Genomic DNA, 55,909 nt, shown 5'->3' on the forward strand with positions numbered 1-55,909 from the left:
GACGAGTTTGACGACCTGACCTTCGTCGGCGTCGAGCCCGCCCTGAAGCCCGCGACGGAGCGGGTGCCCCACGACAGCATCCTGGTCATGGCCACGCAGGTGACGCTGGCCCTCGACAAGTTCCAGCGCCTCGCGCGTGCGTACGGCTCAGACTCGAACGTGGTGGCCGTCCCGTGCGTGGGCCTGGCCCATCGCATCGAGCAGGGAGACCTTGACGCCCCGGACCTTCAGGACCTGCTGACGGAGCTGGTGGGCGCCTACCGCGGGAAGGTCGACTCCGTGGTCCTGGGCTGCACCCACTATCCCTTCGTGGCGCGTCAGATTCGCGCCGTCGTGGGCGACGTTCCCTTCTTTGACGGTGCCGCAGGAACGGCCCGGCGGCTCGCCTCGCTGCTGGACGAGCGCGACCTGTTTGCCGACGATCGACAGCAGGGGAGCGTGACCTTCCTCTCGACCCTTCATGAGCCGGGAGTCCTCGAGCGCTATCAGGAGTTCTTTGCGATGCCGCTGGACCCGGACGCGTCCTGCGCCTAGGCGTCGGGGCCTACAGCCGCCTGGTGCCCCAGTAGAAGAGCGCCACGGTTCCGGGGCCGGTGTGGCAGCCGATGGTGGCCCCGATGTCAAAGTACTCCACCTCGCCGCGCAGCGCGGGGAAGGACCTCGTGACCATCGCGCCGAGGTCCTGGGCGTCACTCAGGCACTCGGAGTGGCAGATGAAGACCTTCTCGGCGTAGTCGGCCCCGCCCTGGGCGAGCTGCTCCATCAGCTCAAGGACGCGCCGCTCGGCCCTGCCCTTGGTGCGGATCTTCTCCTTGACGGCCAGGGTGCCGTCATCGGGCACGTTCATCACGGGACAGATCTTGAGCAGGCCCCCCACGGCGCCCGCCGCCTTGGAGATGCGCCCGCCCCGCACGAAGAACGTGAGGTCCGACGAGAAGAACCAGTGCTGCACGTCAAGGCGATGCGCCAGCGCCCATCCGTGCAGCTCGTCGACGTCCATGCCTCCGTCTCTGAGCTCGGCCAGCTTGTCCACGAGCAGGCCGTAGCCGGAGGAGGCGCACAGGGAGTCGACCACGTGGACCGTGCGGTCGGGAAACTCGGCTCTGAGCTGATCCTGGGCCGTGCAGGCGGACGAGTAGGTTCCCGATATGCCCGAGGACAGCGAGACGTGCAGGACGTCGCGGCCCGCCTTGAGGAGGGGTCGCCAGTGCTCAAGGTAGCCGCCCACGCTGACCTGGGAGGTCTTGACGACGGCCCCGGCGCGCATGCGCTCGTAGAGCTCCCTGGGGGAGTGGGTCCTGCCAAAGTCGTCCTTGCAGGGGACCCCGTCAAGATAGTAGTTAAAGGGCAGGCAGCCGACGCCGATCCTCTCGAGCCACTCATGCGACAGGTCAACGGTGGAGCAGCAGGTGATGGCAACGTCCGACATGCGTCCTCCTCAAGGGTCCTCGTCCTCTCGGATACTATACTAAGGCAACGGCGCCGCGCCATCTTGGCCGCCGCAGGCGCCGGTATGTTGCCATCGGCCACATGGGAGGCGCTTCATGACGTGTAGCATCGATACGCGCTGCGTGCAGGCAGGGTATGTCCCGACGAACGGCGAGCCCCGACAGGTGCCCATCGTCCAGTCCACCACCTTCAAGTACGACAGCTCGGACGCCATGGGACGCCTCTTTGACCTTGAGGACAGCGGCTACTTCTACACCCGTCTGCAGAATCCCACCAACGACCACGTGGCCGCCAAGATCGCCTCGCTCGAGGGCGGCTGCGCCGCCATGCTCACCAGCTCCGGGCAGGCCGCAAACTTCTTCGCCGTATTCAACCTCGCCGCATGCGGCGACCACGTGGTGGCAAGCTCCACCATCTACGGCGGAACCTTCAACCTGCTGGCCCACACGCTGCGCAAGATGGGCATCGAGTGCAGCTTCGTCTCGCCCTTCTGCACGCCCGAGGAGCTCGACGCGGCGTTTAGGCCCACCACGAAGTGCGTGTTCGGCGAGACCCTCGCCAACCCTGCGCTCACGGTCCTCGACGTCGAGAAGTTCGCCCGCGCCGCCCACGACCATGGCGTCCCCCTGATCGTGGACAACACCTTCCCCACGCCGGTCAACTGCCGTCCCATCGAGTGGGGGGCGGACATCGTGACCCATTCCACCACCAAGTACATGGACGGCCACGGTGCCGCGGTCGGCGGAGCGATCGTCGACGCAGGTAGGTTCGACTGGATGGCGCACGCCGACGCCTTTCCCGGCCTCACCCGTCCCGACGACTCCTACCATGGCGTCGTCTACGCAGAGCGCTTTGGCAGGCAGGGGGCCTTCATCACCAAGGCGACGACGCAGCTCATGCGTGACTTCGGGTCCATCCAGAGCCCCCAGAACGCGTTCTTGCTGAACCTCGGCCTGGAGTCCCTGCACGTGCGCATGGCCCGGCACTGCGCGAACGGCCGCGCGCTGGCGGAGCTCCTTGAGGGCAGCGGGGAGGTGGCGCGGGTCAACTACCCGAGCCTGCCGGGCGACCCGTCCTTCGAGCTCGCCCAGAAGTACCTTCCCGGGGGGTCCTGCGGCGTCGTGAGCTGCGAGCTTGCGGGGGGCCGCCCCGCCGCCGAGCGCTTCATGGCGGCGCTTAAGATCTTTGCCATCGAGACCCATGTGGCGGACGCGCGGTCCTGCTGCCTGCACCCGGCCAGCTCCACGCATCGCCAGATGACTGACGAGGAGCTGGCCCACGCCGGCATCGGCGCGGGCATGGTGCGCCTGTCCTGCGGCATCGAGGGCACCGAGGACCTCCTTGCCGACGTGCGTCAGGCGCTGGACGCCATCTAGCCACCAAAACGGCGCCGCGCGCCACGCGCGGCCCGTCATGGGTCGAGGACATCTGCGACAGGGGGAAGGGCGGGCGTATGGGCATCACCGACGAGGAGCTGGCGTGCTACCTGGCGGACGACGACGTGGTGTACGACGCCACGCAGATCTTTGACGCGCTGTCGGACTTCACCCGCTTCCAGATCCTGGGCGGCCTCGTCGGGGGGGAGAAGAGCGTCACCGACCTCCAGGAGGTCTGCCACGTGTCACAGTCGGCCGTCTCTCACCAGCTACGGCTCTTGAGGGACCGCGGCCTCGTCTCGTCGCGCCGTGACGGGCAGAGGGTCTACTACTCGCTCTTGGACGAGCATGTGGTGGACCTCGTCGCCATCGGGCTCTCGCATGCCGCCGAGGACCTGAGGCCTCCTGCCGAGTGACGCGCTCGTCGCGTCGCGGCACCCAGGAGCGCCATGGCACCCAGGAGCGCCATGGCACCCGGGAGCGCCGCGGTACCAGGTCTCGCGCCGACGCCTCACGTCCGGCTCGGGCAGGGCGGCGCAGCTCTGACTGTGTGCTTCTCATGAAGATGCGTCCGATTAAGGATACGCCCGGGGCCGTGGTATTTTGACATGACCCCCGTGACGGCGTATTCTGCGGTACTGCTCGCCGTATGTCCGTCCTCGCGAACCCCCGGGCTGGGTTTTGGGCGGCGGTCGCGGGCATGCCGTCACGACGATCCCGGAGAGCGGTGCTGCGCTCTCCTCGATGCATAGGTGCTCGCGCACCACACCCCGTTCGATCTCACCTAAGGAGAGAAGCTTTGCCTACCATCAACCAGCTCGTCCGCCAGGGCCGCGTGTCTCACCAGGCCAAGTCCAAGAACGCAGCGCTGCAGCACAACCCGCAGAAGCGCGGCGTGTGCACGCGCGTCTTCACGACCACGCCCAAGAAGCCCAACTCGGCGCTGCGCAAGGTCGCCCGCGTGCGCCTCGTCAACGGCATCGAGGTCACGGCCTACATTCCGGGCGAGGGACACAACCTCCAGGAGCACTCCATCGTGCTCATCCGCGGCGGCCGCGTCCGCGACCTGCCTGGCGTGCGTTACAAGATCGTCCGCGGCGCCTACGACTGCGCTGCTGTCCAGGACCGCAAGAAGGCCCGCTCCCGCTACGGCGCCAAGCGCCCCAAGGAGTAGCCCCGCGTCCCATCTGACACTGCAACCAGTTTTCTGAGGAGATACACATGCCGCGTCGTGCAGCAGCAAGTCGTCGTGAGGTCACTCCCGACGCCGTCTACAACAACCGTCTCGTGACCCAGCTCATCAACAAGGTCCTTCTCGACGGCAAGAAGGCCACCGCCGAGCGCATCGTCTACGGTGCCTTTGACATGGTTCAGCAGAAGACCGAGCAGGACCCCCTGGCCGTCTTCAAGAAGGCCATGGACAACGTCCGCCCGACCCTCGAGGTCAAGCCCAAGCGCGTCGGCGGCGCCACCTACCAGGTGCCCATGGAGGTCAACTCCCGTCGTGCCACCACCCTCGCCATCCGCTGGATGGTCAACTTCTCGCGCGCACGCAAGGAGAAGACCATGGCCGAGCGCCTCGCGAACGAGATCGTGGACGCCTCCAACGGCGTCGGCGCGTCCGTGAAGCGTCGCGAGGACCTCTTCAAGATGGCTGAGGCCAACCGCGCGTTCTCTCACTACCGCTTCTAACCCCTGAGGGAGAGACGAACACATGGCAAAGGTTAAGTACAAGCTCGAGGACCTCCGCAACATCGGCATCATGGCCCACATCGACGCCGGCAAGACCACCACGACGGAGCGCATCCTCTACTACACCGGCAAGACCCACAAGATCGGTGAGGTCCATGACGGTGCGGCCACCATGGACTGGATGGCCCAGGAGCAGGAGCGCGGCGTGACCATCACGTCCGCCGCGACGACCTGCTTCTGGAAGGACCACATCATCCAGATCATCGACACCCCGGGCCACGTTGACTTCACGGCCGAGGTCGAGCGCTGCCTGCGCGTCCTCGACGGCGCCGTCGCCGTCTTTGACGCCGTCGCCGGCGTGCAGCCCCAGTCCGAGACCGTCTGGCGCCAGGCCGGCAACTACGGCGTGCCCCGCATCGCCTTCATCAACAAGTTCGACCGCGTGGGCGCCGACTTCTTCCATGCCATCGAGACCATGAAGGACCGCCTGGGCGCCGCCGCCGTGGCGGCGCAGATCCCCATGGGCGCCGAGTCCAACTTCTGGGGCCTCATCGACCTCGTCACCATGGAGGCGTGGGACTTCAAGGAGGACGCCAAGGGCATGATCTACCCCGAGGTCATGGACGCCATCCCCGAGGAGTTCGTCGAGCTTGCCCAGCAGAAGCGCGAGGAGCTGCTCGACGCCGTCTCCAACTTTGACGACGACCTCATGGAGAAGATTCTCATGGACGAGGAGGTCACTGTTGACGAGGTCAAGGCGGCCATCCGCAAGGGCGTCCTCGCCAACGAGCTCAACCCCGTCTTCGTGGGCTCCGCCTACAAGAACAAGGGCATCCAGGAGCTCCTTGACGCCGTCGTTGACTACCTGCCCAGCCCCCTGGACATCCAGGAGATCCACGGCACGACCCCCAAGGGCGCCGAGGACGTTCGTCACGCCGACACCAAGGAGCCCTTCAGCGCCCTGGCGTTCAAGATCATGACCGACCCCTTCGTCGGCAAGCTCACCTACATCCGCGTGTACTCCGGCCAGGCGGAGGCGGGCTCCTACGTCTACAACTCCGTCAAGGACGGGCGCGAGCGCCTTGGCCGCATCCTCGAGATGAACGCCAACGACCGCGTTGACCGCGACGAGTGCTCCGCCGGCGACATCGTCGCCTGCGTCGGCATGAAGAACACCTCCACCGGCGACACCCTCTGCGACGAGAAGCACCCCATCATCCTGGAGTCCATCGACTTTGCCGACCCCGTCATCGACGTGGCCGTGGAGCCCAAGAGCAAGGCCGAGCAGGAGAAGATGTCCGTGGGCCTGGCCAAGCTGGCCGAGGAGGATCCCACCTTCCGCGTCCACACCGACCACGAGACCGGTCAGACGATCATCGCCGGCATGGGCGAGCTTCACCTCGAGATCATCGTTGACCGCCTGCGCCGCGAGTTCCATGTCGAGTGCAACGTCGGCAAGCCGCAGGTCGCCTACCGCGAGACGGCGGGCAAGGCCGTGAGCCACGTCCAGGGCAAGTTCGTCCGCCAGTCCGGCGGCCGCGGCCAGTACGGCGACGCCATCATCGACGTGGAGCCTATGGAGCCCGGCTTTGGCTACGAGTTCGTGGACGCCACCGTGGGCGGCGCCATCCCCAAGGAGTACATCCCCTCGGTGGACAAGGGCATCCAGGAGGCGCTCCAGTCTGGCGTCATCGCGGGCTATCCCACGCAGGACATCAAGGTCACGCTCGTTGACGGCTCCTACCACGAGGTTGACTCCTCCGAGGCCGCCTTCAAGATCGCCGGGTCCATGGCCATCAAGAAGGCCCTGCAGCAGTCCGACCCCGTGCTGCTCGAACCCATCGAGAGCGTCGAGGTCGAGACGCCCGAGCAGTACATGGGCGACGTCATGGGCAACCTCTCGGGCCGCCGCGGCAAGATTGAGGGCATGGAGGACCGCTCCAACACCAAGCTCATCCGCGCCAAGGTGCCCCTGGGCGAGATGTTTGGCTACGCCACCGACCTTCGCTCCCAGACGCAGGGTCGCGCGAGCTACACCATGCAGTTTGACTCCTACGAGGCCGTCCCCAAGAACATTCGCGAGGAGATCGTCTCCAAGAACGGCGGAAGCGCCAACTAGCAAGCAGAACCGGGTTTTGTCCGCCTAGCCGGCGGACAAGACCCCCACAAAGGAGCTTCACGCTCATGATGGAGGTAAGTACCGTGCCTAACCAGAAGATCAGGATTCGCCTCAAGGGCTACGACCACGAGGTCGTGGACCAGTCGGCCAAGCTCATCGTTGACACCGCCCAGAAGACCGGTGCCAGGGTTGCCGGCCCCATTCCCCTGCCCACCAGGCGCAACGTCTACACCGTGATCCGCTCGCCCCACAAGGACAAGGACTCCCGCGAGCAGTTTGAGATGCGCACCCACAAGCGTCTCATCGACATCGTGGACCCCAGCTCGTCCACCGTGGACTCGCTGATGCGCCTTGACTTGCCTGCGGGCGTGGATATCGAGATCAAGCTCTAAGTCTCGTTGTTTGCCCACGATCCTGAGAGGCCCCCGGCCGCGCGGTCGGGGGCCTCTTGCATGTCGAGCGGGTGCCTTAGCCAAAACACGACGTTTGTTACAGAAATGCCCGTAGTTTTGACGTTTTTTGATATATCGGTCGTGTTCTGGCTAAGATGCGGCACGAGCCGGGATGGGCGCGGAAACAATAGTGCAGCCTCAAGTAAAGGGGCAAAGATAACGGCGTCCGTCCCGATTGCCGGAAGTGGTAGAAAATTACTGCGCAAACATTGTGAACGCGGCATCCGAAGTGTAAACTAGTCAGGCTGTGTTTCTTGAGGGGACAGCTGTGTCGAGTGCCCGAGCTCGCCCGGCTGCCTTGAGCGGCGCGGCAACCATAGGATGTGGTCCGCTGGGGAGGGACGGAAGAGCTGTCCCTACGCGCACGCGAAGGTCCCATGACCACCGAGGGTAAGGAACAAGCATGGTCAGCACGATTCTTGGCCGCAAGATCGGGATGACGCAGGTGTGGGACGAAAACGACAACGTCGTCCCCGTGACCGTCATCCTGGCGGGCCCCTGCGTGGTCTCGCAGGTGAAGACGAGGGCAACCGACGGCTATGACGCCGTCCAGATTGGCTTCGGAGACATCACGTCCAAGCACGTCAACAAGCCGATGCAGGGCCACTTTGACGCCCACGGCGTCGAGCCCATGCGCTACCTGCGCGAGGTTCGCGTCGAGGACGGCGAGAAGCACGCCACGGGCGACAAGGTCACCGTCGCGGACTTCGCCGAGGTCAGGGTCGTCGACGTCATCGGCACCTCCAAGGGCAAGGGCTTCCAGGGCACCATCAAGCGCTGGAACTTCGCCCGCGGCCCCATGACCCACGGCTCGCGCAACCAGCGCAAGCCCGGCTCCATCGGCCAGTGCGCCTATCCCGCCCGCGTTCGCAAGGGCCTGCACATGGCGGGGCACATGGGCGACGAGCGCGTCACCGTCAAGAACCTCAAGCTCGTCCGCATTGACGCCGAGCAGAACCTCATGCTCGTCAAGGGCGCCGTCCCCGGCGGCAAGAACGCCCTCGTCCAGGTCCGCATGGCCTAAGGCCTCGCACGTACCGATCCTTAGGCTAGCAAGGGAGACACAATGTCCAAGATTGAAGTCAAGAACGCGCAGGGGCAGGCGGTCGAGACCGCCGAGCTCGCTGACAGCGTCTTCGGCATCGAGCCGAACATCCCCGTGGTGCACCAGGTCGTCGTCGCCTACGAGGCGTCCCTGCGTCAGGGCACCCACTCCACCAAGAACCGCTCCGCCGTGTCCGGCGGCGGCGCCAAGCCGTGGCGCCAGAAGGGCACCGGCCGCGCGCGTCAGGGCACCATCCGCGCCCCCCAGTGGACCGGCGGCGGCACCGTCTTCGGCCCCACCCCGCGCAGCCACGCCAAGCGCACCAACAGGAAGGAGAGGAAGCTTGCCATGAGGTCCGTCCTCTCCGGCAAGGTGGCTGACGACGAGCTCATCCTGCTCGACGGCCTCTCGTTCGAGGAGCCCTCCTCCAAGCAGGCGGCCGCTGTCCTCAAGGCCCTGGGCCTCGAGAGCACGCGCGTGACCCTCATCCTTGACGATGACGACGTTATCACCTACCTCTCGTTCCGCAACCTTCCCCAGGTCCTCATCTTTGGCGTCTCCGAGGCCAACACCCGCAACCTCCTCGACAACGGTGCGCTCGTCATGACCACCGCCGTCGCCAAGCAGCTCGAGGAGGTGCTCGCTTAAATGAACTCCGCTTACGAGGTCATCATTCGCCCGGTCGTCACCGAGCGCTCCTTTGACCAGATGTCGCAGAACAAGTACAGCTTCGAGGTCGCCCGCTCCGCCCCCAAGGAGGAGATCGCGGACGCCGTCGAGAAGCTGTTCGGCGTCCACGTCAAGAAGGTCAACACGATGTGGGTCAAGCCCAAGACCAAGCGCGTGCGCTACGTCGCCGGCAAGACCCGCTCATGGAAGAAGGCCATCGTCACCATCGCCGATGGTGAGCAGATCGAGATCTTCGCCAACACGCAGGCAGCCGAGGACTAAGGCAACCCGCCCGTCTTGCGACAGACGCTCGCGAGGCGGGCTTGCATGCCGCGCATGATGGATACGCGCGGTACCGTGGTAGTCCGGTGTCACCACACTTGGTCCCGAGTGTGGTGGCCAACGGAAGAAAGGGAAAGAAGCAATGGCAGTTAGGCACCTCAAGCCCACGAGCGCCGGTCGTCGCTGGCAGACGATCTCCGACTTCAAGGAGATCACCTCCACGACGCCCGAGAAGTCGCTCCTGGAGCCCCTCAACAAGAAGGCCGGTCGCAACAACAACGGCCGCATCACCACCCGTCATCAGGGCGGCGGCACCAAGCGCAAGTACCGCAGGATCGACTTCAAGCGCAACAAGGACAACATCCCGGCCAAGGTCGCCACCATCGAGTACGACCCCAACCGCTCCGCGCGCATCGCGCTCCTTCACTACGTCGATGGCGCCAAGGCCTACATCCTCGCCCCCGAGGGCCTTCACGTGGGCGACAAGGTCCTGTCGGGCACCAAGGACGTCGATATCAAGCCGGGCAACGCCATGCCCCTCTCGGAGATCCCCGTGGGCACGCTCGTCCACGCCGTAGAGTTCCAGCCCGGCAAGGGCGCGGCCATGGCCCGCGCCGCCGGCACCTCCGTGCAGCTCATGGGCAAGGACAACGGCTACGCGGTCCTGCGCATGCCCTCCTCCGAGCTGCGCCGCGTGCTGCTCACCTGCCGCGCCACCATCGGCGAGGTCGGTAACGCCGAGCATTCCAACATCGTGATCGGCAAGGCGGGCCGCAAGCGCTGGATGGGCGTTCGCCCGACGGTCCGCGGCACGGTCATGAACCCGGTTGACCACCCGCACGGCGGCGGCGAGGGCAAGAACCACACCTCCGGCCGTCCGTCCGTCACCCCCTGGGGCATTCCGACCAAGGGCAAGAAGACGCGCGACCCCAAGAAGGCCAGCAACCGTCTGATCATTCGTCGTCGTTCCAAGTAGCACACGAGCCTTAGGAGATCGAAAGTATGAGCAGAAGTCTCAAGAAGGGTCCGTTTGTGGAGACTCGCCTCCTCGCGCGTGTCGCCGCCATGAACGAGTCCGGCAAGAAGGAGGTCATCAAGACCTGGTCGCGCGCCTCGACCATCTTCCCCGAGATGGTCGGCCACACGATCGCCGTCCACGACGGCCGCAAGCACGTTCCCGTGTACATCACCGAGTCCATGGTGGGGCACAAGCTGGGGGAGTTCTCCCAGACCCGCACCTTCCGTGGCCACAAGCAGGGTTAGGAGGTGCGTAGATAATGGCAAAGAACACCGCGGCGCAAGAGGTCAGCGCCACCGCCAAGTATGTGCGCATGGCTCCTCGCAAGGTCCGCATGGTCGTCGGTCTGATTCGCAACCTTCCTGTCGAGAAGGCGCTCGAGGTCCTGCAGTTCTCGACCCGCGCCGCCGCCGAGCCGGTCGCTAAGGTCGTGCAGTCCGCCGTCGCCAACGCCGAGAACAACAACGGCCTGCGTGCCCGCAACCTCGTGGTCAAGAGCGCCTACGTTGACGAGGGCCCCACGCTCAAGCGCATCCGCCCGCGCGCCAAGGGCTCCGCGTCGCGCATCAACAAGCGCACCAGCCACATCACCGTCGTCGTCGCACCTGGAAAGGAGGCGTAGGGAGAGCATGGGCCAGAAAGTTCAGCCTACCGGCTTTCGTCTCGGCATCACCGAGGAGTGGCGTTCCCGTTGGTACGCCGATAAGAAGGACTACGCCAAGAACCTTGGTAACGACCTTGAGATTCGCTCGTTTTTGAGCAAGCAGCTCGCCAACGCGGCGCTGTCGCGCGTCGAGATCGACCGCGCCGGCGACAAGGTGAAGATCACCATCTACACCGCCCGTCCCGGCATCGTCATCGGCAAGAAGGGCGCAGACATCGACGCGCTGCGCGGCAAGCTCGAGAAGATCTGCGGCGTGCAGAAGGGCGGCGTCAACGTTGACGTCGTCGAGGTCAGGCGCCCCGAGCTCGACGCCCAGCTCACCGCCCAGTCCATCGCCGAGCAGCTTGAGGGCCGTATCGCCTTCCGCCGCGCCATGCGCAAGGCCGTCCAGTCCGCGCGCAAGTCCGGCGCCCAGGGCATCCGCATCCAGTGCTCCGGCCGTCTGAACGGCGCCGAGATGGGCCGCCGCGAGTGGTACCGCGAGGGTCGTGTGCCCCTGCACACCCTGCGCGCCAAGATCAGCTTTGGCCAGGCCACCGCTCGCACCACCATGGGCGCCGTGGGCGTCAAGGTTTGGATCTACCAGGGAGAGCAGCTTCCCGGCCAGCCCGCCCTGCACCCCGAGCTCGAGGGCACCAGCGTCAACCGTCCTCGTCGCGGGCGTAACGAGAGGAGGGGTCGTTAATGCTGGCTCCCAAGCGCGTCCTTCACCGCAAGGTTCAGCGTGGCTCCATGAAGGGCAAGGCCAAGGGCAACACCGAGCTGCACTTTGGCACGTGGGGCATTCAGGCCCTGGAGGCCCACTGGATCACCAACCGCCAGATCGAGGCCGCCCGTATCGCCATGACGCGTCAGATGAAGCGTGGCGGCAGGGTCTGGATCACGATCTTCCCCGACAAGCCCATCACCAAGAAGCCCGCCGAGACCCGCATGGGCTCCGGCAAGGGCAACCCCGAGGAGTGGGTGGCCGTCGTCAAGCCCGGTCGCGTCATGTTCGAACTTGACGGCGTCGAAGAGGCCGTCGCCAAGGAGGCCCTGCGCCTGGCGCAGCACAAGCTTCCCATCAAGACCAAGATCATCACCCGCGCCGAGCAGCAGGACGGGGAGGCAAAGTAAATGAAGTACAAGGACATCCAAGAGCTCTCCGACGACGAGCTCGCCCAGAAGCTCGAGGACGGCCGTGCGGAGCTCTTCAACCTCCGCTTCCAGATGGCCACCAGCCAGCTGGACAACACCGCCCGCGTGAGCATCGTCAAGCGTGACATCGCCCGCGTCCAGACCGAGATGCGCGCACGCCAGATTGCTGCGGACGCGTCCGCAAGCCAGAAGTAGATCGCAGGAGAGATAAGACATGGCAGATACCGAAAGCAGGAACGCAAGGCATGTCCGCACCGGTGAGGTCATCTCGCTTTCCGGCGACAAGACCATCGCGGTGCAGATTACCTACCGTAAGCATCACCCCAAGTACGGCAAGATGATGACGATCAGCAAGAAGCTCCACTGCCACGACGAGAAGAACGAGTGTGGCCTTGGCGACACCGTCCGCGTCATGGAGACGCGGCCCCTGTCCAAGACCAAGCGTTGGCGTGTCGTCGAGATCGTCGAGAAGGCCAAGTAAACGATCGTATCAACCGCTTCCCACCATGTGCGGCGCCCGTGCGGCCGCACCTCTGCTCAGGGTAGCGTACGGAGGAATTTGCAATGATTCAGATGGAGAGCATGCTCAACGTCGCTGACAACAGCGGCGCCAAGCGCGTGAAGTGCATCAAGGTCCTTGGTGGCTCCAAGCGTCGCTATGCTGGCCTCGGCGACGTCATCATGTGCGCCGTGCAGGAGGCGACGCCCTCGGGTCAGGTCAAGAAGGGCGACGTCGTCCGTTGCGTCATCGTGCGCACCGTCAAGGAGCACCGCCGCAAGGACGGGAGCTACATCAAGTTCGACCAGAACGCCTGCGTGCTGGTCAACAAGGACGGCGAGCCCAAGGGCACGCGCATCTTTGGGCCCGTCGCTCGCGAGCTGCGCGAGCGCAAGTACATGAAGATCGTCTCGCTCGCGCCCGAGACGCTGTAGGGGAGTGAGCTCATGGCTAAGATGAAGATCAAGAAGGGCGACCAGGTTCAGGTCCTCTCCGGCAAGGACAAGGGCAAGCGCGGCGAGGTCATTCGCGCCATCCCGTCCGAGGGCAAGGTCGTCGTTCGCGGCGTCGCCCTGGTCAAGAAGGCCCAGAAGGCCGATCAGATGGGCAACAACGGCGGGATCGTCGAGAGGGAGGCCGCCATCGACGCTTCGAACGTGGCCCTCATCGACCCCAAGACCGACGCCCCCACCCGCGTGGGGTACCGCTTTGACGAGTCGGGCAAGAAGGTTCGCTACGCCAAGAAGTCGGGCGAGGAGATCTAGGGAGCCCGTGACGGCAGCCTCGTGCCGGGAAGCCCCGGCGCCACATGACGCCTCATGACACCGCACACCCCGCCTCAGACGAGGCGGGGTTTTTCGTCGGGCCGCCATGGCATGCGTCGCTGCCGCGGCGGCATGGCAGATGCCCAGTTGCGTTTGCGGAGCGCCGCCCCTACAATTCAATTTTGGTTAAGAATGTGCCGAGTCACCTCAACACGAACCAGGAGACGCACCCCATGAGATGCACTCGTAACCTCAGACGGCACCTTGCCGTCCTTGCGCTTTGCGTTGCGCTCGTCACGTCCATGATCCCGGCGGACGGCCTGGCCTATGCCACCGGCCTGACGAAGGGCCCATCTGACGCCACGCCCGCATCCGGCGGCGCCGGTGCCGTGACGACAACGCAGACCGCGCCGTCAGCCCCCGCGACCGCGCCGTCAGCCCCCGCCGCGCCCGAGACGGACGCGAACACCGCCCCGACGGCGCCCTCGCCGCAGAACGCGCACCCAGGTGCCGCGAGCGGCAGTGACCCCGACGAGGCCGCCTCGGCGTCTGCCACGCTCACCTTCGCGCTCAATGGGGGAACGCTGCCCGAGGGGCTGTCCCTCACCACGTCCGTCGCCACGGGCAAGACGCTTGACCTTGCAAGCTATGTCCCCACCAAGGCCGGCTCGACGTTCGCGGGATGGTACGCCGACAGCTCCCTCACCCGGCCGGTGAAGGACCCCGTCGTCATGGGGTCTGAGGACATGACGCTTTATGCCAAGTACGATCCCGTCGCGGGCAGCGTCATCTACGTGGACCCCGTCAACGGGTCCGACTCGCATGACGGCCAGAGCGCCACGACGCCAAAGAAGACCTATGCCGCCGCGTTTGCCGCCGTGACGGCCAACGGCAGGATCATCGCCACGAACCTGGACAAGGCGGCGGGGGAGTGGCCCCTGTCCGTCGGGGTCGCGACGAAGCCGGTCACGCTCGAGATCGCGCAGGACACCACCTGGCAGCCGACCTCTACGCCGGCGGCGGGCACGAGCTGCATCACCGTGAACAGCGGCTCTCACCTTACGGTGGCGCCGGGCAAGACCCTCACGATGCACGGCTGCCAGACGGCCGTCACCATCCTCAAGGGCGGCGAGCTCAACGACGGCAACTATGTGCTTGACGGCAACGCCTACGCCTTCAACAACAAGGGCCTCGTCAAGGGAAGCGACCGGTCGGCGCTTGTCATCAAGGCCGATTCGACCGTCACGGGCGCAGGTTACCTACAGGGGCGCGGGATGAACTATGCCGGCGGATCCAAGTTCGTCAACGCGGACGTCACGGTCAAGGGCAGGTCCGACGACGCGGACAAGGGCGCCTGGGGAGGGCACGGCGCGCCGCTGTGGCTCGAGAACACCAGGCTCGTGACCGAGGGCGTGCGCTTCAACATCCAGACGTGGAACGCGCCGCACAACCTCTACATGGACAGGTCATACCTGAGCACCAAGGGCAAGTGGCCCACGAGCAACTGGGCGGCATTCCTGGGAGACCTGTATTACCAGGGGTTTGGCCTCGTCGGCACGTCTCCGAGCCTCATCAGGAACGGCTCGACCCTCGTCGTGGACGGCGGGCGCATGACCGTGGGGTCGACCTACGACGCCGCGACCCAAAGCTATTCGAACAACACGACGATTCAAAACTCCACCCTCAAGATCCTCAACAGCAGGGGCGGCGGGCTCAACCTTAACTACGGCGGCAACGTCACGTTTGAGAACTCCACCTTCGAGACGAGCGGGCTCGTGACGTATCCCGCGTACGGCGTGCAGACCTCGGATGGCACGCCTGGCCTTCTCACCTTCAAGGGCAGCTCGGCGGTCAACACGCCCGCGCAGGACGCGACGGTGGACAACGGCGGCGCAAACGACGGCAGTCACTATGTCGTGACGGGAGGCTCCTTCCTCATCAAGAACGCCGGCGTCGCGCAGACGGTCCCAACGAACGGGCCGGAAAACGGGGATGAGCCGTTGACGCTGCTGACGCTGGCGGACCCAAGCGTGAGTCTGGTAACCCCCATCAACGCGAACGGGTCCACCTACCGCTATGAGGTGGGCACCCCAACGGCAGACGGCCAAAAGCACGTGTGGGTGCCGGGTGCCACCGTGACCTTCAAGCTCAACAAGGACGGCGCGACGTTTGCGGACGGCAGCTCCGCCGACAAGGTCCAGACCACCGTGCGCGGGTACGCGCTGGGGTTCACGAGGGGCACGAGCGACCCGGGCGTCGCCACCGCCGCGGACGGCACGGTGTTCAAGGGCTGGTTCTACAAGGACGCAGGCGGCGCGGAGCACCCGTTTGACCACGCGACCACCAAGGTGACGTCCGACCTCGAGGTCTATGCCGCATGGGGGTCTCGCTCGGTCGTCTATCACCAGGGCGCCGCCAGCTGGACCCAGTCCCTCGGGGCGGGCGAGACCACAGCCACCGCCCTGGGCTTTGAGGACGTCGTGGCAAAGAACCCCGACTTCAAGGTCGCCGGGAAGACCTTCAGGGGCTGGAACACCGCGCCCGACGGCTCGGGGGCCGCGACGGCGCCCGGCGCGACCCTGAGCTTCTCGGGCACAACCACCCAGATAGACCTGTACGCCCAGCTCGACGAGAACCACTACGTCGTATCGTTTAGCGCGAACGGCGGCACGTTCGCCGACTCGAGCGTGTTCAAGACGCATCCTGAGGTCTTTGACGTCGTCAAGGACGCATCGGGTGGCGACGTCGCCAAGCTTAGGGCCCAGGCGCGCTATGACCAGGGCCTGTGGGGCCTTTTGGGCGGACTGAGCCATAACGACCTCAAGCTGACGGCGGACGTCGCCACGAAGCGCGGGAGTGTCATCGAGGACGTCAACGACCCCAGCCTCGGCACGTTCTACAACTGGTACACCTCGCCAGACGGCACGGGAGCCCTCCGCTTTGAGGATCTTGACCTGGGCGGGGGAATCGTCGTCTCGCCACAGGAGCCCAAGATAACGGCCGACACCACGTATTACCTCAAGTGGAAGGAGGACCCCACCGTCATCGACGTCATCGCGTCCGGGACGCTGGGCGTGGACCTGTGGGGGGCCTCCGCCGCCGCCACGAACGACTACCTGATCGCCGTGGCGGACGGCACGTCCACGTTCAGCCTCACGCAGGCAATCGACCTAGCGGACGTCAAGGCAAAGGTTCGGTCCATGAGGGAGCAGTTCTCCGCGGACGTCGCCGACCCGTCCAAGGTCGCGCTGACGGGCACGGAAGGCGCGATCACGGCAAGGCTGACCCTGCCCGCCGAGGTCACCCTACCCGCCAACCCCACGGCGACGCTCGTGGGCGGAGGGGGCCTGTTTGAGGTCACGGACACGCAGGTCTCGGGTCAGACCGTCACCGTCACGCTGGGTCTCAAGCACCAGCACACCAACCTCGCGACGCTGCTTGCTGACGCCAGCACGGCGGGCATGGGCGGCGACATGAGAGTCTCGATTGGCGGGCTCACGCTCAAGGCGGGCACCCCCAACGGCAGCGAGTTCACGGCCACGAGCGACGTGAGCGGCAGACTCACGGCCCGGGGCAGAGGCTCCGACGCCGTGAAGGCGGCCTTCAACTTCACCTGGAGCGGCGCGCAGACCGCATCCGGGATGGACGTCAAGGGCACGGCGGGCTCTCCCGTCGTCCGGCAGACCATCCTGGCCAAGGTCGTGACCGCCTTGGACCTTCCGGCCGACCTGCTCATCGACGCCGATACGGAAAACGACGCGGCGTACGAGGCCGTGCAGGGCTCGACGGTCGACCTCACCGGCGCGGTGAAGGTCACGGCGATTCAGGCGCAGATGACCCAGATCGAGGCCCTGTATCCCGGCGTCGAACCCAGCAAGATCGCGCTCGACCTCGGCTCGTTTGGCTTCACGGCCACGATTGACGTGCCCGAGGGGCTCACGCTGCCGGCGGGGCTTGACGGCGACACCTCCAAGGTGACCACGACCGGCTTTGGCGACGGCTTCAAGGTCTCCTCCGTCAAGGTGGACGGCAACAGGGTCACGGTGGGCTTTGAGCTCTCTGACCCTGGCTCCATCAGGACGTACGCCGACCTCCAGGGCGTCGTCAACGCCGCGGGGGCTGCCACGAACACGGGTGACACGGGATGGATGAAGCTCACGATCCCCGGCGTCGGGGTACCTCTGACGGCTGCGGCAGGAACGCTGCTCACGGCGACGGGCACGGTGACGGGGCACTTTGATGCCGTCGCGACGTCGACGGCAGGCACGAGCAAGGCGTTCGCGTTCACGTGGGGCGCGGCCCAGTGGGCGTTCGGCAGGGATGCCGTCGCCCCGGCGGGCGACACCAGCATTCGCGCGACGCTCAAGGTAAAGGCGGCGACGCGCGACATCACCGTCAGGAAGGTCTGGCTCGACGAGGGCGGCTCTCCCATGGCGGCACCTTCGGGCAGCGCGGTGAAGGCTCAGCTCATGGACGGCGCGGAGGCGGTCGAGGGCGCCACCGTGACGCTCAGTGCCGACAACGGCTGGACCGCGACCTTCTCGGGCGTGCCGACGTATCGTGACGGCAGGGAGATCTCCTACTCCGTTGCCGAGCTGGGCGAGGTCGCGGGCTTTAGCGCCGCTGCGGCCACGGGCACTATGGCGTCGGGCTTCACGCTCGCGAACACCAAGGCCAAGGCGACGCCGCCGACGCCTGCCTATGGTGACCCCACGGTCCTGAAGCGCGTCTCGGGCGACCGACCCGCCGCCCCCGCCACCTTCAGCTTCGTGCTTTCGGCGGACGACCCCGGCAACCCCATGCCCGCCGGCAGCGAGGGCGGCTCCAAGACCGTCACCGTCAGCGTCACGGGCGATGCGTATGAGTATGGCGTTGAGTTTGGTGCCATCACCTTTGCCAGGGAGGGCACCTACGCCTACACGATTCGCGAGCTTGCCGGCTCCGCGGCCGGTTACAGCTATGACGCCGCTGCTTACCAGGTGAGCTATGAGGTCACCAAGGGCGCGGACGGTAACCTCGCGGTCCGGCGCCTCTGGCACAGGATCAACGCCGACGGCACGAAGACCAGACTCTATGAGGGCATCAACAACGATTCCGTCGGCGCGGTGTTTGACAATGCCTATCACGCCCAGCCGGGATTGACGCCTCAGGCGCCTCAGGGCGGCGGCACGACGGGCGCAACTCCCCAGACGAACGACGACTCACTGCCCGTGGGCCTCAGCGTCGGCCTGGGCCTTGCGGCGGTCGCCGTCATCGTCGTCGCAATCGTCCTGCGCCGCAGGAAGGGCTAGACGCCGCCCGCGCGGGACAGCGGCATGGAGCGCCCGCATGAGGTGCCAGTGCGAGTCGCCAGCGTGAGGCACGTATCAGGAACGACGGCGAGCTCCCCCGCACGAAGTTGCGGGGGAGCCTTCGTATGCAATGTCATGCATACGGATCGCTTAGCCAAAACACGACATACATATCAAAATATCCTGCCTGAGACCCGATATTCTGTAATCTTTGTCGTGTTTTGGCTAAGGCTGGGAACGCGAGGCGCCCCCATGGCGCTTGATTTTCTTACAAGGGCGCCGGCCCGCCGCGACGAACCAGCAGTTGTGAATAAGTTCTGATGTTTTTTCCTGAGCCGGGACCACTTCCGCAAAGGCCTAACATATAGGCTTGCGTGCGAACTCTAGGACCATGCTGTCTAAAGCTCGCAGGCTGACACTGGCTCCCGCTTCGCTTGCCACGAATCGGGGGGCACGAGGCTAACGGACGGCCGCCGCGCCGCCGCGCCAACCCCGTGCTAAACACCACCATGAGTGAGGAGATCGCATGGCAGACCAGACCGCGTATGTCCCGCGTCTTAAGGAGATCTACGTCTCCCAGGTGCGCGACCAGCTTCAGAAGAAGTTTGGCTACAAGAACGTCCACCAGATTCCCAAGTTCGAGAAGATCGTCGTCAACATGGGCGTCGGCGAGGCTGCCACCGACTCCAAGGCGATCGAGGGCGCCGTCGCCGACCTGCGCACCATCACCGGCCAGCAGCCCATCGTGACTCGCGCCCGCAAGTCCATCGCCACCTTCCACCTGCGCGCCGGTCAGCCCATCGGTGCCAAGGTGACCCTGCGCGGCGACCGCATGTTCGAGTTCCTCGACCGCCTCATCGCCACCGCCATCCCGCGGATTCGCGACTTCCGCGGCATCAGCCCCAAGTCGTTCGACGGTCACGGCAACTTCTCCATGGGCGTCACCGAGCAGCTGATCTTCCCCGAGATCGACTTTGACAAGGTCGACCACACCCGCGGCATGGACATCACCATCGTCACCACCGCCCCCACGGACGAGGAGGGCAGGGCGCTGCTCGAGGCCTTCCACTTCCCGTTCAAGCGGAACTAACTACTGTCGTTTGTCGCCTCGGCAACCTGGCATGAGCCAGGACCGGGGTCTACCCTCGAAGAGGAGGATTTGTGGCTAAGACATCGATGATCGTCAAGGCGTCGCGTGAGCCGAAGTACTCAACTCGCAAGCAGAACCGCTGCCAGCGCTGTGGGCGTCCCCACTCCGTCTATCGCAAGTTCGGCCTGTGCCGCGTGTGCTTCCGCGAACTCGCGAGCAAGGGCGAGCTTCCTGGCGTCCGCAAGGCAAGCTGGTAAGCCGGGGCTCTGTCGTACAGGCGCTCTCGCCACGGGCGAGTACGAACCGTACGCACAGTTTCATCACGAACTAAGGAGAAGGAATCAATGAAGGTTACTGATCCCATCGCAGACATGCTGACGCGCATCCGCAACGCAAACAACGCCGGCAAGCCCGAGGTCTCCATGCCCTCGAGCAAGGTCCTGGCCGAGCTCGCCCGCGTCATCTGCGAGGAGGGCTACATCCAGTCCTATGAGGTCGAGGACACCACGCCTCAGAAGACCCTGCACATCACGCTCAAGTACGGCAAGAAGAACGCCCGCGTCATCCGCGGCATCAAGCGCATCTCCAAGTGCGGCCTGCGCATCTACTCCTCTGCCGACAAGCTGCCTCGCGTCCTCGGCGGCCTGGGCACTGCCGTCATCTCCACCTCCAGGGGCATGATGTGCGACCGCGACGCCCGCAAGCAGGGCATCGGCGGCGAGGTCATGTGCTACATCTGGTAAGGCGCGACAGGAAGTAAGGAGGAGACAATGTCTCGAATTGGCAAGAAGCCTGTCACGGTCCCTGCCGGGGTCACTGTGACCATCGATGGCGCCACCGTCACCGTCAAGGGCTCCAAGGGCGAGCTCACCCGCACGTTCTCCGATCTCGTCACCGTCGAGCAGAAGGGCGAGGAGATCCTCGTCACCCGCAACGACGAGACCAAGCAGTCCAATGCCCAGCAGGGCCTCGTTCGCACCCTCGTCCAGAACATGGTCACGGGCGTGTCCGACGGCTTCGAGAAGAAGCTCGAGCTCGCGGGCGTCGGCTACCGTGCCGTCCTCAAGGGCAAGGACCTGGACCTCTCCCTGGGCTACTCGCACCCCGTCATCTACGCCTGCCCCGAGGGCATCAGCTTCGAGGTGCCCGACAATACCCACATCACGGTGAAGGGCATCTCCAAGGAGCAGGTGGGCCAGGTTGCCGCCGAGGTGCGCGCCAAGCGTCCGCCCGAGCCGTACAAGGGCAAGGGCATCCACTACGCCGGCGAGCACATCCGCAGGAAGCTCGGCAAGGCCGCCAAGTAGCAGTGCGCGCCGTCCCGGCGGTCGGCCGACCGTCCGGGCCGCCTGCGCGGCGGCGTCTTTCGCAGGCGGCGGCCCCACATAGGAAAGACCATCACCCCGTCAGGTGATGGCATCGTGAAGGAGAAGGAATGAACAGGTTCCAGGCAAAGAGAGCGGGTCTCAAGCGCCGCCAGCGCCGTGTCCGCGCCAAGATCTTCGGTACCGCAGAGCGTCCCCGCCTCACCGTGCATCGCACCAACGCGCACATCTACGCGCAGGTCGTCGATGACACTGACGGCAGGATCATCTGCTCCGCCTCCACGCTGAGCGCCGAGTTCCGCGCCCTGGGCAAGATCGGCTCCAACAAGGAGGCTGCGGAGTTCGTCGGCAAGCTCATCGGTGAGCGCGCCCTCGAGAAGGGCATCTCCGAGGTCGTCTTTGACCGCGCCGGTCGCATCTATCACGGCCGTGTGAAGGCTCTAGCTGATGGCGCCCGTGCCGCGGGCCTGAAGTTCTAGGAGGATTTGAATGCCACGTGATCGTAAGCGCCAGAATGACTCCGATCTTCAGGAGCGCGTAGTCTATATCCATCGAGTGTCCAAGACCGTCAAGGGCGGTCGTCGCATGTCCCTGCTCGCCCTGGTCGTCGTCGGCGACGGCAAGGGCAACGTGGGCATCGGCATGGGCAAGTCCGCCGAGGTGCCTCTGGCCATCCAGAAGGGCGTCGATGACGCCAAGAAGAACATGTTCAAGGTGCCCGTCACCGCGAGCGGTTCCGTCCCGCACGCCGTCGAGGGCTGCTATGGCGCGGGCCGCGTCCTGATCAAGCCCGCCGTCGAGGGCACCGGCGTCATTGCCGGCGGCCCCGTCCGCCCGCTCTTTGAGCTTGCCGGCATCACCAACGTGCTGTCCAAGTCGCTGGGCACCGACAACGCCCTCAACATCATCAAGGCTGCCGCCGAGGGCCTCAAGTCCCTGACCTCCCCCGAGGAGGCCGCCGCGCGTCGCGGCCTGACCGTCTCCGAGATGTTCACCGGGAAGGAGGCCTAAGCCATGGCAGACGAGAAGAAGCTCACCGTCAGGCTCGTGCGCAGTGCCGTCGCGTCCGTCAAGAGGGACCAGACGCGCACCTGCCGCGCCATGGGCCTTCGCAAGATCGGCGATGTCTCGGTCCTTCCTGACAACCCGAGCGTCCGTGGAATGATCTTCAAGGTCAAGCACCTTGTTGAGGTTGAAGAGAACTAGGAGTCACCCACATGCAGCTCAATGATCTTCGTCCTGCCGAGGGCTCGCGCAAGAGCCGCAAGCGCATCGGTCGCGGGAATTCCTCCGGCTTCGGCACCACGGCCGGCCGTGGCTCCAAGGGCCAGCTCTCCCGCTCCGGCGGCGGCAAGGGCGCCGGCTTCGAGGGCGGCCAGACCGCCCTCGCGATGCGCCTGCCCAAGCTCCCCGGCTTCAAGAACCGCAACCGCGTCGAGTACGCCCCCGTCAACGTCGCCCGCCTTGAGAAGCTCTATGAGGCCGGGGATACCGTTGACGCCGAGAGCCTCAAGGCCAAGGGCGTCATCAAGCACGACTACATCCCCGTCAAGGTTCTGGGTGACGGCGAGCTCACCAAGGCCCTGACCGTCAAGGTGGACAAGGTCTCCGCGTCCGCCAAGGCTAAGATCGAGGCCGCTGGAGGAAAGGTCGAAGAGGCGTGCTAAAGGGAATCGCCAACGCGTTTCGCATCCCCGAGCTCAGGAAGAAGATCCTGTTCACCATCGGGATCCTCCTCCTGTATCGTCTGGGCGCCTACCTGCCTGCCCCGGGCATCCCGTTCAAGCAGATGATCTCTGTCGGGACGGCCCTGAGCTCGGGCGGGGGTGCCCTGGCGGTGCTCAACCTGTTCTCGGGCGGCGGGCTCTCGCGTGTCTCGGTGTTCAGCCTGGGCATCATGCCGTACATCACCGCGCAGATCATTTTGCAGATGATGCAGGCCGTGGTGCCCTCGCTGGGCGAGCTCGCCAAGGAGGGGGAGTCGGGCCAGCGCAAGATCACGCAGTACACGCGCTACGTCACGATCCTCCTCGCGCTGATCAACGCCATCGGGTATCTCTTCCTGTTCAAGTCACAGGGCATCAACTTCGCCGGCATGCCGGGCGTGCCCGAGGCGCTTGAGAACGTCATCGTCGTCGCCACGCTGCTCACGGGCGCCATCATCATCATGTGGATGGGCGAGGTGCTCACGCAGCGCGGCATCGGCAACGGCATGTCCCTGATCATCTTCGTGAACATCATGGCCGGCCTGGGACCCACCCTCACGCAGGCGTGGACGACCTCAGGCCTGGGGGCCATCATCACGGTTGTCACGCTGCTGGTCATCGTCGCCATCATCCCGCTGATCGTGTACATCGAGCGTGGCCAGCGTCGCATTCCGGTGCAGTACGCCAAGCGCGTCATCGGTCGTCGCATGATGGGCGGTCAGTCAACCTACCTGCCGATCAAGGTCAACACGGCGGGCGTCGTCCCCATCATCTTCGCCTCGGCGCTTCTGTACCTGCCGGCGCAGGTGGCCGTGTTCTTCCCCAGCGTCGCCTGGATTCAGGGTTTTGCGTCCCTGCTCTCCAGCGGGTGGGTCAACTGGGTCCTCTCCGTGCTTCTCATCGTGTTCTTCGCGTACTTCTACACGAGCATGGTGTTCAACCCGGAGGAGACGGCCGACCAGCTGAGGAAGGCTGGCGGCTTCATTCCGGGCGTGCGCCCGGGCGGCGCGACCATCGCGTACATCAAGAACGTGCTCGACCACATCACGCTTCCCGGCGCGCTCTTCATGGCCGCGCTCGCGATCGTCCCGTCCATCCTGTTCTCGCTCACGGGCAACACCCTGCTCCAGAGCTTTGGCGGGACCTCGGTGCTCATTATGGTCGGTGTGGCCATGGACACGATCTCGCAGCTTGAGTCCCAGCTCAAGATGCACAATTACGAGGGATTCTTCGTCTAGGTCGCGCTTGGGGCCGTCTGGCGGGGAATGATTCGCAAGAGCTGGGGAGGCAGGGGTTGGCGCCGCGTGCGTCGGCCCCTGCCTCGTCAGACGCGCCAGGGAGCGCCGCATGTCCCGCTCGCCTGCGGGGCGCTGGCCTTGGCCGTGCCCGCTCGCAGGCCCCTGGGCCTCCTCGCCGGCATGACGCCCGTCAAGCAAGTACACTTACGTATACGTACGTGCCTCTCCCTGACCGTGCCGCGTGCCTTGGCCTCGCCGCGGCCCGCGCTCGCGCCAGGGACATCGGTGCGCGACGCGTTAAGCCTCTTGAGGTCTCGGGAAGGAAGAGAAGCATGAGAATCGTACTTCTAGGAGCACCGGGCGCGGGCAAGGGAACCCAGGCGCAGAAGCTGGTCGAGGACTACGGCGTCGCCCATATTTCGACGGGGGACCTCCTGCGTGCGGCCGTCAAGGCGCAGAGCGCGCTGGGCGTCCAGGCAAAAGGCTACATGGACGCCGGCAAGCTCGTTCCTGACGAGCTCGTCATCGGCCTGGTCACGGAGCGCCTTCAGCAGGATGACGCCCAGAGGGGCTTCGTCCTTGACGGCTTCCCCCGCAACACCGAGCAGGCGGACGCCCTGGACGTCGAGCTGGCGAAGCTCGACATGGGCCTGGACGCGGCGCTTCTGGTGGACGTCAGGCCCGAGGTCATCGTCAATCGCCTGAGCTCGCGACGCACCTGCCATGACTGCGGGTACACCGCGACGGAGGGCGTCACGGCCTGCCCCCGCTGCGGCGGGAAGATGTATCAGCGCGATGACGATAGGCCCGAGACCATTGCGCGGCGCCTCGAGACCTACAAGAATCAGACGGCACCCCTCATCGAATACTATCGAGGGCACGGAATACTGAAGGAGGTTGACGGAGACCGTCCCGTCGGCGAGGTCTATGCCGACGTCACGTCTTCGCTCGGTCTATGATTCACATCAAATCAGCGGCGGAAATCGAAGAGATGAAGCAGGCGGGGTCGCTGTCCAAGCAGGCCCTGCGCCTCGCCGGCTCCATGGTTCGTCCCGGTGTCTCCACCAAGGAGATCGACGTCGCCGTGGAAAGCTTCATTCGCCTGCACGGCGCCATTCCCACCTTCAAGGGCTACGGCGGCTTCCCGGGCAGCATCTGCGCCTCGCTCAACGAGCAGATCGTCCACGGCATCCCGTCCTCGGAGGTCTTCCTCAACGACGGTGACGTCATCTCCATCGACACGGGCGCCACCTTTGGGGGCTGGGTGGGCGACAACGCCTGGACCTTCTTCGTGGGCACCCCCTCCGACGCGGTCAGGGGCCTCTGCGAGGTCACCCGCGACTGCCTGAAGGCGGGCATCGAGCAGGCCGTCCCCGGCAACCACCTGGGTGACATCGGGCATGCCGTCCAGCAGCTCGCCGAGGCGCACGGTTACGGCGTCGTCAGGGAGTACGTGGGCCACGGCGTGGGCCACGTGATGCACGAGGACCCCAACGTGCCGAACTTTGGCAAGAAGGGTCGCGGCGTCAGGCTTCAGGCGGGCATGGTCATTGCCATCGAGCCCATGATCACGCTGGGGACCCACGAAAACCATACGCTTGGCAACGGCTGGACCGTCGTCACGGATGACGGCAAGGCCGCGGCCCATTACGAGAACACCATCGCCATCACCGAGGACGGCCCCGTCATCCTCACCCAGGACGAGGACGGACCCTGGCTGCCCATGCAGAGCGGTCAGAAGTAGGCGCCTTTCAGGGGAGGGACCTCTCCTTGAGGCAGGTGACGGGCGCGGACGGACGTCCCCCTCTGCAGGGAATATGAAATTCTCTGCGGCAGGGGGACGTCCCGCGCGTCTTTATGTATGATATATGGTCGCTGTGACTAGCGAGAGAAAGTAGGTACGGTGGCTAAACAGGACGGAATCGAGCTGGAGGGCAAGGTCATCGAGCCTCTCCCCAACGCCATGTTCAACGTGGAACTTGAAAATGGCAAGACCATCCTTTGCACGATCTCGGGCAAGATTCGCATGAACTACATTCGCATCCTTCCCGGTGACCGCGTGGTGGTCGAGATTTCTCCCTATGACCTCACGAGGGGTCGCATCACCTATCGCTACAAATAGCGGGCGGCCCCGAGGGGTGCGCGGCATCACGACAGATATCCACGCCTGCGGCTGGGCGTTTCGATAAGGCAGGTCAGCTCCACCTGATGCTGCCGGTGAGGTTTCAGTACGAGCAAGGAACTACCGGAAGGAAAGCACAATGAAGGTACGTCCTTCGGTTAAGAAGATGTGCGACAAGTGCAAGATCATCCGTCGCCATGGCAAGGTCTACGTAATTTGTGATAACCCTCGCCACAAGCAGCGTCAGGGCTAAGAGAGGAGCTCGAAGTTGGCACGTATCAACGGTGTCGACCTTCCGCGCGACAAGCGCACTGAGGTCGGACTTACCTATCTGTACGGCATCGGCGCGACCAGCGCCAAGAGGATCTGCGCCGAGTGCGGCATCGACCCCGACACGCGCGTCAAGGATCTGACCGAGGACGAGATCACCAAGATTCGCGACTTCATTGGCGCCACCTTCACCACGGAGGGTGACCTGCGTCGCGAGGTTCGCCAGAACGTCGCGCGCCTGATGGAGATCGGCTGCTACCGCGGCCTTCGTCATCGCAAGGGTCTTCCTGTCCACGGTCAGCGCACCCACACCAACGCTCGCACCCGCAAGGGCAAGAGGCGTCAGATCGGTGCAAAGAAGAAGGCGTAGGAGAGTAGACAATGCCGCAGAAGAAGAACCAGCACACGACGCGCGTTCGTCGCGCCGAGCGCAAGAACATCGCCGTGGGCCAGGCCCACATCAAGAGCACGTTCAACAACACGATCATCTCCATCACCGACCCCCAGGGCAACGTCATCGCCTGGCAGTCCGGCGGCACCGTGGGCTTCAAGGGCTCCCGCAAGTCCACGCCCTTCGCCGCGCAGATCGCTGCCGAGGCGTGCGCCAAGGCCGCCATGGAGCATGGCCTTCGCAGGGTGGCCGTGTTCGTGAAGGGGCCCGGCTCCGGTCGTGAGACCGCCATTCGCTCCCTCCAGGCCGCCGGTCTCGAGGTGTCGGGCATCCAGGACAAGACCCCCATTCCGCACAACGGTTGCCGCCCGTGCAAGCGTCGTCGGGTGTAGCAAGGAAGGACAGTAGAAATGGCAGTTGATAGGACCCCTGTCCTCAAGAGGTGCCGCCAGCTTGGCATCGATCCCGTCGTCATGGGCATCAACAAGGAATCCAAGCGCCAGCCCCGCCGCCGTCGCCGCCAGGAGAGCGAGTACGGCGTCCAGCTGCGTGAGAAGCAGAAGGCCAAGTTCATCTACGGCGTGCTCGAGAAGCAGTTCCGCAGCTATTACCAGAAGGCCATGAAGACCGAGGGCATCACGGGCGACAACCTGATGAGCCTGCTCGAGAGCCGTCTCGACAACGTCGTCTTTCGTCTTGGCTTTGCCCGCACCCGCAAGGAGGCCCGCCAGACCGTCCGTCATGGTCACATCACCGTGAACGGCAGGCGCGTGGATATCCCCTCCTACCAGGTGAAGGCCGGCGACCTGGTCGCCATCTCCAACAAGGCCAAGGACCTTCTCCCCATCAAGGAGGCCATCGTCGCCTCCAACGGCAAGGCCGTTCCCGCTTGGCTTGAGGTTGACATCGAGAAGCTCCAGGGCACCGTGCTTCAGGTTCCCGTTCGCAACCAGATCGACCTTGACATTGACGCGCAGCTGATCGTCGAGCTCTACTCCAAGTAAGCGTCGATTGCAGGAGGATTTGCTATGTCAGAATTCATCCGTCCGGATGTCAAGGTCGAGGAGATTCACAGCGACCTCGCCCGCATCACCGCCGAGCCCCTCGAGCGCGGCTACGGCGAGACGCTGGGCAACTCGCTGCGCCGCGTCCTGCTCTCCTCCCTCGAGGGGGCCGCTGTCGAGGCCATCAAGATCGACGGCGTCCAGAAGGAGTTCGATACGGTCGAGGGCATCTACGAGGACGTCACCGACATCGTCCTGAACGTCAAGGGCCTGGTCTTCAAGGGCAACGGCACGGCCGCGAGCGGCACCGCGACGATCAACGTCGAGGGTCCCTGCACCGTCACGGGCGGCGACTTCAAGATTCCGTCGCAGTTTGAGCTCGTGAACAAGGACCATGTCATCTGCACGCTGGGCGAGGGCGCGCACCTCTCCATGCAGATGCACGTCGGCACGGGCCGCGGCTACGTGGCCGGCACCGACAACGAGGGCAAGAACGACCCCATCGGCTACGTGTGCGTCGACTCGCTCTACTCGCCCGTCCGTCGCTGCGCCAAGCTCGTCGAGGCCTGCCGCGTCGGCCAGCGCAACGACTACGACCGTTTGGTCCTTGAGGTCGAGACCAACGGCTCAATCTCGCCGCGCGATGCCGTCGTCGAGGCGGCCAACATCATCAACCAGCACATGAGCGCCTTCATGAGCCTCACGGCCGAGGAGGAGCCCCAGGAGGACGCATCCATCTTCGCGGACGACGTCGAGGAGGACAACACCGAGCTTGACAAGCAGATTGAGGATCTGGCCCTTTCGGTCCGCTCCTACAACTGCCTCAAGCGCGCCAACATCCACTCGGTGCGCCAGCTTGTCGAGTTCTCTGAGAACGACCTGCTCAACATTCGCAACTTTGGCGTCAAGTCCATCGAGGAAGTCAAGGACAAGCTCGAGGAGATGGGCCTTGGCCTCAAGGCCTAAGGCGCGTCGCTCGCTAACTGAGGAGTAGCTAGACCATGAGACACAACAAGAAGAGGGGTATGAAGCTCGGCACCGACGCGAGCCATACCAAGGCAATGAAGAAGAGCCTCGTCGCGTCGCTTCTGGCCCATGACCGCATCAAGACGCTCGAGTCGCGCGCCAAGGCCATCCGTCCCGACGTGGACCGCGTCATCACCTGGGCCAAGAGGGGCGACCTCCACTCCCGTCGCCTTGCCATCGCCAAGGTTGGCGACAAGGAGATCGTGCGCGAGGTCTTTGAGAAGGCCGCACAGGGCCTGTGGGCCGACCGTGACGGCGGCTACACGCGCATCATGAAGCTCGGTCCCCGCAAGGGCGACGCCGCCAAGGTCGTCATCATCGAGCTCGTGACCGAGGCGGTCCAGCCCAAGGCCGCCGCCACGACCTCCGTCAAGAAGGTCGAAAAGGTCGCCGAGGCGCCACAGGAGGCGCCCGCCGAGGCCGCGCAGGAGCCTGTCGAGGCGCCACAGGAGGCGCCTGCCGAGGCCGAGGACGCCGAGCCCAAGGCCGAGGACGCCGAGTAGGTTCGGTTCGTTCGCGTGCATGACGTGTCGGGGAGGCTCGCGCTGCGGGCCTCCCCTCGTATGTCGGTCGCGTTTGTTTGCGGGGCGCTACGGCGCGGCATAGTGTCGCTTTGGCGCGCCGGGCCAGGCCATCCGGACGAGGGGAGCGGGCCATGCTGCACATGGAGCACGTCTTTGTCCGCCTCGGTGCTGGCGCCTGGACGGTCAGGGACCTGTCGCTGCGGCTTTCGGCCGGCCGGCGCGTCGTGGTGGTGGGTCGCAGCGGATCGGGCAAGTCAACGCTGGCGCGGCTGGCGAGTGGCTCCTTGACGCCCCAGGCGGGAACCGTCGCCTTCGCAAAGGGAGTGCGCGCCTGCCTGGTGCGGCAGGACCCCACGGCGTCGTTCGTGAGCTCGCGCGTGTGGGACGACGTCGCCTTTGGTCCCATGAACCTGGGCCTTGCCGAAGACGAGGTACGACGGCGCGTGACGGCGTCACTTGAGGCCGTGGGTGCAGGGGACTTGGCAAAGCGGTCCGTCGGCGAGCTCTCCGGCGGGCAGCAGCAGCTCGTCGCCCTGGCGGGGGCGCTTGCGATGGGCCCGTCGCTTCTCGTCGCGGACGAGGTCACGGCGCAGCTCGACCTTCGTGCGCGTCGGCAGCTCCGCGGCGTCTTGGACGCGCTTTGTGCGCGGGGCATGGGCATCCTTGAGGTCACGCACCGGCCCGAGGAGGTCCTCGGGGCGCATCGGGTGCTTGTGCTGGAGGAAGGCGCGCTCGCGTGGGAGGGCACGCCCGACGAGCTCTTCTCCGAGCGCGGCGCGCGGGCGCGTGAGCTCGCCGGCCTCGTGGGCCTGCGGGCGCGTCTGCTCGCCGATGAGGCGCCGCTCTCGGCGTACTTTCTGAGGCGGCCCGTGGACGACCCGCCGCGCACATCGTCAGGGCCTGTTGGCGAGCGGGCGTCTGGTCAGGGCCTGGAGCTGCGGCACGTGAGCCTTTGGTACGACGAGTCGCGCCGTCCGCCCTCGGCGCCCGTTCTTCGCGACGTTGAGCTCACGGCCCGGCGCGGGCGCGTCACGCTGCTCGTGGGCCCGTCGGGCGCCGGCAAGACCACCTGTGCCCTCGTGGCGGCGGGACTGGCAAAGCCTGACGAGGGGTCGGTGCGCCTGGCGGGAAGGCACGTTCGTCCGAGTGACGTGGGCCTTGCCTTCCAGAGGCCCGCAGACCAGCTCTTTGCCGACAGCGTCAGGCAGGACGTCATGTACGGCCCCCTCAATCGCGGCGTGGGACAGGACGAGGCGCATCGGCGAGCCGTCTTGGCCCTGAGGGACCTTGGCGTCGCGGAGGAGCTCTGGGACAGGTCCCCCCTCCTGCTCTCGGGCGGTGAGGCGCGGCGGGCGGCGCTTGCGGGCATCGTGGCCCTAAGGCCTGACGCCTACGTGCTCGACGAGCCCACGGCGGGACTTGACGGTCATGCCGCGCGGGCCGTCATGGACCTGGCGAGCCTGCTGGCTCGTCGCGGCGCCGCCGTCGTCGTGATAACGCACGAGGTGGCGGAGTGGTTGACCCGCGCCGCGACGGTCTGTGTGTTGAGCGCGGGCACGGTGGTGTGGTCGGGCCCGCCCGAGGAGCTTGTCAGGGACCCCGCCCTCGCCGCCGCTGCGGGACTTGACCTTCCTTGCGACCTAGAGAAGGCGGAGGTTGATGATGGGACTGACTAGGTCGTTCTTCCTGGGGTCCCATCTGAGGAACCCCTGCTGGCTTCATGAGGTGGACGCCCGCGCCAAGCTGCTCGCGCTCGTCTCGCTGAGCCTGGCGACGCTGCTGGCCTCAAGGGACGCCGCGCTGGGCCTGTTGGGGGCGCTCGCCCTTGCCGGCGTCGCCAGCTGCCGCGTGCCCCCCCGCGCGGCCCTGCGCGCCCTGGGGCCGGCCCTGCTGGTGCTCGTGCTGGTCATGCTGGGCCACGCGTTGGTCGTGGACGGCAGCTACGACCTCAGGATCCTGGGCACCTGCGGCGTGCGCGTGGCGGGCGCGCGGGCGGGCGCGCAGGCCATGCTGCGCATCTGCCTGCTGGTGACGTGGGTCTCGCTCGTGAGCGCCACCACGACCTCTCCCCAGCTTGGCCGCGCCCTGGGATGGGCACTGAGGCCGCTGCTCTCATGGGGCGTGCCCGTGGGCGCCGTGACCACCACCGTGTCGATAGCCCTGCGCTTCATCCCGGAGGTCATCGAGGAGTTCGACCGCATACGCCTTGCCCAGATCGCGCGCGGGGCGCGCTTCGACGACCGACGTGTGTCACGACGGCTCAGGTCGTACGCGGCGGTGCTGGTGCCGTTGGTGGCATCCCTGTTCGGACGGTCCGACCAGCTGGCGGAGGCCATGCGCGACCGCGGCTTCACGGGAGGGGGAACGCTCATGGCCCCGCCTTGCCTTGCGGTTCGCGACCTCGTGGTCATGCTGGCGAGCGTGGCCGCGCCCGTGCTGGTCGTCCTCATGTAGGGGGCGCCCGGGCGGTTTTGACGGCGGGCGCGGGCGCGTCTTGCGTCCGTCTGGCCCCAGGCGTCTCAGTCGGGCACAATGACGCTACACTAGCAGGCACGAGGATTGCCCGCCTCGCGGCGGACGGACGGGGAGGATGGATGGCGGACGAGGTGACCATACGCAGGGCGACGCCGCATGACGCGGCAGCCTGTCGCGCGGTCTACGCCCCCTATGTCGAGCGCACGGCCGTCAGCTTTGAGTGGGAGACTCCCTCGACGGAGGCGTTTCGCGCGCGGATGGAGCGGACCTGCGCCTTGGGTCACCCCTATCTGGTGGCAACGCGCGCGGGACGCGTCCTGGGCTATGCCTGCACGGGCCCCTTCGTGGGGCGCTCCGCCTATGGGTGGTCGGCCGAGACCACCATCTACCTTGCTTGCGAGGAGCGAGGCCAAGGTCTGGGGGGCCGTCTCTACCGGGCCCTGGAGGAGACGTCGCGCCTGCGAGGCATCCTCGACCTCAACGCCTGCATAGGTTATGCGCCTGTGGAGGACGAGTATCTGACCAATGCCAGCCTCCGCTTTCACGAGCGGCAGGGCTATGGGCTCGTGGGAACCTTCCATGACAGCGGTCACAAGTTTGGCCGCTGGTATGACATGGTCTGGATGGGAAAGCCCCTCGGGGACCATGGGGCGAGGCCCGCGCCCCCGCGTCGCTGCGACGAGCTGACGGCAGGGGAGTGGCAGGCGGCGGGGGTGAGCCTGTGACGGATGCGGCGGCGCGGCGCTCCACGCTCGTGATCATGGTGGGGTACCGAGGGGAGGGCTTCTCGGGCATGGCGGAGCAGCCGGGACGGCGCACCGTGCTGGGGGAGCTGCGTCGGGCCCTTGAGGTCGTCCTGCGACGCGAGGTGGAGCTTGACGCCGCCGGTCGCACCGACGCGGGCGTCCACGCCCTGGGCCAGTACGTCAGCCTGCCCCTCAAGGGCTCCGAGTGCCAGCTCAGCGGCAGGCGCATGCATGCCTCGCTCGTGGCGCTCACGCCTGACGACCTGTCGGTCCGCGCCCTCTATCGTGCCGAGGTGGGCTTCTCCGCCCGCTTTGACGCCACGAGCCGTCACTATCGCTACCGCATCGCCTGCGGCGCCGCGCGTCCCGTCATGGCCTGGGATCACGCCTGGTGGCTTCGCTCCCAGCCCCGGCTGGACGTGGCGGCGATGGACCGGGCGGCGCGCTGCCTGGTGGGAGAGCACGACTTCGCGAGCTTCTGCAAGGCCTCCTCGGCCCAGCTCATCCGGCATGACGGACGCTCGACGTGCAGGAACGTCCAGATGGTTCGGGTGTCGCAGGACAACGAGGCGGGCGAGCCGCTCGTGACGGTCGAGGTGGGCGGCAACGCCTTCCTGCATAACATGGTGCGCATCGTGGTCGGCAGCCTCGTGGAGGTCGGCAGCGGCAGACGTGACGTCTCGTGGGTCCGCGCCGCGCTCGACGCCTGCGACCGTCGTGCGGCGGGTCCCACGGCGCCGGCGCGCGGGCTGTGCCTTGAGGGCGTCGACTATCCCGCGGGGGTCCTGCTGCCGTGGGACTGAGGATGGCGGCCGGGTCGGGACGCGGCGGCCGGGTCGGGACGCGACCGGCGATGAGGAGGGGACAGACGCATGGGGCTGACGAGACGACAACGGCAGAGCTTTGAGCGCAGTGACGTTCTCGACCTGGGCCCGCAGCGCAACCGCGTCGCGGTGGCCATACTTGTCGTGGTCGCCGTGGCGCTGGCGGCGACCCTCGTGCTGCTGTGGCGGTGCGCCCGCGCGCACGGCAGGTCGGGAGACGACGGGCTCATAAGCTCCATCGGGACCCAGGAGGTGGAGCCCGTCTCGGCCGAGGGCGTCATGGCCTCCTCGGACTCCTTCACGAACCTGCTGCTGGTCACCGTCGACGACGTCTCGTCATCCGCGCCCGCGCTCCAGAAGGTGCAGATCCTGTCCCTTGACGCCACGCGTCGCACCGGGGTCCTGTCCGCCCTGCCCCTTGACGCCGCGCTGACGACCTCGCCCGACGCCACGATCCGATCGTGCTTTGACGAGGGGGGCGCCGCCGCGCTCGTGCCGGCTGTCGCCGCCGCCACGCAGGTGCGTCTCGACCATGTGATCGTTGCCGCCGACTCCCTGTGGGACAGACTCAGGGGGCTGCGCGGCTCGGGCGTGACGGCGCTGCTGGGCTCAGGCGCGGAGCTGCTCAGCTCGCTGGAGACGGACATGGGGTCGAGCGAGCTTCTGGGCGTGGTGGAGCAGCTCCAGTCCGTAGGCGTCTCCAGGCTCTCGCAGGCCGAGGCGCCCACGACCCAGGAGGAGGGGGAGTCGGGAGCCACCCTGACGAGGATTGACGCCGCGGGTCTGGGGCTGCAGCTGGGGACGCTCGTCGCGTGCGACTGACGCAGGCCGCGCGTCTTTTCGCCGTGGGAGCGCAGGCGCCGCCACGAACGGCCGCGGGCCGGCGTCTTGTGCACTTTGTTGGATTCGCTCGCTCATCATAGGGCGTCCACAACGTCCGAGCCGGTCTAGGTGATAATGTCCTCGGCGGCACCGCCGCCCGTCGTGCCCCCCGACGCCCGTCGTCGGTGCGAATGCGGGCGCCCGTATTGGCCCTTTGGTCTGGAGACGTTACGGCATGTCCCCCACGCAGCCCAAGATATCCGTCATCATGCCGGCGTACAACGTCGCCGCCTATGTCGGCAGGGCCGTCGAGAGCCTCCAGCATCAGACGTTCGAGGACTTTGAGCTTTTGGCGGTGGACGACGGGTCCCAGGACCGTACGGGGGCCATCCTCGACTCCTTCGCCGCGCGCGACATCCGCATCACGGTCATCCACCAGGAAAACGCCGGCGCGCCGGCCGCGCGCAACGCGGCGCTCGACCGTGCCGCCGGCACGTACGTCATGTTCTTTGACGCCGACGACTGGGCCGAGCCCACGATGCTGGCAACGATGTATGAGTTTGGCGTGCGCAACCGCCTCGAGCTGGTGGTGTCCGGGTTCTACATCGACACCTACTTCGGGTCCGACGACCGGCACGACAGCGAGGTCAAAAGCTGCGAGGACGCCGTCTTTGCCACCCAGGCGGACTTCAGGCGCGCGGCCTGGCGGCTCTTTGACAACAACCAGCTCTATCCGCCCTGGAACAAGCTCTTCCTTCGCAGGCGCATCGAGGACCTGGGCCTGCGCTTCAGGGCCACCTTCTGGGACGACTTTCCCTTCGTGCTCGACTTCATCCGTGACGTCGAGTGGGTGGGCGTCATGTCGCAGCCGTTCTACCACTTCATCCGGCAGCGCTCGGAGTCCGAGACGGCACGCTGGCGCCCGGACATGTACGAGAAGCGCGAGGAGGAGCACGGGTGGATGCTCGACCTCTATCGGCATTGGGGCCTGGACGGCGACGCCGCCAGCATGGAGATGGTCCAGCGCCGCTACATCGAGCGTCTGGTGGGCTGCATAGAGAACGTCTGCAACCCTCTCTGCGAGCTCTCGCGCGCCCAGAAGCTCGCAGAGATCAGAAACATGATCTCCACCGAGCGGGCGCGGGTGGCCGTGGAGGTGGCGCGTCCGCGCAGCAGGATGATGCAGGCGATGCTGGCGCCCATCAAGGCCCGGCACGCCGGCCTCTGCTACCAGGAGGGCACCTTCATCTCGTTCGTGAAGCGGCATAACGGCAGGCTCTTCGCCACGCTCAAGGCGCGGCGCTAGCAAGGTCACGACGGTATTCGGGACGGGGCCGGCGCCGACGCGTCCCGACGAAGGAGGCATCATGGCATCAAGCCAAGACATCGCCCGCGCGCTTCTGTCCGTGAGGGCGGTGTTCCTGCGTCCCGACGAGCCGTTTACCTGGGCGTCGGGCATCAAGAGCCCCATCTACTGCGACAACCGCCTCACGCTGAGCCACCCCGAGGTGCGCACGCTCATCGACGAGGCGCTCGCGCAGGTGGCAAAGGAGTGCCACCCCACGCTCCAGATGCTCATGGGAACCTCCACGGCCGGCATCGCCCACGCCGCCATCGCCGCCGACCGCCTGGGCGTGCCCATGGGCTACGTGCGCGGGTCGGCCAAGGACCATGGCCGTAAGAACCAGATAGAGGGACGGCTCGAGCGGGGCGAGAGGGTCGTGGTCGTTGAGGACCTCATCTCCACGGGCGGCAGCGTGCTTGACTGCGTGGAGCCGCTGCGCACGGCGGGCGCCGAGGTGCTGGGCGTCGTGAGCATCTTCACCTACGGCATGCGTCGCGCCGCCGAGCGTCTCGCGGCGGCCCAGGTGACCAACCACAGCCTCTGCGACCTTGACACGCTCGTGGACGTGGCAGTGGCGGAGGGCTACCTCGCCGCGGACGACAGGCCGCGCCTGCTGGCCTTCAGGGACGATCCGGCAGACGAGAGCTGGATACGTCGCTAAGGGATGCGCCGCCACGTCTAAGCCCCCCGGCAACGTGAGATGCCGGGGGGCTCTGTCTTGCGTCGCTGCCGCGCGTGAGGGCGCTACTCCTGGCCCAGCAGCACCTTGGTCATGCTCGCGGCGGCCTTCTTGCCGGCGCCCATGGCCAGGATGACCGTGGCCGCGCCGGTGACGATGTCGCCGCCGGCCCAGATCCGGGGGTTGGAGGTGCGACCGTCCTCGTCGGCGTCGATGTAACCCCACTTGTTGAGCTGCATGCCGCCGATGAGCCGGGCAAACGGGTTGGCGTTGGTGCCGATAGCCGAGATGGCGACGTCGCAGGCGATCTCCTCGACGGCCCCCTCGACGGGCACGGGACGGCGGCGCCCCGACTCGTCGGGCTCTCCCAGCTCCATCTTCTGGACGCGGGCCGCGCAGACGTTGCCGTCCTCGCCGGCTAAGAACTCAAGGGGCGAGACGAGAGGCATGACCTCGACGCCCTCCGCCTTGGCGTGATGAAGCTCGGCGCGACGCGCGGGCATCTCGTCCTCGGTGCGGCGATAGGCGATGATGGCGCGCTCGGCCCCCAGGCGCTTGGCGGTGCGCACGGCGTCCATGGCCACGTTGCCGCCGCCAAAGACGATGACGTTCTTGCCGTGCTTGGTGGGCGTGTCATAGGCGGGGAACTCGTTGGCCCTCATGAGGTTGACGCGCGTGAGGTACTCGTTGGCGAAGAAGACGTTGGGGAGGTTCTCGCCGGGGATGTTGAGGAACTTGGGAAGCCCGGCGCCCGTCGCCACGTAGATGGCGTCGAAGCCCTTCTCGCCCAGCAGCTCGTCGGCGTTGGCCAAACGTCCCATGACGCTGTTGTACTCAAACGTGACGCCCAGGTCCTTGAGGCCGTCGATCTCGCGTCTCACGACGGCCTTGGGCAGGCGGAACTCGGGGATGCCGTACACGAGCACACCGCCACCCGTGAAGAACGCCTCGTACACGGTCACGTCAAAGCCGTTGCGTGCCAGCTCGCCGGCGCAGGCGATGCCGGAGGGGCCGGAGCCGATGACGGCGACCTTCAGGCCGTTCTTGGGGGATACCTTCGTGGGGCTGGCAAGCTCGGGCCGGTCGCCCAGGAAGCGCTCGAGCTGGCCGACGGCCACCGGGTCGCCCTTCTTGCCGCGGACGCAGACGCCCTCGCACTGGTTCTCCTGGGGGCAGACGCGCCCGCAGACGGCGGGAAGCATCGAGGACTCATGGATGACGTCCAGACCCTCGCCGAACTTGCGGTCGTAGATCTTCTCGATGAAGGCGGGGATGTCGATGTTGACGGGGCAGCCCTCGACGCAGAGGGGCTTCTTGCACCTGAGGCAGCGCGCGGCCTCGGCCACGGCCATGTCCTCGGTGAAGCCCTTGTCGACGGGACGGAAGTCGCGGGCGCGCTCGTCGGCGGGCTCCTCGTTGTCGGCGGTGCGCGGCGACTTCATGTCCGCGACCCAACGACCCTTTATCTCTGGCATGCGCAGTTCGCCTCCTCGTAAGCCTTGAGGGCCTGGCCCTCCTCGGTGCGGTATGCGGCCTGACGGGCCCGCAGGTCGTTCCAGTCAACCTTCGTCGCGTCAAAGTCGGGACCGTCGACGCAGGCGAACTTCGTCTGGCCACCCCCCTCTACGCGGCAGCAGCCGCACATGCCGGTACCGTCGACCATGATGGGGTTGAGCGACGCGACGATGGGGATGTCGTACTTCTGGGCGGTGAGCGCGGAGAACTTCATCATGGGCACGGGGCCGACGCAGAAGACGTGGTCGACCTTGCCCTCCTTCAGCAGGCGCTCGAGCGGGGCGGTGACGACGCCCTTCTCGCCGTAGGAGCCGTCGTCCGTGGTGACGTGGACGTGCTCGTCGTCAAGGACCTCGCGGAACTGGTCCTCGAGCAGCAGGAGGTCCTTGGTGCGGGCGCCCATGATGGCGTGGACCTCACGGCCTGCGGCGACGAACTGGCGGGCGACGGGAAAGGCGATGGCCAGCCCCACGCCGCCCCCGATGACGGCCCACCTGCCCTGACCCATCTCGGTGGGGTGCCCCAGCGGGCCCGTGACGTCCTGGATACAGTCGCCGACCTCCATGGCCGCGAGCATCGTGGTGGTCTTGCCGATGACCATGAAGATGAACTCGACCCAGCCTTCGTCGACGCTCCAGTCGGCGAAGGTGAAGGGGACGCGCTCACCCGACTCGTTGGCGCGAATCATGAGGAACTGGCCTGCGTGCGCGTGCTTGGCCATCTCCGGCGCCTCGACGCGAAACTTGAACACCTTCTCGGAGAATTGCGTCTTTTCGAGGATTTTGTACATTACCCTAGCTCCTCTCCCAACGGTCTTTCCTCTCTCTTCTGCCCCTTAGGGGCGTCCCGCCCCTGCGGGACGCGCGCCTGCGATGGCACATACCAGCCCCATTTTACTATGACGGCCAGAGAGGCGCGGGACGATCGACGCTTTTACACGGCATATGACGACGGGAACGTCCCGTGACGGCCGGTGCCGCCCATGGCATGTGGCGACCCTGCCGCTTGCCGGAGCTTTCACAGCCCTCATGGGCAACTGATAGTTCCCTGACGTGCGTCACCTACAGTGGGCCAGGAACATGGCTCCTGGGCGGGTTCATTGGCGACGGCGGAGGTTCACACGATGCACGAGACGTACGAGGCACAGGTTGACTTTGAGGGATTTCGCGAGCTGTACCTGGCTCAGCACGGGGGCTACCTTAAGAGGCTGTTCGCGCTGGCGGGCGGCCTGTGCCTGCTCGTCTCCCTCCTGTGCTGGGTCATCGTCATCGGCGAGTCGGACCCCGTCGCGATTCTCATCGCCCTTGGCTTCACGGCCCTGACGATCGCCTGCATCGCGGGGGCCGTCCACCCCATGGTGGCGTTCTTTACGCGCAAGGGGGTCGTGTACGACTGGTTCGCGTCGCACGGCCGCCCCAGCCCCTCCGACACCCGCCTGCAGGACCTGCGCACCTCCTATCAGGTGAGCCTTGAGGATGAGGGCTTCCAGGAGCGTGCCACCGGGTCAAGCAGCCGCATTCCCTGGTTTGCCCTCAAACCCAGGCCCATCAAGGGCAGGCGGGGCACCTACTTTGCGCGCGCCAACGGCAAGGAGGGCTCGGTGGCCTACAACCTCATCGGCATCAACTGGGCCTTCAGGGACGAGAGCGTGGAGGGCGTCCTCTTCGTGCCCGCTGCGGTGAGCGCTGCGCATCCTGGCCTGGTGGGGGCCATCGAGGGCAAGATCAACGACGGCCGCGCGCGCTTGCGCGGCAGGGGCGCCCGCACGGCCCGCCCGTCGGACCAGGCGACCGTGGACTGGATGCGCGGGACGCCGCAGGACCGTCCCTAAACGACCGCCCCTAAGCATGCCGGCCGTCTGCCGGCCGACACCGTCTATCGACGTTCTAAGGAGAAAGCGCTGTGGCGATGCCCGCAGGACAGGAATCGCAACGGGCCGAAGAGGAGTCGGCGGCCGACGGCCACCGGCTGGTGGGCGGGCGCTACCAGCTGCTCACGAAGATCGGCGAGGGCGGCATGTCCGTCGTCTACCTGGCGCTCGACAAGGTGCTCAACAAGGAGTGGGCGGCCAAGGAGATTCGTCACGTGGACGACCCCGTCCAGAGGGAGCTGGTCGTCAAGGGCATCGTGACCGAGGCCAACATGATCAAGCGCTTCGACCACCCCGCCATCCCCCGCATCGTGGACATCATCGACGACGCGGGCACGCTCTACGTCATCCTGGACTACGTGGAGGGGCGGACGCTCGCCGAGATTCTCGAGAAGGGCGGCCCCCAGGCCGAGGACGCCGTCGCCAACTGGGCCATCCAGCTCTGTGACGTCCTGCAGTACCTGCACCGGCTCGACCCGCCCGTCATCTACCGTGACATGAAGCCCTCCAACGTGATGCTCAAATCCAATGGCCTCGTGGAGCTCATAGACTTTGGCATCTCGGGCGAGCTCGCCGGCGCCGACGAGCATCCTGGCGAGCAGGACGACGCGGTGCGGCTGGGGACGCGCGGCTTTGCCCCGCCCGAGCAGTACGAGGGCGGGCGGGGGACCGACTCCCGCTCGGATGTGTATGCGCTGGGCGCCACGATGTACTGCCTTCTCACGGGCAAGAGTCCGGGCGACTATGCCGACGCGACGCCGCCGCTGCGCCAGGTGCGCCCGGAGCTCTCCGAGGGCATGGAGAAGGTCGTCGCCAAGGCCATGCAGGCCGATCCCGACGACCGCTACCCCGACTGCGCCGAGATGGCCTACGCCATCGAGCACCGCGGCGAACGCGAGCGTCAGGAGCGTGCCAAGATGCTGCGCATCTGGCGCGGCTTCATAGGGCTCGCCGCCGCGTCGCTGGTGTCGCTCGTGCTGGGCGTGAGCGCCACCATCGGCAGGATCGTGGTGACGGATGGCGACTACAACCACTGGATGCAGGTGGGGGAGCAGAGCGCCAGCGTCAGCGAGGCGACGGCAGCCTACCGGCGGGCGGCGCAGGTCAAGCCCGGCGAGGTGGGACCCTACCTGGGGATGGTCAGCCGCTATCAGGAGGACCAGACCTTCTCGCGCGTTGAGGAGGAGGAGTTCAGGTCCACGATCCTGCCCAACCTCGAGCAGGTCAGCTCCTCGGGTCGCTACGCCGAGCTTGCCTTTGCCGTGGGCAAGCTCTATTGGTACGAGTACGGCGTCGATGCCGCCGAGGTCGCCGAGCCCGGTCGAAAGACCCAGATCGCGGGGCGCTCCGCCCGCATACGCGCCGCGGCGCAGTGGATGGACGCGGCGGCGCGCGACCAGTCGTTCGCCGAGCATGACGCCGCCCAGGTGTACAGCTCCATCGCGTCGTTCAACACGGGCATCGTGCCAAGCATCAACGAGGGCTCTGACCTGGGAAGCTATGCGCCGTACTTCCAGACGCTCAGGGACCTCGTGAGCTTTGTCTCAGACGAGTCAAACGACGTCATGCGCCTGGACGTCGCGAACCTGACGCTTGACGCGCTCTCCACCTATCCGCGCAAGTTCAGGGCTGACGGCGTCTCCAAGCAGGACATCCTTGACCTCGCGCACGACGCCGCCACCCTGGCGCGCGAGAGCGGGTCCACGACGAGCCTCCTTGACCACGAGCGAGCGAGGGCCCTGGGCACGGCGGACGAGATGGGGCCCATCGTGGAGGACGCCTTCATTGACGCGAGGACGGTGAGGCAATGAGCGCCGAGACGCTGGGGCTGATCGAGGCCGCTGGGTATGCCCTGGCAGCCGTGTTGGCGGTGAGCTGCGCCGTCTACCATCGCCTCCGTCACGTGAGCGAGGTCCGTCGCTATCTGACGGGCGAGACGGCGCGCTCCGCGATAGAGGACCTGCGCTCCGGCGCCGTCATGCGCATGACCTCCGGCGCCCAGGCGCGCCTTGGCACGCAGGCCGAGGGGCTGGGGCAGGACAGCGGCAGCCTTCACGTGCGGTCCCTTGCAAGCGGCTCGCACGAGGACGGGCGCGGCGCCCCCGGCTCGGCGACGCGCGTGGTCGTGGCGGGCGAGGCGCTCACGACCCTCTTTTCCGAAGGTCCCTCAGACGGCGGGCGAGAGCCTGACGACGCCACCATGACGACGCTGCTGGGCGACGACGCCCCCTGTTTGCCCACGCGCGACGCGTCTGACGACGACGTGACGCCCCGCACGCCGGAGCCGATGACGACGCTGCTTGCGACACCCATGACGCCTGTCGAGGCCCCGGGGCACGACCGGCACGACGAGGCCATGACCACGCCGCTTGGTGACAGAAAGAGTGAGCGATGAGCGTGAACGAGCGTTCCCAGGGGTCCCCTGTTGGCATCCCGCATCTGCCTCGGGCCCTGCGCGCCGTGACCGTCTCGGTCACGCTGGGCGCCCTCGTGTGGTCCCCCCTCGTCGCTGCGGCCTCCCCGGCGCTCGCCGCGTCGCCTGCGGCCGAGGGTGTGGACGCCACGACTCCCGCGGACGAGGCGGCGATCTTACCGGTGATTCCCGTGGCCGCGCCCGCGACCCCCGCCCCCGCCACGCCCGCGGAGAATCCCGGGCAGGTTCGGCCGTCGTTTGGCGTCGACGGCGCGCGCGTGCGTGCCGTGCCCTACGGCGTCAACCTCGCCGCCTGGCTCAATGCCCAGGACGACCTGTACCTTGACGGGAGCCTGCCAGGCTCCTCCCCGCACATGAGTGCCGTCGACGTCGCGTGGCGCTACTTCTTCGCCAGGGGGCCCCTCGCCCTGGCCCCCACGCTCGCCGCCTATCCCGTCGCGACGCCGGGCGTGACGCCCTCGTCATGCCTCGCCTGGGAGTCTCCCACCACCGCGTCGCTTCCCGACCTGTCCGGCCTCGACGCCGTCGTGGCCCTGCCCGCGCCGCCCGCGTCGGCGGCCGACGTGGCGGCGGCGCCTCCCCAGGTCCTGGGGATGCTGCGGGTGATTCGGCCCGACGGCTCGCTCCACGAGCCCGTCGTCACCGGGAGCCTCGAGGACGGCAACCTCAAGCTCTGGCTCTGCGGCAGGGACCAGGAGGGGGGTTCCGCCCGGCTGACCCCCCAATGGGCGCCGGGCGTGGCGGATCAGCTCTCGTCCTCCTACGCGCTCGAGTCGGACGGCTCGCTCGTCGCGGCGGCGCCTGCTGACGGGCTTCCCGTGGCAGGCGCCACGTCATGCTTCGTGAAGATCGGCCATGTGCCCGACCCGGTGGGCGACGTCACGTACTGGGAGGGACAGCTGCTGCGCGTGGACCTTGCCAGCGACCGGCTCGCGCCAGAGCTCGACCGGGCGACGGCGACGCTGACCAAGGCTGACGGCGGCGCGCTTACGGCCCCCTCGGCCCCGGGCCCCTTGGTGGTGGGCGCCCAGGGCGTCATCCTCACCGTGCCCGTGCGCGAGGCCGCCCCGACGCTTCCCGGCGACGTCGCGTCGGGACTGGACGTCTCGAAGGTGCGCCTGGACCTTGCGGGCAGGAGCCTCGAGCCTCGGTCCGTGACGAATGACGGCAAGGCGGTCTTCGTCCTGTCCGCAGACACGATCGGCACGGGCGAGACGCGCCTTGACACCGCTCGCATCCGTGTGTCCGACGTCGCCGGCAACGAGTCGAGCGCGCCTGTCAGCGAGCTTGCGGCCGTGAGCGCGCTCAAGGCGACTACGCTGCGCGTCATGGACGACAGCCGGCCCACCTGCACGCTGGCGGCCAAGGACCGCAGGGGCAGAACGGTGGCCGACGGCGGCGCCACCGAGCTTGAGCCCGTCTTGACGCGGCTGGTCATCCATGACCCCAACCTGTCCGAGCTGCGCAAGGACGGCACCTGGCGGGCCAGCGGCTCCCTCAGGGTGACCGTGGACGGCGTCGAGAGCGTCGTTGACCCCGCCAGGCTGCGGCGCGTCGCGGGCGATGGCGACTCGTTCTACCTTGACCTCGACCGCCTGCGGACTGAGGGCAAACACACGGTGAGCGTGAGCTACGTGGGCGCGAGCGTCCTTCACGCCAACCTGAGGCCCCAGTCCGCCCAGGCGAACCTCTCGTTCACGATCGACCTGCACCCGCCCGTCGCCTCCGGCCTCCGCGTGGAGGGCGGCGTGGACGCGACCTCCGTCGCCGCCGTGCCGGACGTGGGGAAGGTGCTGGTGGGGGGAGAACGCAGGCTCTACGTCACCGTGACCGACGAGACGGTGGGAGGTCCCAGCCCTTCGGGCGTGAAGTCCGTCAGGGCCACCCTTGTGCGGCATGACCGTCCCGGCGACGCCGGCATGCCGGTTGACCTCGGCAGGCTGCCCAGGAGGAAGGGCGAGTTCGAGCTTGTCCTATCAAGCCCGGGTCGCTATGACCTCAAGGACGTCGTCCTGACGCTCGAGGATTGGGCGGGAAACCGCTCGACGGTCCCCCTGTCGGCGGTGAGCGCGCAGCATGGAGGGCCGCTCGACTTGGCGGCCGTGCTGGTGGACGCGCGGCGTCGCGCGTCGCTCGTCGTCCTGCCCGGCGAGGCCGGCCCCGTGCTCAATGATCAGTTCTATCCCGCGGACTCCCTCGTCGCCCTGGACGTGGCCGACCCCTGGCTCGGCTACGTGGCGCTCATGCCCTCCTTCCCGGCGACCTTCACGGGAACGCACGTCACGGCGTCCGGCACGAGCGACCTCGCGCCGAGCGTCCTGTCCCTGTCTCCCCGCCAGGTCGCTCCCGACGTGCTTCGGCTTGACCTGGGGCTTCCTCGCACGGACGGCAGGCTGGCCGACGGCTGGTACCGCATCGACTGCTCGTGCCTGCCCGACGTCTGGGGCGGCGTCCCCACGCTGAGCTTTGGCGTTGACACCATGGCGCCCCAGCTCACCGCCGCCACCGTGGCACGCGACGGCTCCGTTGTGGCCACCCTGCCCGACGGGCGCTCGGTCCTGGTGGGCGGCACGCGCCGGATTCGCGTGCGGGTGCAGGACCTCCTGCCCCGCCCCGCCGGCGCCGACGTCGCGGGCGTCGACGTGGCGAGCGAGGATTACAGCTCGGGCTTGGACGCGGGCTCCGTCACCGTGAGCCTCACGCGTCAGGCGGGCATGGGCGCCCAGGCCGCCCGGTCAGAAAAGACGCGCAGCCTCGCGGTAGACGGCGAGGGCTGGGCCACGATCGACCTGGAAGGCGAGGGGCTCTACCGCCTGGACGACATCAAGGTCTCGGCGCGGGACCGCTACGGCAACCGCCTGGCGAGCCGCACGCTGGCAGACTACCGCGACGCCCTGCCCGAGCAGGAACGCTCCACCTGGGGATTCGACAGCATCCTGGTTGACCTGGGAAGCGCGGCGAGCGTCCGGACGCGGCTCGAGGACGATGAGGCGACGCCGCCCTCCGCGAAGCCCTACTACCATCGCGGCGAGGTCAGGGAGCGAGTGCTCGTGACGGACCCGTGGTTTCCCGTGTACGCGTCGCTCGCGTCGGGCGCCCCGCTCGTGACGGGCACGCTCAGCGTCCCGGGAGCCTCCGTCCCCGAGACGCTCTCGCTGTCCGTGCTGCCCCGCGACTTCACGCCTGTGGAGGGCGCCGAGAACGTGTGGGAGAGCGTCGTGAGCCTCCCGCGCGCCGACGGCGGCAAGCTCCCGCGCGAGGGTGACTACACGCTCAGATGCGAGTACGGCGGCGTCCGCAGCAAGGTGCTGGGCGACGACCCCCATACGGACGAGCAGTCCTTTGGGGTGGACTACACTGCCCCCGACCTGGGAAGCCTCACGTTCTCGCAGACGTCGCCCTTCCCCGTGCGCGAGTCGGGCGACAAGCGGGGCACGCCCTGGGGCTGGGTGTTCTCTCCGGACGGCGAGCAGGTGACGCTTGCGGTGACGGACCGGCTGTCAGGCGTCGTGGGGGAGGGCCTCTCGCTTGCCTCCCATCCCACGGGCAACGTCGCGCTGACGTTCGAGCCAGACGCCGCGGGCGGGCTCTCGCACGAGTCCGACCCGCTGGCGGGCGTCGCCTCCTTCTCGCTTTCGCAGGACGGGCAGCGCGTCGTCCTGGCGGGGTCCGCCATCACGGCCGTGGACACGGCCGGCAACGCCGCGACCGTTGACCTCGCCGCCCTGGGGTCAAATCTTCCCGCCGACGCCATGGGCGTGGCCGTGGACATTGAGGCGCCGGTGGTGTCCGTCTCGTATGACAACGACGACGTCCGCAACGGCCGGTACTTCAACGCCAGGCGCACCGCCACGGTGACGGTCCAGGACGCCAGCTTTGACCTCACGAGGGAGTTTGCGCCCGAGACCGTCGTCGCGTCGGGCTTCAAAGACGGCTCACAACATGCGGGCAGGACGCTTGTGGCCAAGGACTTCGAGCCGATCACGCAAGAGGACGGCACCGTCGTCTACGTGGCGACGCTCCCCTTTGACGAGGACGGCGACTGGCGCCTGTCGGCCGGCTACACCGACCCTGCAGGCCATGCCTCCAACACGACGAACGACGAGTTCACCATCGACACGGAGGCGCCCAAGCTCCAGGTGAACTTTGACAACAACGACGTGTCCAACGCCATGTACTACAAGGCGCCCCGCACGGCCACCATCACGGTGGATGACAGGAACTTCGCGCCCCAGCTGGGCAGCATCGATGCCAGCGCCCTCCAGGCGGGCCCGGGACCCTCCGTCGGCGCCTGGTCTGAGACGCGCCCGCGCGCCACCTGGGTCGCCACGGCCTCCTTCGCGGGCGAGACGCACTATCGCCTCAAGGTGGTCGTGAGCGACCTCGCGGGCAACGTGAGCGAGGCCTATGACTCCCAGGAGTTCGTCATCGACCTGACGGCTCCCGAGGTGGCCATAACGGGCGTCCAGGACCATCACGCCTACGGCGGCGAGGCCGCCGCCGGGGCCACGTTCAAGGACACCAACCTTGACGCGCAGCTTTCCGACTACACGCTCGCGAGCGTCCGCGACGAGTACGCCTTCTGGCCGGGCAAGCAGGAGTCCGCCACCGCGACCGAGAAGGTCGTGAGCCTGGGTGACGTCCCCTACGAGAGCCCGCGAGACGACGTCTACACCCTCAAGGCGACGGCCGTCGATCTGGCCGGCAACCACGCCGAGACCCAGGCGACCTACTCCGTCAACCGCTTTGGGTCCACCTACTTCTTCGCTGACGGGTCCAAGGGGGTTCCTGGCGCGTTCATGGCCGCGCCGCAGGAGGTCGACGTGGTGGAGGTCAACGTGAGCGGCCTTGACACCTCGGGATCGAGGGTGCGCCTCTCGCAGGACGACCGCGCTCGCACGCTGTCGCCCGACGTCGACTACAACCTGGAGGCCAACGCCCCGGATGCGGGCTGGAGCTCCACGACCTACCGGCTGCCGGCGCGGCTCTTTTCCACCGACGGGTTCTACCGCGTGACCCTGACCTCCACCGACGCGGCGGGCAACCTCTCGCAGAACACGATGGATGGCAAAGGGGAGGGCCGCGAGGGCACCTTCCCCATAGAGTTCGCCGTCGACCAGACCGTCCCCACCTCGGAGCTGGGAGGCGTGCAGGCCGGCGCCGTCTACCTTGACCCCGCCAAGGAGGCGCTGGTCGGCAGCGGCGACAACCTGGGTGTCGCCAGCGTCGAGGTCCTGCGGGACGGCGAGCGCCTGGACGGCTGGGAGGGCGCCGACGTCCAGGGCGCGACGCCCACGGTCAGGCTCCTGGCGGACGGCGCGGCCCATGACTACCGCGTCGAGGTGCGCGACAAGGCGGGCAACGTCTCGGCCAGCGACTACCGAGGGGTGGTCGTCACGGGAGACCTGCTCACGTACATCACGAGGACGCCGCGGCTCCTCGCGCTCGTCGTGGCCGCGGTCGTGGTGCTCGTGGGCGCTCTCTCGGGCGGCTCCATGCTGGCCGTCAGGTTCCGGAGGATGGGCGAGCGCTGGCGCAACCCCTTTGGGCACTAGGGCTATCGGCTCGTGACGCCCGACGTCACGAGTTGATATAGCAGGACGACACGTCCGCATGAGGCGGCGCGTCGAGACACAGAAAGGAAGTTGCAATGGCCGGACAGATTAGGATCACCCCCGAGCAGATGCGTTCCCGTGCCAACGAGTACACCGCCGAGGCCAACAACGTCCAGGAGACCATCACCAAGATGGACTCCCTGCTGAGCGCCCTGCAGCAGGAGTGGGAGGGCGCCTCGAGCCAGGCCTACGCCCAGCGCTTCGCCGAGGTGCGCCCCGGCTTCGTGAAGGCCAAGGAGCTCATCGACGAGATCTCCGCCGCCCTCAAGCAGACCGCCCAGACCCTCGAGGAGACCGACTCCAACATCGCCAGCTCCTTCCGCGGATAGCGCAACCTCCCTCTGCTGTGGTGCGGGGTCGCACCACCCTCGGCGACCCCGCACCCTCCCCTCTGAAAGGACACGGTAAGACCGCGATGGCAGATTTGCTGCTCACTCTCGTATCGCAGGGCGTCTCGCACACCTTCTCCCTGGACCCCAGCGCGCAGTCAACGGCCGACATAGGCCTTGGGTCCCCGCTGCTGCGCGTTGAGGTGCAGGGTGACGGCGCCGTGCTGAGTCCCGCCTTCGGCTATCAGGTGGTCACGGCGCAGGGGGAGGCCCTGCCCCGCGCCACGGTGCCCCTGGGGGCCGAGACGGCCCTCGGCGTCCGCTCTCTGGCCGACGACGCGCTCGCCAGCCTGTACTGCCGTCCCGCCACCGCGGGCGTCCGGCGCTTTGGCAAGCTCGGCTTCTCGTTTGACGCGAGCGTGCTCATCGGTCGCTGCCGTGAGGCCCAGCTGCACTACGAGAGCGGCTTCGTGTCGGAGCGCCATGCCCGCCTCGACCTCAAGGGCGAGAGCTTCACGCTCACGGACCTGGGGAGCGGCAACGGAAGCTTCGTCAACGACCGGCGCGTTGCGCCCCACCAGGCCGTCGCCCTCGTGCCGGGCGATGTGGTGCGGATCCTCGACCTGACGGTCATGGTGGGCCGCCGCCTCATCGTCCTCAACGACCCAGAGGGCCTCGTCGTGGGCGAGATTCCCGGGGCCACGGCCATCGACCACAGGCTCTTTCGCGAGGCGTGCCCTCCGGCGAGCAAGACGCTAGGGACGCTCCCGCTCTTCTTTCCCGCGCCCCGGCTCCTGCACTCCGTCCACGGCCAGCTCTTCCAGGTGGACGAGCCCCCCCATCGCAAGGTGCCCGACGACACGCCCGCCATCCTTCAGATGGGTCCCTCCTTCGTGATGGGCATGGCGTCGCTCTTCTCGGCCTCCTACGCCATCCAGAACATCGCCCAGGGCGGCAGCCTCATGAGCGGGCTGCCCTCCATCGCCATGTGCACGGCCATGCTTCTGGGCATGGTCATCTGGCCCATCGCGTCACGCGCCTACACGAAGCGGCGCGACGAGGCCGACGAGCGCCGCCGCGAGGCGCGCTACACCGACTACCTCAACGCCATGGGCGCCCGCTTCGAGCGCGCCTGCGACGACCAGGCCGAGATCCTCAGGCTCAGACGCACCGACGTCGGGGAGCTGATCGCGCGCACGGAGGAGCTGTCGCCGCGCCTCATGAACCGCGGCGTAGACCACGAGGACTTCATGGCGCTGAGGGTGGGCGTGGGCAACGAGCTCCTTGACGCAGACGTTCGCTGGCCCCAGCGGCGCTTCTCCATGGAGGAGGACAAGCTCCTCGACAAGGTCGCCGAGCTGGAGGACAACCCGCCGGTCGTTCATGACGTCCCCCTCTGCTTCAATCCGCGCGATCACTTCTGCGCGGGCGTCGTCGGAGCGCGCTGGGACGTGTGGGCGTTCGCTCGCGGGCTCATCGTCCAGGTGGCGTCCCTCTACAGCTACCAGGACGTCAAGGTCGTCCTCGTGGCCGACCCCGACGAGGAGGGCGAGTGGGGGTTTGTCCGCGCCATCCCGCACCTCTTTGACGACACGGGCGCCCGCCGGCTCATCGCCTGTGACCCCGACCGTCTCATCGACGTGTTCGCGCCGCTCGAGCGCATGCTCGAGATTCGTCTGGGTCAGTCTGCGAGCGAGGCCAGGGAGGGCCCGCACTTCCTCGTGCTCTGCGCGAGCAAGGCCCTGTCCGAGCGCTCCGACACCGTGGGCAAGCTGGAGCGCCTCAGGTCTAACCTCGGCTTCTCCCTGGTGTTCTTCGGCGAGGCCCTGCGTGACCTTCCCCGCGAGTGCTCCTACGTCATCGACCTCACCGACGGCGGCGTCCTGTCCGAGATGGGAGCCACCGCGCACCTGCCGGGTACCGGACGCGTGGCAGCCGGCTACGAGGGCTCGGCGCGCATGTTCGACCGTGACGACGTGGCGGGCACCATGGTGCGCTTTGACGCGGACATCCTCGTCTCGCCGGAGGAGGCCCGCCACTTTGCCCTGGGCATCGCGCGGGTGCGGCTCGACCTGCCGTCCCAGCGCGTCGCCATGCCCAAGTCGCTCGGCTTCCTCGAGATGTTCGAGGTGGGCAGCGTCGGCCAGCTCAACCTGGGTCAGCGCTGGGCCGAGAACGACGCCTCGCGCACGCTTCAGACGCCCGTGGGCAAGGACGCCGCCGGCGAGCTGGCCATGCTCAACCTCCACGAGCGGTCGCACGGCCCGCATGGCCTCGTGGCCGGCACCACGGGCTCGGGCAAGTCGGAGTTCATCATCACCTACATCCTCTCCCTCTGTGCCAACTACGCCCCCGACCAGGTTGCCTTCGTGCTCATAGACTACAAGGGCGGCGGCCTGGCCGGCGCGTTCGACAACGAGCGCTACCGCCTGCCGCATCTGGCGGGCACCATCACCAACCTCGACGGTGCGGCCATCTCGCGCTCGCTCGTGTCCATCAAGAGCGAGCTCAAGCGCCGTCAGGACGCCTTCAACGCCGCTCGCGACGTCACGGGCGAGGCGACGATGGACATCTACAAGTACCTGCGCTACTACCGCCAGGGGCTGCTCACGGACCCGCTCCCGCACCTCTTCATCGTCGCGGACGAGTTTGCCGAGCTCAAGCAGCAGGAGCCCGAGTTCATGGACGAGCTCATCTCGGCCGCGCGCATCGGGCGCTCCCTGGGCGTGCACCTCATCCTCGCCACGCAGAAGCCATCGGGCGTGGTCAACGACCAGATCTGGTCAAACTCGCGTTTCAAGGTCTGCCTCAAGGTGGCCGACGCCGCCGACTCCAAGGAGATGATCCGCCGTCCCGACGCCGCCGAGATAGACCGCCCGGGCCGGTACTGCATGCTCGTGGGCTACAACGAGTACTTCTGCGAGGGGCAGGCCGCGTATGCCGGGGCGCCCTATGCCCCCACGGAGGTCTTCGAGCCGCACCGCGACGACGCCGTCGAGCTGATTGACGACATCGGTGACGTGGTGGCGTCCCTGCGCCCGCCCTCGAAGGGGAGGAAGGCGTCGGAGACCTCGGAGCTCAACGCCGTGCTCGAGGGGCTGGGGCAGGCGGCGCGGCTCATGGGCAGGCAGGCCAAGCCGCTCTGGCTTCCCCCGCTCGCCACCCACATCGCGCTGGACGAGCTCATGGGACGCTACCCGGACCTACCGCGCTCGACGTGCTGCGCCCTCGTGGGCGAGGTGGACGACCCCGGCCGTCAGCGGCAGTTCCCCTATGTCGTCGATTTGGCCGCCTGCGGCAACCTGCTCGTCTTTGGCGCCCAGGATTCCGGGGCGGACGGCCTGGTGGCCACGCTCCTGCTCTCTCTCGCGCTGGGATATGCCCCCCATGAGGTCAGCTTCTATGCGCTCGACCTCGGGCCGGGCGTCCTCACGCCGCTCGCGACGGCGCCCCAGTGCGGCGGGGTCGTCGTGTCGGGCGACTACGCCCGCACGGAGAGCCTCCTGCGGCTGGTGCGGCGGGAGTGCGTACGCCGTCGCGCCCTGCTCGCGCGCGCGGGCTGCACGTTCGAAGACTACAACGCCCGGTCCGAGGAGCGCCTGGGTCACGTGGTGGTGGCCCTCACCAACATCGCCGCGTTCTACGACCTCTTCGCCGAGTTCGAGGACCTTCTCATCACGCTCACGCGCGACGCACCGCGCCTGGGTGTCCACTTCGTCGTGAGCGCGAGCTCCGCAAACGCCGCGCGAATGCGCCTGAGGGCCAACTTCTCCACGAGCATCGTCTGCGCCCTGAACGACGAGGGCGACGTCACGACCATCCTCGGCAAGAAGCCCCAGGCCGTCGTGGCGCGCCAGGACAAGCGGGGCTACGTGGTCGTGGGCAAGGAGATCTTTGAGTTCAAGGGCGCCTCCGCTGCCGCTTTCGGCGAGGTCGAGGCGGACGCGATCGCGTCGACGCTCCGTCGACGCTCCCAGGACTTCTCCGAGCGTGCCGAGATGATTCCCGTCCTGCCCGCCGCCGTCCACCCTCAGGACATGGACCTCTCCCGCCTGGGCGAGGGCATCCTGCCCGTGGGCTTCGACAAGCGGGAGATGAGGGGCGTGGGCTTCTCGTTTGCGCGCTGCCCCAGCCTGGTGCTGCTTGGCAACGACCAGGAGGGCATCTGCCGCTACCTTCTGGGCCTGCGGGCGTGCCTCGCCGCCTCCGGCGAGGTGAGCTACCTCTTCGTGGACAGCGAGTCGTATCTGGGGCAGCTTGACGACCCCTGCGTCGCCCAGGGCGCCGATGACGCGCGGGCCCGCCTGCTGGGCGTGCTGTCTGGCTACGAGCCGGTGGGCGTGCTCGTGTTCACGAGCGTCATCGAGACGATGGCCTCGCTGCCCGCCGAGGTGGCGGACCCGTTCAAGGCCTATCTCATAAAGAGCCACGGCAAGAGCGGCATGGGCATCGTCGCCGCCACGGAGGCCTGGCGCAGCAAGTCGGTGTACGACGAGTGGTACAAGGCGCTCACGGCCTACGGAAACGGCATCTGGGTGGGCAGCGGGTTTTCCGACCAGTCAACCTTCCACTACCCGCGCCTGCTGCCGGAGTACCGCGAGCCCACCGCCCAGGACGACGGCTTCCTTGCCGTGCGCGGCGAAGTCACGGCCGTGCGCCTCGTGTCGGCGGCCGCCGAGAGGGGGCGTGACGCCCAATGAGGTTCTCGGAGCACAGGGACCGCCGAAGCGCCTCGCGCACGCTTCAGGTGGTGGCGGACAAGCGAGAGAGCCTCGAGTATGCCCAGGCCGAGTGGCTCAAGCGACGCGAGGCCGACGTCTTCCTGCCCTTTGCGTACGACCCGGCCGCCAAGGTGCCGCGCTTCTACTATGACGTGACGGGCCTGGCCCGGCTCAAAGCCTACCTGGGGGCAAGGCTCACGAAAGAGCAGTTCCTGTGCATGCTGCGCTGCGTGTACGACGCGCTCGACCTCTGCACCGCCAAGCGCTTCTCGGCAAACGCGGTGTGCCTCGATCCCGATCGCGTGTACGTCGCCGAGGGAGGGGCCCTCAGGTTTGCCTTCGTTCCCTTGGCGGGGGCGCCCGCACGCGCCGAGAGCTCCCCGCGCGCCCTCCTGAGCCATCTGGCGCGTCCGGCGAGCGTCTCGTTTGCGGACGAGGCCGACTGCCGTCACCAGCGCGCCCTGGACGACTTCGTGAGACGGACCTCGGTGCTCTCCCTCGACGCGCTTCGCGAGTTTTTGAAGGGCGAGTTCGGCGTGACGCTGGGGTCCGACGCCGTGCAGGAGGGGGTCGCCCGCGCAGGGGCGGCCATGCCTCGGATCCGGGGAGGCGTGAGGACGGGTGGGTCTGCCGCAGCCTTTGACATGGTGGGCCTTCTCTCCCGTCGTGCGTCCGCCTCGGAGGTCATGGCGTCCCAGGACCTCTCCACCCAGGCGGCAGACGCGATCGCGGGCGTCTCGCCCACCTGCGTCGAGCGCGTGCGCACCCGGGAGTCCGCCGCGGCCAGGGAGGAAGAGGAAATAGCGGATTGTGGGGGCGCCGTGGCGTCACAGGCCGCCGCGGCCACGGAGGAAGACGTCCCCGTCGCCGCCAAGACGCAAGAGCAGGTCGATCCGCCCCCTGCCGCGCCTCAGGCGCCGTCCCCTGCGCCCGTCTCGTCCCAGCGCCCTGCCGCACGCCATCAGACGGTCATCCTGGGACGGGGAGACGGCTCGCTTGCCTCCCGCTACGCCTCCGTCCGGCCTGACGGGCGGATACGGGTCATGCGCGAGCGCGGGGACGTGAACCTCGAGCTTGACCTAACGACACCCAAGGTCATCGGCCGCTCGGCCTCTGCGGACGTCGTCCTGGCGGACAACACCAACGTCAGCCGCAGCCACGCCCTCGTCGAGCGCGATGGCGGCGGCTTCTCCATTCGCGACCTCGGGTCGCTCAACGGGGTCTTCGTCCGCGGCGAGCGGCTGGCACGTGGCAGCTGCGCGCACGTGGACGTGGGCGAGCGCTTTCTCGTCGCCGACGAGGCGCTCTCTATTGTCGAGGAAGGCATCGGACGAGACATGGCGCCTGGCCGCCAGGGAAGGACGGGGATACGGTGACGGAGGAGCAACGGGAATTCACTGGTGACGACTTGGGCATCGGCACGACATACCTGCCGATTGGCTCCGTCGTGGAGCTCAAGGGCGGCGAGCGACCGCTCATGGTGGCGGCCGTCATGGCCCGCGACGGCAACTCGGGCCGGCTCTGGGACTACATGGGCTACCCCTATCCCGAGGGACGGCGCGACGTCGCCAGCGACTACTTCTTTGACGGCGACATGATCGAGAGCCTCCTGCATCTTGGCTACTTCAACGACGAGACGATGGCGTTTCAGTCCTTCCTCGCCGAGCAGGAGGGCGAGTACCGGCGGCAGCGCAAGGAGAGTCGGGGCGAGGATCGCTCGTAGCGACCAATGACGATGAGGGAGGCCTCATGGGAACCACGATCGTGTACAACAGGGACCAGGCAATCAGGACGGCGTCGCAGTACGACGGCGTCGCCAAGGACTACTGCACCATCAAGGACGCGGCACAGAAGCTGAAGTCAACTCTCTCGTCCTGGGAGGGAAAGGCGGCCACCGCCTTCAAGGACACGCTGACGGTCGCGACGCAGCAGGTTGAGACCCTCGGCGACGAGGTCTTCGATCATTCGGGCGCCATCAAGCAGGGGACGGAGTACATGGTGGCAACGGACGCCAACAGTGCCCGACAGCTCTCCATTGCGGCGCATTCTTCCAGGTAGGCGCCTCATAAGGGTGCTCAGGCAACGATGACAGAGAGAGGGTGAGCGAAGGTGCTCAAGTACAGGTACTCCGACCTGCAGACCGCAAACACCAAGATCAAGAGCATGTGCACGGGACTTTCGGGGGCCATCAGCAAGACGAAGGCGGCCAACGCGTCCTTCGTCAGCGTCCAGAAGGGCGCGTGGGCGCAGGGCGAGTCCAAGGCGAGCATCGTCATCGAGTCTCAGGCGCGCATCTTCTACGAGGCGATGAGCCAGGTCAGGACCACGTTTTCCTCGCTCGTGCCCGATGCGGCGTCGGTGCGGCAGCAACGTGACACCTTTCTGACGACGCTGGGCGGGTCCTGCCCCAATGGCGACTTCGTCTGCGTCAACCCCGACGCGCATGTGGAAACCCTCTGCACGCGGGCGACGAGCAGCCTGGACGAGCTCAACTCGAAGGTGCGAAGCGCCCAGGACGCGCTCAGCGGGCTCAAGGACCAGGGGGGCGTCCCCGGCGCCCTCTCCCAGATTCACTCGAGCGTCATAAAGGAGAAGGAGCAGCTGTCCCATGTGCGGCAGACGTGGGTGACGCTGGCCACAGGCGCGAACAAGTTTGAGTCAACGTACTCGTCCTCGCTGAAGGGCGACGCCTTCATCACGAACGACATGGTGAAAAAGGTACACAAGACCCTGGTGGCGGAATGGGATGCCTCGGGGGAGGGCAGGCTCAAGTCATTTCTCGACAGCATCAAGGAGCTCACCACCGAGCCAAAGGTCGGCGGGCACAAGCTTCCCCTCAAGTACGCGCTCAAGGCCATCAAGGAGTATGGCAAGTACGGCCTGGGCATCGTTGCCAAGCCCAGCACCGCGCTCTGGAGGCTCATAAGTCGCTACGGAATGAGCGCCCTGCGCGCCGATGACAGCCTGGCGAGGGGCGCCGGCTTGGAGGCTGCCCTGGTGTGGGCGATAGGCAAGCACAAAAAAGGGTACTGGAAGCAGATCGGCGAGAAGTTCGTCGGCGACGTCAACCTCTTTGGCCAGGCCAAGGAGGCCTGGGGCACCATGCGCTCGGCGTTCTCAAAGGGTGACGAGGCCGCCGAGGCGATCGCGGGCTCCGGGTCCAAGCTCTCGAAGCTCGCACGCGCAGGCAAGTTTGCCTCCGGAGCCGCCCGGGCCGTGGGTGTCGTCGGCGACGCGATCTCGGTGTATGACATCTTTGCCAACTCCAAGAAGGCGTTCGAGACGACGGCGGGCGATCGCACGCAGAAGACTGCCGCCGCCATGGTCGAGGGCACGAAGGGCGCCCTGAAGTTTGGCACAGGCAAGGCCGTCGGTGCCATC

The 55,909-nt window shown here is 67.0% G+C and carries 58 protein-coding genes (2 of these 58 only partly in view); 55 read left to right on the top strand and 3 right to left on the bottom strand.

The annotated features are described in order from the left end of the window. Positions 1-534: the 3' portion of a glutamate racemase gene (gene murI, locus HMPREF2826_RS01440; protein ID WP_070638557.1), read on the top strand. It extends 261 nt beyond the left edge of the window; the window shows 534 of its 795 coding nt (coding positions 262-795); the start codon falls outside the window, past its left edge; it ends in the stop codon at positions 532-534. Between the two features lie 10 nt (positions 535-544). Here murI and HMPREF2826_RS01445 read toward each other — a convergent pair whose 3' ends face one another. Further along, positions 545-1,429, bottom strand: a complete 885-nt coding sequence (locus tag HMPREF2826_RS01445; RefSeq protein ID WP_070638560.1) for a DegV family protein — start codon at positions 1,427-1,429, stop codon at positions 545-547. Between the two features lie 115 nt (positions 1,430-1,544). Between HMPREF2826_RS01445 and HMPREF2826_RS01450 the strand changes: the two genes are divergently transcribed. The 44 genes from HMPREF2826_RS01450 to pyrE all read left to right on the top strand — a co-directional run bounded on the left by HMPREF2826_RS01450 (position 1,545) and on the right by pyrE (position 36,026). Beyond that, entirely contained in the window at positions 1,545-2,825 is a 1,281-nt protein-coding gene (locus tag HMPREF2826_RS01450; RefSeq protein ID WP_070638563.1) for an O-acetylhomoserine aminocarboxypropyltransferase/cysteine synthase family protein, read from the top strand. 77 nt (positions 2,826-2,902) lie between these two features. Continuing rightward, on the top strand, positions 2,903-3,241 hold the full coding sequence (locus tag HMPREF2826_RS01455; RefSeq protein WP_058271059.1) for an ArsR/SmtB family transcription factor: 339 nt from the start codon (positions 2,903-2,905) through the stop codon (positions 3,239-3,241). 383 nt (positions 3,242-3,624) lie between these two features. Then, positions 3,625-3,999, top strand: coding sequence for a 30S ribosomal protein S12 (gene rpsL, locus HMPREF2826_RS01460; protein ID WP_058271060.1), 375 nt, complete (start codon positions 3,625-3,627; stop codon positions 3,997-3,999). Between the two features lie 47 nt (positions 4,000-4,046). Then, positions 4,047-4,517: a 30S ribosomal protein S7 gene (gene rpsG, locus HMPREF2826_RS01465; protein WP_058271061.1), complete on the top strand. Its 471-nt coding sequence runs from the start codon at positions 4,047-4,049 to the stop codon at positions 4,515-4,517. A 22-nt stretch (positions 4,518-4,539) separates the two neighbouring features. Continuing rightward, on the top strand, positions 4,540-6,636 hold the full coding sequence (gene fusA / locus HMPREF2826_RS01470; RefSeq protein WP_070638565.1) for an elongation factor G: 2,097 nt from the start codon (positions 4,540-4,542) through the stop codon (positions 6,634-6,636). An 83-nt stretch (positions 6,637-6,719) separates the two neighbouring features. Next, the gene (gene rpsJ, locus HMPREF2826_RS01475) at positions 6,720-7,028 is read left to right on the top strand and encodes a 30S ribosomal protein S10 (protein ID WP_058271288.1); all 309 of its coding nucleotides are present in this window, start codon (positions 6,720-6,722) and stop codon (positions 7,026-7,028) included. Positions 7,029-7,491: 463 nt separating this feature from the next. Then, complete coding sequence (gene rplC / locus HMPREF2826_RS01480; RefSeq protein ID WP_070638568.1) at positions 7,492-8,112, top strand: 50S ribosomal protein L3; 621 nt, start codon at positions 7,492-7,494, stop codon at positions 8,110-8,112. Between the two features lie 42 nt (positions 8,113-8,154). Further along, positions 8,155-8,781, top strand: coding sequence for a 50S ribosomal protein L4 (gene rplD / locus HMPREF2826_RS01485; RefSeq protein ID WP_070638571.1), 627 nt, complete (start codon positions 8,155-8,157; stop codon positions 8,779-8,781). After that, positions 8,782-9,084 carry a 50S ribosomal protein L23 gene (gene rplW / locus HMPREF2826_RS01490; RefSeq protein WP_070638574.1) on the top strand — a complete coding sequence of 101 codons (303 nt, stop codon included), beginning with the start codon at positions 8,782-8,784 and terminating at the stop codon, positions 9,082-9,084. It begins immediately after the preceding gene. Between the two features lie 142 nt (positions 9,085-9,226). After that, a complete protein-coding gene (rplB, locus tag HMPREF2826_RS01495) occupies positions 9,227-10,060 on the top strand; it encodes a 50S ribosomal protein L2 (RefSeq protein ID WP_070638578.1) in 834 nt (277 codons plus the stop codon). 26 nt (positions 10,061-10,086) lie between these two features. Further along, positions 10,087-10,347, top strand: coding sequence for a 30S ribosomal protein S19 (rpsS, locus tag HMPREF2826_RS01500; protein WP_058271067.1), 261 nt, complete (start codon positions 10,087-10,089; stop codon positions 10,345-10,347). Between the two features lie 14 nt (positions 10,348-10,361). After that, positions 10,362-10,724: a 50S ribosomal protein L22 gene (gene rplV, locus HMPREF2826_RS01505; protein WP_070638582.1), complete on the top strand. Its 363-nt coding sequence runs from the start codon at positions 10,362-10,364 to the stop codon at positions 10,722-10,724. A gap of 7 nt (positions 10,725-10,731) precedes the next feature. Continuing rightward, positions 10,732-11,451 (top strand): 30S ribosomal protein S3, encoded by a 720-nt coding sequence (rpsC, locus tag HMPREF2826_RS01510; RefSeq protein ID WP_058271069.1) that lies wholly within the window; start codon positions 10,732-10,734, stop codon positions 11,449-11,451. Then, complete coding sequence (gene rplP / locus HMPREF2826_RS01515) at positions 11,451-11,882, top strand: 50S ribosomal protein L16 (RefSeq protein WP_058271070.1); 432 nt, start codon at positions 11,451-11,453, stop codon at positions 11,880-11,882. Before rpsC ends, rplP begins: the two co-directional genes overlap by 1 nt. Continuing rightward, a complete protein-coding gene (gene rpmC / locus HMPREF2826_RS01520; RefSeq protein WP_058271071.1) occupies positions 11,883-12,098 on the top strand; it encodes a 50S ribosomal protein L29 in 216 nt (71 codons plus the stop codon). It begins immediately after the preceding gene. Positions 12,099-12,117: 19 nt separating this feature from the next. Then, a complete protein-coding gene (rpsQ, locus tag HMPREF2826_RS01525) occupies positions 12,118-12,384 on the top strand; it encodes a 30S ribosomal protein S17 (protein WP_058271072.1) in 267 nt (88 codons plus the stop codon). Positions 12,385-12,467: 83 nt separating this feature from the next. After that, positions 12,468-12,836 carry a 50S ribosomal protein L14 gene (gene rplN / locus HMPREF2826_RS01530; RefSeq protein WP_058271073.1) on the top strand — a complete coding sequence of 123 codons (369 nt, stop codon included), beginning with the start codon at positions 12,468-12,470 and terminating at the stop codon, positions 12,834-12,836. Positions 12,837-12,848: 12 nt separating this feature from the next. Further along, on the top strand, positions 12,849-13,166 hold the full coding sequence (rplX, locus tag HMPREF2826_RS01535) for a 50S ribosomal protein L24 (RefSeq protein ID WP_070638585.1): 318 nt from the start codon (positions 12,849-12,851) through the stop codon (positions 13,164-13,166). Between the two features lie 233 nt (positions 13,167-13,399). After that, positions 13,400-18,457 (top strand): InlB B-repeat-containing protein, encoded by a 5,058-nt coding sequence (locus HMPREF2826_RS01540; RefSeq protein WP_070638587.1) that lies wholly within the window; start codon positions 13,400-13,402, stop codon positions 18,455-18,457. Between the two features lie 526 nt (positions 18,458-18,983). After that, positions 18,984-19,547: a 50S ribosomal protein L5 gene (gene rplE, locus HMPREF2826_RS01545; protein WP_070638590.1), complete on the top strand. Its 564-nt coding sequence runs from the start codon at positions 18,984-18,986 to the stop codon at positions 19,545-19,547. Between the two features lie 71 nt (positions 19,548-19,618). Beyond that, positions 19,619-19,804: a type Z 30S ribosomal protein S14 gene (locus HMPREF2826_RS01550; RefSeq protein WP_058271077.1), complete on the top strand. Its 186-nt coding sequence runs from the start codon at positions 19,619-19,621 to the stop codon at positions 19,802-19,804. Between the two features lie 87 nt (positions 19,805-19,891). Then, the gene (gene rpsH / locus HMPREF2826_RS01555; protein ID WP_058271078.1) at positions 19,892-20,290 is read left to right on the top strand and encodes a 30S ribosomal protein S8; all 399 of its coding nucleotides are present in this window, start codon (positions 19,892-19,894) and stop codon (positions 20,288-20,290) included. Positions 20,291-20,317: 27 nt separating this feature from the next. Next, positions 20,318-20,854 carry a 50S ribosomal protein L6 gene (rplF, locus tag HMPREF2826_RS01560; RefSeq protein WP_070638593.1) on the top strand — a complete coding sequence of 179 codons (537 nt, stop codon included), beginning with the start codon at positions 20,318-20,320 and terminating at the stop codon, positions 20,852-20,854. Positions 20,855-20,982: 128 nt separating this feature from the next. Beyond that, entirely contained in the window at positions 20,983-21,351 is a 369-nt protein-coding gene (gene rplR / locus HMPREF2826_RS01565; protein ID WP_070638597.1) for a 50S ribosomal protein L18, read from the top strand. A gap of 10 nt (positions 21,352-21,361) precedes the next feature. Next, positions 21,362-21,883 carry a 30S ribosomal protein S5 gene (gene rpsE / locus HMPREF2826_RS01570; RefSeq protein ID WP_070638600.1) on the top strand — a complete coding sequence of 174 codons (522 nt, stop codon included), beginning with the start codon at positions 21,362-21,364 and terminating at the stop codon, positions 21,881-21,883. 3 nt (positions 21,884-21,886) lie between these two features. Further along, positions 21,887-22,078 carry a 50S ribosomal protein L30 gene (rpmD, locus tag HMPREF2826_RS01575; protein ID WP_058271082.1) on the top strand — a complete coding sequence of 64 codons (192 nt, stop codon included), beginning with the start codon at positions 21,887-21,889 and terminating at the stop codon, positions 22,076-22,078. An 11-nt stretch (positions 22,079-22,089) separates the two neighbouring features. Beyond that, a complete protein-coding gene (gene rplO, locus HMPREF2826_RS01580) occupies positions 22,090-22,539 on the top strand; it encodes a 50S ribosomal protein L15 (protein ID WP_070638603.1) in 450 nt (149 codons plus the stop codon). Next, positions 22,533-23,816, top strand: a complete 1,284-nt coding sequence (secY, locus tag HMPREF2826_RS01585; RefSeq protein WP_058271084.1) for a preprotein translocase subunit SecY — start codon at positions 22,533-22,535, stop codon at positions 23,814-23,816. The genes rplO and secY overlap by 7 nt, the downstream gene beginning before the upstream one ends. Before the next feature lie 332 nt (positions 23,817-24,148). Then, entirely contained in the window at positions 24,149-24,775 is a 627-nt protein-coding gene (locus tag HMPREF2826_RS01590) for an adenylate kinase (RefSeq protein ID WP_070638606.1), read from the top strand. Next, positions 24,772-25,560, top strand: a complete 789-nt coding sequence (map, locus tag HMPREF2826_RS01595) for a type I methionyl aminopeptidase (RefSeq protein WP_070638609.1) — start codon at positions 24,772-24,774, stop codon at positions 25,558-25,560. Before HMPREF2826_RS01590 ends, map begins: the two co-directional genes overlap by 4 nt. 159 nt (positions 25,561-25,719) lie before the next feature. Next, positions 25,720-25,938: a translation initiation factor IF-1 gene (infA, locus tag HMPREF2826_RS01600; protein WP_040652360.1), complete on the top strand. Its 219-nt coding sequence runs from the start codon at positions 25,720-25,722 to the stop codon at positions 25,936-25,938. Between the two features lie 139 nt (positions 25,939-26,077). Beyond that, positions 26,078-26,191 carry a 50S ribosomal protein L36 gene (gene rpmJ, locus HMPREF2826_RS01605; RefSeq protein ID WP_058271087.1) on the top strand — a complete coding sequence of 38 codons (114 nt, stop codon included), beginning with the start codon at positions 26,078-26,080 and terminating at the stop codon, positions 26,189-26,191. 15 nt (positions 26,192-26,206) lie between these two features. Beyond that, on the top strand, positions 26,207-26,578 hold the full coding sequence (gene rpsM, locus HMPREF2826_RS01610; RefSeq protein WP_058271088.1) for a 30S ribosomal protein S13: 372 nt from the start codon (positions 26,207-26,209) through the stop codon (positions 26,576-26,578). A gap of 11 nt (positions 26,579-26,589) precedes the next feature. Beyond that, positions 26,590-26,991, top strand: coding sequence for a 30S ribosomal protein S11 (gene rpsK, locus HMPREF2826_RS01615; RefSeq protein WP_070638611.1), 402 nt, complete (start codon positions 26,590-26,592; stop codon positions 26,989-26,991). 18 nt (positions 26,992-27,009) lie between these two features. Further along, positions 27,010-27,603, top strand: coding sequence for a 30S ribosomal protein S4 (rpsD, locus tag HMPREF2826_RS01620; RefSeq protein ID WP_070638614.1), 594 nt, complete (start codon positions 27,010-27,012; stop codon positions 27,601-27,603). Positions 27,604-27,627: 24 nt separating this feature from the next. After that, on the top strand, positions 27,628-28,569 hold the full coding sequence (locus tag HMPREF2826_RS01625; RefSeq protein ID WP_070638617.1) for a DNA-directed RNA polymerase subunit alpha: 942 nt from the start codon (positions 27,628-27,630) through the stop codon (positions 28,567-28,569). 35 nt (positions 28,570-28,604) lie between these two features. Next, positions 28,605-29,132 carry a 50S ribosomal protein L17 gene (gene rplQ / locus HMPREF2826_RS01630; RefSeq protein WP_070638620.1) on the top strand — a complete coding sequence of 176 codons (528 nt, stop codon included), beginning with the start codon at positions 28,605-28,607 and terminating at the stop codon, positions 29,130-29,132. A 152-nt stretch (positions 29,133-29,284) separates the two neighbouring features. Then, complete coding sequence (locus HMPREF2826_RS01635; RefSeq protein WP_070638623.1) at positions 29,285-30,829, top strand: ABC transporter ATP-binding protein; 1,545 nt, start codon at positions 29,285-29,287, stop codon at positions 30,827-30,829. After that, positions 30,816-31,607, top strand: a complete 792-nt coding sequence (locus tag HMPREF2826_RS01640) for an energy-coupling factor transporter transmembrane component T family protein (RefSeq protein WP_210388947.1) — start codon at positions 30,816-30,818, stop codon at positions 31,605-31,607. Before HMPREF2826_RS01635 ends, HMPREF2826_RS01640 begins: the two co-directional genes overlap by 14 nt. Positions 31,608-31,747: 140 nt before the next feature. Next, on the top strand, positions 31,748-32,353 hold the full coding sequence (locus HMPREF2826_RS01645; RefSeq protein WP_070638628.1) for a GNAT family N-acetyltransferase: 606 nt from the start codon (positions 31,748-31,750) through the stop codon (positions 32,351-32,353). Continuing rightward, complete coding sequence (gene truA / locus HMPREF2826_RS01650; RefSeq protein WP_246824640.1) at positions 32,350-33,177, top strand: tRNA pseudouridine(38-40) synthase TruA; 828 nt, start codon at positions 32,350-32,352, stop codon at positions 33,175-33,177. Before HMPREF2826_RS01645 ends, truA begins: the two co-directional genes overlap by 4 nt. Positions 33,178-33,246: 69 nt before the next feature. After that, on the top strand, positions 33,247-34,020 hold the full coding sequence (locus HMPREF2826_RS01655; RefSeq protein ID WP_083307170.1) for a hypothetical protein: 774 nt from the start codon (positions 33,247-33,249) through the stop codon (positions 34,018-34,020). Positions 34,021-34,255: 235 nt separating this feature from the next. Next, positions 34,256-35,326, top strand: coding sequence for a glycosyltransferase family 2 protein (locus HMPREF2826_RS01660; protein WP_070638631.1), 1,071 nt, complete (start codon positions 34,256-34,258; stop codon positions 35,324-35,326). 61 nt (positions 35,327-35,387) lie between these two features. Beyond that, entirely contained in the window at positions 35,388-36,026 is a 639-nt protein-coding gene (pyrE, locus tag HMPREF2826_RS01665; protein ID WP_070638634.1) for an orotate phosphoribosyltransferase, read from the top strand. An 83-nt stretch (positions 36,027-36,109) separates the two neighbouring features. Here the strand turns inward: pyrE and gltA are convergent, their stop codons facing one another. Both gltA and HMPREF2826_RS01675 read right to left on the bottom strand, forming a co-directional pair. Next, positions 36,110-37,519, bottom strand: a complete 1,410-nt coding sequence (gene gltA, locus HMPREF2826_RS01670) for an NADPH-dependent glutamate synthase (protein ID WP_070638637.1) — start codon at positions 37,517-37,519, stop codon at positions 36,110-36,112. After that, positions 37,507-38,349 carry a sulfide/dihydroorotate dehydrogenase-like FAD/NAD-binding protein gene (locus HMPREF2826_RS01675; RefSeq protein ID WP_070638640.1) on the bottom strand — a complete coding sequence of 281 codons (843 nt, stop codon included), beginning with the start codon at positions 38,347-38,349 and terminating at the stop codon, positions 37,507-37,509. Before HMPREF2826_RS01675 ends, gltA begins: the two co-directional genes overlap by 13 nt. 333 nt (positions 38,350-38,682) lie before the next feature. On the opposite strand from HMPREF2826_RS01675, the gene HMPREF2826_RS01680 reads away from it, so the two are divergent. The 10 genes from HMPREF2826_RS01680 to HMPREF2826_RS01725 form a co-directional block, all read left to right on the top strand. Next, a complete protein-coding gene (locus HMPREF2826_RS01680; RefSeq protein ID WP_148138296.1) occupies positions 38,683-39,390 on the top strand; it encodes a hypothetical protein in 708 nt (235 codons plus the stop codon). 77 nt (positions 39,391-39,467) lie between these two features. Continuing rightward, positions 39,468-41,240 (top strand): serine/threonine-protein kinase, encoded by a 1,773-nt coding sequence (locus HMPREF2826_RS01685; protein WP_070638645.1) that lies wholly within the window; start codon positions 39,468-39,470, stop codon positions 41,238-41,240. Further along, positions 41,237-41,824 (top strand): hypothetical protein, encoded by a 588-nt coding sequence (locus HMPREF2826_RS01690; protein ID WP_070638647.1) that lies wholly within the window; start codon positions 41,237-41,239, stop codon positions 41,822-41,824. Before HMPREF2826_RS01685 ends, HMPREF2826_RS01690 begins: the two co-directional genes overlap by 4 nt. Next, positions 41,821-47,418, top strand: a complete 5,598-nt coding sequence (locus HMPREF2826_RS01695) for a hypothetical protein (RefSeq protein WP_070638649.1) — start codon at positions 41,821-41,823, stop codon at positions 47,416-47,418. The genes HMPREF2826_RS01690 and HMPREF2826_RS01695 overlap by 4 nt, the downstream gene beginning before the upstream one ends. Before the next feature lie 95 nt (positions 47,419-47,513). After that, on the top strand, positions 47,514-47,807 hold the full coding sequence (locus HMPREF2826_RS01700; RefSeq protein ID WP_058271107.1) for a WXG100 family type VII secretion target: 294 nt from the start codon (positions 47,514-47,516) through the stop codon (positions 47,805-47,807). A gap of 86 nt (positions 47,808-47,893) precedes the next feature. After that, the gene (essC, locus tag HMPREF2826_RS01705; protein WP_070638651.1) at positions 47,894-52,507 is read left to right on the top strand and encodes a type VII secretion protein EssC; all 4,614 of its coding nucleotides are present in this window, start codon (positions 47,894-47,896) and stop codon (positions 52,505-52,507) included. After that, positions 52,504-53,904, top strand: coding sequence for an FHA domain-containing protein (locus HMPREF2826_RS01710; protein ID WP_070638653.1), 1,401 nt, complete (start codon positions 52,504-52,506; stop codon positions 53,902-53,904). The genes essC and HMPREF2826_RS01710 overlap by 4 nt, the downstream gene beginning before the upstream one ends. Further along, positions 53,901-54,251: a DUF4176 domain-containing protein gene (locus HMPREF2826_RS01715; protein WP_168163959.1), complete on the top strand. Its 351-nt coding sequence runs from the start codon at positions 53,901-53,903 to the stop codon at positions 54,249-54,251. The genes HMPREF2826_RS01710 and HMPREF2826_RS01715 overlap by 4 nt, the downstream gene beginning before the upstream one ends. A gap of 26 nt (positions 54,252-54,277) precedes the next feature. After that, complete coding sequence (locus HMPREF2826_RS01720) at positions 54,278-54,586, top strand: WXG100 family type VII secretion target (protein ID WP_058271111.1); 309 nt, start codon at positions 54,278-54,280, stop codon at positions 54,584-54,586. 51 nt (positions 54,587-54,637) lie between these two features. Further along, on the top strand, positions 54,638-55,909 hold the 5' portion of the coding sequence (locus HMPREF2826_RS01725; protein WP_070638655.1) for a hypothetical protein. Its footprint extends 180 nt past the window's final position; the window shows 1,272 of its 1,452 coding nt (coding positions 1-1,272); the start codon lies at positions 54,638-54,640; its stop codon lies off the right edge, out of view.

This window comes from Olsenella sp. HMSC062G07, assembly GCF_001811895.1.
GTDB lineage: Bacteria > Actinomycetota > Coriobacteriia > Coriobacteriales > Atopobiaceae > Olsenella_F > Olsenella_F massiliensis.

Bases quoted from the DNA above. Each gene is read 5' to 3' on its own strand.
- HMPREF2826_RS01445 (WP_070638560.1), bottom strand. From the start codon at position 1,429: ATGTCGGACGTTGCCATCACCTGCTGCTCCACCGTTGACCTGTCGCAT.
- HMPREF2826_RS01450 (WP_070638563.1), top strand. From the start codon at position 1,545: ATGACGTGTAGCATCGATACGCGCTGCGTGCAGGCAGGGTATGTCCCG.
- HMPREF2826_RS01455 (WP_058271059.1), top strand. From the start codon at position 2,903: ATGGGCATCACCGACGAGGAGCTGGCGTGCTACCTGGCGGACGACGAC.
- rpsG (WP_058271061.1), top strand. From the start codon at position 4,047: ATGCCGCGTCGTGCAGCAGCAAGTCGTCGTGAGGTCACTCCCGACGCC.
- fusA (WP_070638565.1), top strand. From the start codon at position 4,540: ATGGCAAAGGTTAAGTACAAGCTCGAGGACCTCCGCAACATCGGCATC.
- rplC (WP_070638568.1), top strand. From the start codon at position 7,492: ATGGTCAGCACGATTCTTGGCCGCAAGATCGGGATGACGCAGGTGTGG.
- rplD (WP_070638571.1), top strand. From the start codon at position 8,155: ATGTCCAAGATTGAAGTCAAGAACGCGCAGGGGCAGGCGGTCGAGACC.
- rplW (WP_070638574.1), top strand. From the start codon at position 8,782: ATGAACTCCGCTTACGAGGTCATCATTCGCCCGGTCGTCACCGAGCGC.
- rplB (WP_070638578.1), top strand. From the start codon at position 9,227: ATGGCAGTTAGGCACCTCAAGCCCACGAGCGCCGGTCGTCGCTGGCAG.
- rpsS (WP_058271067.1), top strand. From the start codon at position 10,087: ATGAGCAGAAGTCTCAAGAAGGGTCCGTTTGTGGAGACTCGCCTCCTC.
- rplV (WP_070638582.1), top strand. From the start codon at position 10,362: ATGGCAAAGAACACCGCGGCGCAAGAGGTCAGCGCCACCGCCAAGTAT.
- rpsC (WP_058271069.1), top strand. From the start codon at position 10,732: ATGGGCCAGAAAGTTCAGCCTACCGGCTTTCGTCTCGGCATCACCGAG.
- rplP (WP_058271070.1), top strand. From the start codon at position 11,451: ATGCTGGCTCCCAAGCGCGTCCTTCACCGCAAGGTTCAGCGTGGCTCC.
- rpmC (WP_058271071.1), top strand. From the start codon at position 11,883: ATGAAGTACAAGGACATCCAAGAGCTCTCCGACGACGAGCTCGCCCAG.
- rpsQ (WP_058271072.1), top strand. From the start codon at position 12,118: ATGGCAGATACCGAAAGCAGGAACGCAAGGCATGTCCGCACCGGTGAG.
- rplN (WP_058271073.1), top strand. From the start codon at position 12,468: ATGATTCAGATGGAGAGCATGCTCAACGTCGCTGACAACAGCGGCGCC.
- rplX (WP_070638585.1), top strand. From the start codon at position 12,849: ATGGCTAAGATGAAGATCAAGAAGGGCGACCAGGTTCAGGTCCTCTCC.
- HMPREF2826_RS01540 (WP_070638587.1), top strand. From the start codon at position 13,400: ATGAGATGCACTCGTAACCTCAGACGGCACCTTGCCGTCCTTGCGCTT.
- rplE (WP_070638590.1), top strand. From the start codon at position 18,984: ATGGCAGACCAGACCGCGTATGTCCCGCGTCTTAAGGAGATCTACGTC.
- rpsH (WP_058271078.1), top strand. From the start codon at position 19,892: ATGAAGGTTACTGATCCCATCGCAGACATGCTGACGCGCATCCGCAAC.
- rplF (WP_070638593.1), top strand. From the start codon at position 20,318: ATGTCTCGAATTGGCAAGAAGCCTGTCACGGTCCCTGCCGGGGTCACT.
- rplR (WP_070638597.1), top strand. From the start codon at position 20,983: ATGAACAGGTTCCAGGCAAAGAGAGCGGGTCTCAAGCGCCGCCAGCGC.
- rpsE (WP_070638600.1), top strand. From the start codon at position 21,362: ATGCCACGTGATCGTAAGCGCCAGAATGACTCCGATCTTCAGGAGCGC.
- rpmD (WP_058271082.1), top strand. From the start codon at position 21,887: ATGGCAGACGAGAAGAAGCTCACCGTCAGGCTCGTGCGCAGTGCCGTC.
- rplO (WP_070638603.1), top strand. From the start codon at position 22,090: ATGCAGCTCAATGATCTTCGTCCTGCCGAGGGCTCGCGCAAGAGCCGC.
- HMPREF2826_RS01590 (WP_070638606.1), top strand. From the start codon at position 24,149: ATGAGAATCGTACTTCTAGGAGCACCGGGCGCGGGCAAGGGAACCCAG.
- map (WP_070638609.1), top strand. From the start codon at position 24,772: ATGATTCACATCAAATCAGCGGCGGAAATCGAAGAGATGAAGCAGGCG.
- rpmJ (WP_058271087.1), top strand. From the start codon at position 26,078: ATGAAGGTACGTCCTTCGGTTAAGAAGATGTGCGACAAGTGCAAGATC.
- rpsK (WP_070638611.1), top strand. From the start codon at position 26,590: ATGCCGCAGAAGAAGAACCAGCACACGACGCGCGTTCGTCGCGCCGAG.
- rpsD (WP_070638614.1), top strand. From the start codon at position 27,010: ATGGCAGTTGATAGGACCCCTGTCCTCAAGAGGTGCCGCCAGCTTGGC.
- HMPREF2826_RS01625 (WP_070638617.1), top strand. From the start codon at position 27,628: ATGTCAGAATTCATCCGTCCGGATGTCAAGGTCGAGGAGATTCACAGC.
- rplQ (WP_070638620.1), top strand. From the start codon at position 28,605: ATGAGACACAACAAGAAGAGGGGTATGAAGCTCGGCACCGACGCGAGC.
- HMPREF2826_RS01635 (WP_070638623.1), top strand. From the start codon at position 29,285: ATGCTGCACATGGAGCACGTCTTTGTCCGCCTCGGTGCTGGCGCCTGG.
- HMPREF2826_RS01640 (WP_210388947.1), top strand. From the start codon at position 30,816: ATGGGACTGACTAGGTCGTTCTTCCTGGGGTCCCATCTGAGGAACCCC.
- HMPREF2826_RS01645 (WP_070638628.1), top strand. From the start codon at position 31,748: ATGGCGGACGAGGTGACCATACGCAGGGCGACGCCGCATGACGCGGCA.
- HMPREF2826_RS01655 (WP_083307170.1), top strand. From the start codon at position 33,247: ATGGGGCTGACGAGACGACAACGGCAGAGCTTTGAGCGCAGTGACGTT.
- HMPREF2826_RS01660 (WP_070638631.1), top strand. From the start codon at position 34,256: ATGTCCCCCACGCAGCCCAAGATATCCGTCATCATGCCGGCGTACAAC.
- pyrE (WP_070638634.1), top strand. From the start codon at position 35,388: ATGGCATCAAGCCAAGACATCGCCCGCGCGCTTCTGTCCGTGAGGGCG.
- gltA (WP_070638637.1), bottom strand. From the start codon at position 37,519: ATGCCAGAGATAAAGGGTCGTTGGGTCGCGGACATGAAGTCGCCGCGC.
- HMPREF2826_RS01675 (WP_070638640.1), bottom strand. From the start codon at position 38,349: ATGTACAAAATCCTCGAAAAGACGCAATTCTCCGAGAAGGTGTTCAAG.
- HMPREF2826_RS01680 (WP_148138296.1), top strand. From the start codon at position 38,683: ATGCACGAGACGTACGAGGCACAGGTTGACTTTGAGGGATTTCGCGAG.
- HMPREF2826_RS01685 (WP_070638645.1), top strand. From the start codon at position 39,468: ATGCCCGCAGGACAGGAATCGCAACGGGCCGAAGAGGAGTCGGCGGCC.
- HMPREF2826_RS01690 (WP_070638647.1), top strand. From the start codon at position 41,237: ATGAGCGCCGAGACGCTGGGGCTGATCGAGGCCGCTGGGTATGCCCTG.
- HMPREF2826_RS01695 (WP_070638649.1), top strand. From the start codon at position 41,821: ATGAGCGTGAACGAGCGTTCCCAGGGGTCCCCTGTTGGCATCCCGCAT.
- HMPREF2826_RS01700 (WP_058271107.1), top strand. From the start codon at position 47,514: ATGGCCGGACAGATTAGGATCACCCCCGAGCAGATGCGTTCCCGTGCC.
- essC (WP_070638651.1), top strand. From the start codon at position 47,894: ATGGCAGATTTGCTGCTCACTCTCGTATCGCAGGGCGTCTCGCACACC.
- HMPREF2826_RS01710 (WP_070638653.1), top strand. From the start codon at position 52,504: ATGAGGTTCTCGGAGCACAGGGACCGCCGAAGCGCCTCGCGCACGCTT.
- HMPREF2826_RS01720 (WP_058271111.1), top strand. From the start codon at position 54,278: ATGGGAACCACGATCGTGTACAACAGGGACCAGGCAATCAGGACGGCG.